The organism is Sphingomonas sp. 2SG (genome assembly GCF_005503285.1).
Classification (GTDB): domain Bacteria; phylum Pseudomonadota; class Alphaproteobacteria; order Sphingomonadales; family Sphingomonadaceae; genus Sphingomonas; species Sphingomonas taxi.
Genome location: NZ_SCMZ01000007.1, coordinates 1 through 56,379 on the forward strand (window position 1 = coordinate 1; position 56,379 = coordinate 56,379).

The window sequence follows — 56,379 nt, forward strand, 5'->3', positions numbered from 1 at the left end:
TCGGACCACCGCCCCGCTGCCCTGATCCAGGGTGGCGCCGTCTTCCCGCACCGGCACCTCACCGGCATCGACGGGCTCCAGCCGCATGAGATCGCCTTTCTGCTCGACGAGGCGGAGAGCTGGGTCGCGGCGAACCGCAGCCATGCCGCGCCCGACAAGCGGCTCGACGGCCTTACCCAGATCAACGCCTTTTTCGAGAACAGCACGCGCACGCTGCTGAGCTTCGAGATCGCCGGCAAGCGGCTCGGCGCCGACGTAGTCAACATGCACGCGGCGCAGTCGAGCGTGAAGAAGGGCGAGACGCTGATCGACACCGCGCAGACGCTCAACGCGATGCGCGCCGACGTCATCGTCATCCGCCATATGGCGAGCGGCGCGGTGCGGCTGATCGCCGACAAGGTCGATTGCCCGGTGCTCAACGCCGGCGACGGCCGCCACGAACATCCGACGCAGGCGCTGCTCGACGCGCTCACCATCCGCCGCCGCAAGGGCTCGATCGCCGGCCAGCGCGTCGTGATCTGCGGCGACGTGCTGCACAGCCGCGTCGCGCGCTCGAACATCCTCGCGCTCACCGCGCTCGCCGCCGAGGTGCGCGTCTGCGCGCCATCGACGCTGATGCCCGCCGGGATCGAACGGATGGGGGTGACGCCGTTCACCGATTTCGACGCGGCGCTGGTCGGCGCCGACGTGGTGATGATGCTGCGCGTCCAGAACGAGCGGATGGCGGGCGGCTATATCCCGTCGAGCCGCGAATACCGGCTGCGCTACGGGCTGACGCCGGAACGGCTGGCGAAATTGCCCGACGCGCTGGTGATGCATCCGGGGCCGATGAACCGGGGGGTGGAGATCGATTCGGTGGTGGCGGACGGGCCGCAATCGGCGATCACCGAGCAGGTGGAGATGGGCGTGGCGGTACGGATGGCGTGTCTCGACGTGCTTACCCGGCGCGCGCGCGGCGTGGAGGGCTGGGCATGAGCGTGATCGCCTTCCTCGATGCGCGGCTCGCCTGCCCCGTCGCCGGCGTCGCGCCGGGCGGGCTGCTGGTCCGCGACGGCGTAATCGTCGCGCGCGGCACGTTCGAGCTGCCCGGCGATGCGGTGACGGTCGATTGCGGCGGCAAGCTGCTGGCGCCGGGGATCGTCGACCTCGGCGTGTTCAAGGTCGATCGCGACGCCTGCCGCGCCGGCGGCATCGTCCGCGTCGCGCTGATGCCCGACGGCAATCCGGTGCTCGACGATCCCGGCGTCGTCCAGCGCGCCGCGCTGATCGGCAAGCCCGATCTGTGGATCCACCCGATCGCCGCGGCGACGCAGGGCCTCGCCGGCACCGACATGGCGGAGATGGCGATCTGCATCTCGGCCGGCGCGCGCGCGGTGGGGACGGGGCGCGGCTGGATCGCCGACAGCGGGGTGATGCTGCGCGTCCTGTCCTATGCCCGCGACCTCGACATCGCGGTGGTCGCGCATGGCGAGGACGGCGCGCTGACCGCGGGCGCGGTGGCGACCGACGGCGAGACGGCGACGCGGCACGGCCTGCCCGCCGCGCCGGCGGTGGCCGAGGCGCTGGCGGTGGCGCGCGACCTGATGCTCGCCGAGGAAAGCGGCGCGCGTCTCCACATCCGCCAGGCGACGACCGCCGCCGCCTTCGACCTGATCCGCGCCGCCAAGCGCCGCGGCGTGCGCGTCACCTGCGGCATCACCCCCGCGCATCTCCATCTGTCGGACATCGCGATGAGCGACTTCCGCACCTACGCCCATCTCTCGCCGCCGCTGCGCAGCGAAAGCGACCGGCAGGCGGCGCGCGCCGCTGTGGCGGACGGGACGATCGACGTCCTGTCCTCGGGCCACGACCCGCACGGGCCAGAGGCGAAGCGCCTGCCCTTCGTCGATTCGGCGGCGGGCATGGCGGGGGCGGAGACGCTGCTGCCGCTCGGGCTGCTGCTGGTGCGCGACGGCGTGCTGCCGCTCGAGCGATTGCTGGCGATGCTCGCGGTCAACCCGGCGCAGGTGCTCGGGCTCGACACGGGGACGCTGGAGGTCGGCAAGCCCGCCGACCTGATGCTGTTCGATCCCGACACGCCGTGGCAGGTCGACGGCGAGGCCTTCGCCTCGGCGGGCAATACGCCGTTCGACGGCCTGCCCGTCCAAGGCCGGGTGCTCAGGCTGTGGAAGGCCGGGCGCGAGGTCTGATCAGCGCGCCGCCACCTGCACCGGCGCGCGCAGCCATTGCGCGATCCGGTCGCCGGCCTCGCGGCGGACGAAACAGGCGCCGCCCTCGGCGCGATAGCGGCCGCACAGCCGGTCCGCCTCGGCGCGGCTGAATCCGCCCACCGACACGCGGTAGAGCGACCCCTGCGCCGCCGCGACCATCGTCCCGGTCGGCCGCTGCCCGGTCAGTGTTGCGAAGCGCCGCGTCGCCTCGGTCCACCCGGACTTGGCGACCGCGACGTTGCTGTACGCGCCGATCTGCACATACCAGTCGCCTGCAACCGCTGCGGGTACCTTCAGCGCCACCGCCTGCCGTACCGGCGCGACGGCGGCGCGCAGCATCGTCGGCAGCGGCTGCGCCACCTCCTGCGGCGGCGCGAACACGACGCGGGTGAACGGCGAGGCCGGCGCCGGCGTCTCGACCGCGGCGGTGCGTACGGGCGCCTCCTGCGTCGGCACCACCGGTACCGGCGCGTTGAGCGCCAGCGCGACCGGTCGCCCGCCGTCGGCGCCGGCGGTCACGCCGAGCAGGCTCGCCACCTGATCCGACGCCGCGCGCGGCTGCGCGAAGGCCGCCCATTGCTCCAGCCGCGCATCGACATCGGCAGGCGACATATCCGCCGCCGCCGCGACCCGCGCCATCGCCCATTGACCGGCGAGCGCATAGCTCAGCGCCAGATTCTGCCGCAGCTTCGCGTCGGCACCCGGTTCGCGCGCCGCCGCGTTGAGCGTCGCGATCGCCCCGGCCGGATTGCCGGCGAGCGCGGTGGCGAGGCCGAGGTCGCCGACCGGGATGATCGCCGCGTTGCGCGTCAGCGTCGCCTGCGCCGCCGACCAGTCGCCGGTGGCGATCTGCGCCAGCGCGAGGCTCAGCGCCGCCTTGCCGTTGCCCGGCGTCAGTTCCAGCACCTCGGCGAAGGTATCGCGCGCCGACGCGAAGCGCCCCGCCTGCTGATACGCCTGCCCCAGCACCAGCCGATAATCCGCATTGCGCGGCGCCAGCGCCACCGCCGCCTCGGCGCGTTCGATCGCGGTGGCGGGATCGCGTTTGGCCAGCGCCCGCACGGCCCCGTCGGCGTGCCGCTCCGCGGTCCGCGCGACGATCCGGTCGTTGCGATCGCTCGCCGCGGCGATCCGCCCGCTGCCGCCGGTACATCCGACCACCGAGCCGCCGAGCACCAGCGCCGACAGGCCGAAGGTCAGGACCAGCCGCGGGGTGGAAGAGATCACGGCGCTCATGCCCCGACCACCCGGCGACCGAAGCCGCCCGTCGCCGGGCGCGGCCCGAAGCCGCCGCCATGCACCGTCGGCACGCTGAACACGGTACGGCGGAAATTGGTCTCGAGCCGTCCGGAAATGTAGCTCCACAGCTGCGCGATCTCGGCCGCCGACCGGCCGCCGGGATCGACCTCCATCACCGTGCGGCCGTCGGTCATCGCCGTGGCGTAATCGAGGCGCTGGTGGACGATCACCGGCGCGACGCTGCCATGTTGCGCCAGCGCCACTGCGGCGTCGGCGTTGATCGGCGCGTCGGGCATCGCGGCGTTGAGGACGAAGATCAGCGGCTTCCCCGCGCGCTGGCACAGGTCGACGGTTGTGCCCACCGCGCGCAGATCGTGCGGCGACGGCCGCGTCGGCACGACGACCAGCTCGGCGGCGGCGATGACGCTCTGGATCGCGAGCATGTTCGCCGGCGGCGTGTCGATCATCACCAGCTTGACCCCCTGCTGGCGCAGCATCTCAAGATCCGCCTGGAGCCGCGCGACGACGGTCTGCGCGAAGGCGGGATAGGCCGTGGTGCGATCACCCCACCAGTCGGCCAGCGTACCGTGCGGATCGATGTCGATGAGGACCACCGGGCCGTGCCCTGCGAGCTGGGCCTGCACCGCGAGATGTCCGGACAATGTCGTCTTGCCCGAACCACCCTTTTGCGATGCCATCGCGAGAACGCGCATAGGCCCCCTTCAATCTGTGCCGTCAAATCGTAAGCGAACCTGACAGGACAGCGCTAACAGGCGGTTAATGTAGCGCTTTGCGCGATGTGGCTTTGCCTGCGCGCGCGTCCGGGGCATGATGCGGCCGATATGGTGAAGAGGGTGACGAGGATGCGGAATACCGGTTGGATGGCGGTTGCGCTGGTGGCTTGCATCGCCGTTGCCGCGCCGGCCGGGGCGCAGGCGGTCAAGGCGGGCGTCGAGGCCTGGACCCGGGGTGACTTCGCCGGCGCGGTGGCGCAATGGCGCGGCCCGGCGGTCGCGGGCGACGCCGATGCGCAGTTCAACCTCGGCCAGGCATACAAGCTCGGCCGCGGCGTGCCGCTCGATCCGGCGCTGGCGGAAAGCTGGTTCCGCAAGGCGGCGCTGCAAGGCCATCCGCAGGCCGAGGACAATTACGGCTTCGCGCTGTTCCAGGCCGGTCGCAAGGCGGAGGCCGCGCCGTGGCTGGAGAAGTCGGTGCGGCGCGGCGAGCCGCGTGGCCAGCTGGTGCTCGGCACGATGCTGTTCAACGGCGACGGCGTGCCCCGCGACTATCCCCGCGCCTACGCGCTGATGACGATGGCGTCGCAGGCGGGGCTGAAGTCGGCCTCGGAGACGCTGGCGCAGATGGACCAATATATCACGCCTGCCGACCGTCAGCGCGGCACGGCGCTGGCGCAGCGCTACGCGACCGACCTGCGCGCCGGTCCGCCCGCCGCCGACCGCGGCGGCATGATGGCGGCAGAGGCGACCGCCCCGCGCCGCGGCACCGTTCCGATCGCCACTCCGGCGAAGGCACCGCCGCGCCAGAAACCGGCCCCCGCCGATGTGTCGCCCGACCGCCCGGTCGCCGATCGCATCGTGGCGCATGAGAAACGCCCCGCCCCACCCCGGCCCGCGGCGGCGCCCGCCGGCGGCGCGTGGAAGATCCAGCTCGGCGCGTTCAGCACGCAGGCGAACGCGCAGACGCAATGGTCGCGGGTGCGCGGCAAGCTCGCCGGCACGCAGCCGGTCTATGCCAAGGCCGGCAATGTGATCCGCCTGCAAGCGAGCGGCTTCGCATCGAAGGCGGCGGCGCAGAAGGCGTGCGCGACCGCGGGCGTCGCATGCGTGGTCGTCGCGCCTTAGGTCCGCCCGGCGAGCGTTATCCGTCGACCCAGTCGGCGCGCCGATAACCCTGCGCATAGAGCAGCGCCGACAGGTCGCCATGATCGACGCGCGCGCCGGCCGCTGCGGCGACGATTGGCTTGGCTTGATAGGCCACGCCCAGCCCCGCCCGCTTGATCATCGCAAGGTCGTTGGCGCCGTCACCCACCGCGAGCGACAGCGCGGGATCGATGCCGCGCTCGGCGATCCAGGCGAGCAGCGTGTCCTCCTTGGTCGCCGATCCGACGATCGGTTTGGCGACGGTGCCGGTCAGCCGGCCGCCCTCGATCAGCAGCACGTTGGCGATTGCGCGATCGAAGCCGATCTCGGCGGCAACGGGGTCTGCGAAGCGGGTGAAGCCGCCCGAAACCAGCACCGCCGCCGCGCCGTTCGCCCGCATCGTCCGCACCAGCGCCTTCGCGCCCGGCATGATCCGCACCCGCTCGGCGAGACATTGCGCGATGACCGCCTCGTCCAGTCCCGCGAGCAGCGCGACGCGCGCGTCGAGCGCCCCCTCGAAATCCAGTTCGCCGCGCATCGCCGCCTCGGTCACCGCGGCGACGTCCGCCTTGATGCCGGCATAATCCGCGAGCTCGTCGATGCACTCGACGGTGATCATCGTCGAATCCATGTCGGCGACGATCAGCGCCTTGCGCCGCGTCGCGGTCGGCTGGACGATGACGTCGGTGCGGGGCAAGGCGCCCTCCAGCGCCGTGCGCGCGGCCGCCGGATCGGCCGTGAAGACGACGTCCGCCGCCACACCTTCGTCCAGCCATGCGACGTCGCCGGGGGCGCAACCGGCCGCGGCGAGGCGATCCGTCGCCGCCGACAGGTCGCCTGACCCGAGCGTTTCGCCTATGAGCGTCGCGGTGAACATCGCAGCCTCCAACCCCAAACCAAGGGTCGCGCTCATCGCAGGGCCGACCGCCAGCGGCAAGTCCGCCGCCGCGATCGCGCTCGCGCAGTCGCACGACGGCGTCGTCATCAACGCCGACGCGAGCCAGGTCTATGCCGATCTCGCCGTCCTGACCGCTCGCCCGAGCGTCGAAGAGGCCGCCGCGGCCCCGCATCGCCTGTTCGGCCATATCGACGCCGCCGACGCCGGCTATTCCGCCGCACGCTGGGCCGCCGAGGCGCGGAGGGAGATCGCCGCGGCGCATGGCGCGGGCAGACTGCCGATCCTCGTCGGCGGCACCGGCCTGTATCTGCGCACCTTGCTCGACGGCATCGCGCCGGTGCCGGAGATCGATCCCGCGATTCGCGCCGCCGTGCGCGCGCTGCCGGTCGCCGACGCGCATCGGCTGCTGACGATCGAGGATGCCGAGGCCGCCGCGCGCCTCGCCCCCGCCGATACGACGCGGGTCGCGCGCGCGCTCGAAGTGGTCCGGTCCACCGGCCGGCCGCTCGCCGCGTGGCAGCGTGAGCGCGCGGGCGGGATCGGCGATGCGATCGATCTCGCCGCGGCCATTCTGCTGCCCGATCGCGAGACGCTGTTCGCCCGGATCGACGCGCGTTGCGTCGCGATGTTCGATCAGGGCGCCATCGACGAGGTCGCCGCGCTGCTCGCCCGCGCGGACCTGCCTAACGATGCGCCGATCCGCCGTGCGATCGGGGTGCCGCCAATATCGGCGCTGCTGGCGGGAACCGCCGACCGCGATACGGCGCTTGCCCGCATACAGCTCGACACCCGGCGCTATGCCAAACGGCAATATACCTGGTTCCGTAATCAACCGCCGGACAACTGGTTACGCGAGACACTTTCTAACGGTTTGATTGATTCGATAGCAAGTTTGTTGCGCAAAGAGGGTTGACCCCATCCTGCCGCACCGCTAACCGCACCGCAACATTTTCCGTATACCAACATTTGGAGACAGACCGTGGGCGAAAAGAGCGGAGCAGACATCCTGGTCGAGGCGCTGTGCGATCTCGGCGTGGAGGTCGTGTTCGGCTACCCCGGTGGGGCGGTCTTGCCGATCTATGACGCGATGTTCCGCGCCAATGCGAACGGCGCGCGGCTCAAGCACATCCTCGTCCGCCACGAGCAGGCGGCGACGCATGCCGCTGAGGGTTATGCGCGCTCGACGGGCAAGCCCGGCGTCGTGCTCGTCACCTCGGGGCCGGGCGCGACCAATGCGGTCACCGGCATCACCGACGCGTTGCTCGACTCGATCCCGATGGTCGTCATCACCGGGCAGGTGCCGACCGCGCTGATCGGCACCGACGCCTTTCAGGAGGCGGACACGGTCGGCATCACACGCCACTGTTCCAAGCACAATTATCTGGTGAAGGACCCGGCGACGCTCGGCGCGACGATCCACGAGGCGTTCCATATCGCGACCTCGGGCCGCCCCGGCCCGGTCGTCGTCGACATTCCCAAGGACGTCCAGGTCGCGACTGCGCGCTACAGCAAGCCCGGCCCGATCCAGCACAAGACCTATCGCCCGCAGGTGAAGGCATCGCAGCCGCAGATCGAGCAGCTCGTCGACATGCTGGCCGCGGCAGAGCGGCCGATCCTCTACACCGGCGGCGGGATCATCAATTCGGGTCCGGCGGCGTCGCAATTGCTGCGCGAGCTGGCGCGGATCACCGGTGCGCCGGTGACCTCGACGCTGATGGGCCTCGGCTGCTTCCCCGCCTCGTCCGACCAGTTCCTCGGCATGCTCGGCATGCACGGGACCTATGAGGCAAACATGGCGATGAACCAGGCCGACCTGATCGTCGCGATCGGCAGCCGCTTCGACGATCGCGTCACCGGCCGGCTCGACGCGTTCAGCCCGAACAGCCGCAAGGTCCATATCGACATCGACCGGTCGAGCGTGAACAAGAACGTCCGCGTCGATCTCGCGATCATCGCCGATGCCGGCCATGCGATGGAGGACATGGTCCGCATCTGGAAGGCGCGCCAGCATCCCAAGCCGGACACGCGCGAATGGTGGAACCGGATCGCCGGCTGGCGTGCGGTGAAGAGCCTGAGCTTCCCCGAGACGGGCGAGGCGATCATGCCGCAGCGCGCCGTCCGCGCCTTGTGGGAGGCGACGCATCGCCGCGACCCGATCATCACCACCGAGGTCGGCCAGCACCAGATGTGGGCCGCGCAGCATTTCGGCTTCGAAAAGCCCAACAAATGGCTGACCAGCGGCGGTCTCGGCACGATGGGCTATGGCCTGCCCGCGGCGATCGGCGCGCAGCTCGGCAATCCCAACGCGCTGGTCATCGACATCGCCGGCGAAGCCTCGATCCAGATGAACATCCAGGAGCTCGCCACCGCCTCGCAATACCGGCTTCCGGTCAAGATCTTCATCCTCAACAACGAATATATGGGGATGGTGCGTCAGTGGCAGGAGCTGACCTACGAGAGCCGTTATGCCGAAAGCTATTCGGATTCGCTGCCCGATTTCGTCAGGCTCGGCGAGGCCTATGGCTGGAAGGGCATCCGCATCGAGACGATGGGCGAACTGGACGACGGCATCCAGGCGATGCTCGACCATGACGGGCCGGTGATCGTCGACTGCCGCGTCGCCAAGCTGGCGAACTGCTTTCCGATGATCCCGTCGGGTGCCGCGCATACCGACATGATCCTGCAGGCCAACGAAGTGTCCGGTACGATGGACGACGAGGCCAAGGCGCTGGTCTGACCCGACCAGACCGTCGCCCTGGCGAAAGCCGGGGTCTCGCGCTGCAAGCGCGCGCTCATATCATAGGGAGACCCCAGCGTTCGCTGGGGTGACGATGCGGATGCATATCAAGACCGAAGCTGCCGAACGCCACACGCTGGCGGTGATCGTCGACAACGAGCCGGGCATCCTCGCCCGGATCGCCGGCCTGTTCACCGCGCGCGGCTACAATATCGAGAGCCTGACCGTCAGCGAGATCACCGCCGACAAGACGGTCAGCCGCATCACGATCGTCACCAGTGCCTCGCCGGCGACGATGGAGCAGATCATCGCGCAGCTCGACCGGCTGGTGCCCGTCCACAAGGTCACCGACCTCACCGCGCAGGGCGCGCACGTCGAGCGGGAACTGGCGCTGGTCAAGGTCGCCGGCACCGGCGACCACCGGATCGAGGCGCTGCGCCTCGCCGATGTCTATCGCGCCCGCGTGGTCGATGCGACGACGACCAGCTTCGTCTTCGAGGTGACCGGCGCGATCGAGAAGATCGACAAGTTCGTCGAACTGATGGGCGAGGTCGGCCTGATCGAGGTCGCCCGCACCGGCATCGTCGCCATCGCCCGCGGCCGCGAGGCGGCCTGAGTTTTACCCCCCACCCGTCACCCGCGGTGACGAAAGGAAGAAGCATGAAAGTCTATTACGATCGCGACGCCGATCTGAACCTGATCACCGACAAGAAGATCGCCATCATCGGCTATGGCTCGCAGGGCCATGCGCATGCGCAGAACCTGCGCGACAGCGGCGTCAAGGACGTGGCGATCGCGCTGCGCGAGGGCTCGGCGACTGCCAAGAAGGCGATCGACGCCGGCTTCGCGGTCAAGTCCAACAAGGAAGCGGCGCAATGGGCGGACATCGTCATGATTCTCGCCCCCGATGAGCATCAGGCGGCGATCTGGGATGCGGACCTCAAGGGCAATATGAAGCCCGGTGCGGCGCTCGCCTTCGCGCACGGCCTCAACGTGCATTTCGGCCTGATCGAGCCACCCGCGGACATCGACGTCATCATGATCGCGCCCAAGGGCCCGGGCCACACCGTCCGCTCGGAATATGTCCGCGGCGGCGGCGTGCCCTGCCTGATCGCGATCCATCAGGACGCCAGCGGCAACGCGCATGACGTCGCGCTCGCTTATGCCAGCGGCGTCGGCGGCGGCCGTTCGGGCATCATCGAAACCAACTTCCGCGAGGAATGCGAGACCGACCTGTTCGGCGAGCAGGCGGTGCTGTGCGGCGGCATCACCCATCTGATTCAGGCGGGCTTCGAGACGCTCACCGAGGCGGGCTACGCGCCCGAGATGGCCTATTTCGAGTGCCTGCACGAGACCAAGCTGATCGTCGACCTGCTGTATGAGGGCGGCATCGCCAACATGCGCTATTCGATCAGCAACACCGCCGAATATGGCGACATCACCACCGGCCCGCGGATCATAACCGACGAGACCAAGAAGGAGATGAAGCGCGTGCTCGCCGACATCCAGTCGGGCCGCTTCGTCAAGAACTTCGTCCTCGACAACCGCGCCGGCCAGCCCGAGCTGAAGGCGGCGCGCAAGCAGGCCGCCGCGCATCCGATCGAGAAGGTCGGTACCGAGCTGCGCGCAATGATGCCGTGGATCGGCGCCAACAAGCTGGTCGACAAGGACAAGAACTGACCCATGATCGTCATCCCGGCGGAGGCCGGGACCCATGGTCACGATGGTGTCGGCGTTGTGCGAAACCTCGACCGCGCCGCAACCATGGGTCCCGGCTTTCGCCGGGATGACGAAAGTTTGTGTCGATCAGATCACCAACGATCCGTTTCGGCTTTGCCCCTTCCGATTGTCACAAACCCATGGTTTAACCTCCGAAACAACCTTCGGAGCTTCCCCCCATGCGTCTCATCCTCGCCGCCGTGCTCGCAACGGCCGCCGTCCCCGCCGTCGCCCAGATCATCCCGACCGCGCCGGGCCAGCCCGGCCAGCCTAGCGCGAAGGTCCCCGCCGGCACCTATCAGGTCGATCCCGCCCACACGCAGGTGTCGTGGGAGGTCAACCACATGGGCTTCTCGATGCTCCAGGGCATGTTCGGCGCCTCGACCGGCTCGATCACCATCGATCCCGCCAAGCCCGCCGCCGCCAAGGTCGACGTGACCTTCCAGATCGCCGAGCTCGCGGTCACCGCGGCGCCGTTCGCCAAGCACCTCCAGTCGCCCGACTTCTTCGACGCCGCCAAATATCCGACCGCGCGCTTTGTCTCGACGAGCGTGACGCCGCGTGGTGGCAACAAGGCGACGATCACCGGCAATCTGACGATCAAGGACCAGACCAAGCCGGTGACGATCGACGCGACCTTCGTCGGCGCAGGCGCCAACCCGATGAGCAAGAAGCTCAACTTCGGCTTCAACGGCACCGCGACGATCAAGCGCAGCGACTTCGGCGTCGGCGCCTATGCCCCGGTCGTGTCGGACGAGGTCAAGCTCCACATCCACGCCGCCTTCGCCGCGCAATAACCGGTCAGGCCGCGCGCCGCACCTTGGCGAACCCCGCGAACGTCGGCCGCACCGCCGGGTCGGCGTTCGCGGTGAGCCTGCCGATCCGCTCCAGCGGATCGCCGCCGTCCTCGCCCGGCGCCTGATAGGCCATCGCCCATTCGCCGAACTCGCGCTGCTCGATGCTGCGGTTCGAAAGCACCACCAGCGCGTGATGCCGGCCGTCCGCCTGGATACGCGCGAACGTGGCGTCGACCGTGGCATCGTCGCCTTCCAGCGCCTGAAGGAAGCGCTTGCCGTCGAAGAATAGCAGGCCCGTCACCCGCGCCCGCGCATTGTTGCGTCGCGACTGGGCGAGGATCACCGCCGGATCAACCTCCGCCGGTTTCCGCACGCTGCTGATATAGACGAGCTGACGCATTCCAAGCCCTTCAAAACATATGTTAATGTGAGACCTTTCCGCCTCTCTGCCGGCTAGACCGGTGAGGCTTAACGGAGCGTCAACGCCAATTTGGCGCCGCTCGGCGGTGGACAAGTCCTGCCGCCTCGGCCATGACCCGCATCGACATGGACCGCACGACCCTTCTTCTGCGACTTATCCGCCCTTAGGGCGGCGGTTGCTCGTGCACGCCTCCCTAAGGGCCGGATAACGCTTCAGCGCCACCCAGCCGCGTCCGACGATCAGCGTCCGCGGCGCCACAGACGGGACCGATACATGCTCCGCGATCCTTCGACCAAATACCGCCCCTTCCCGACCATCGACCTCCCCGACCGGCAATGGCCGTCGCGCGTCATCACCCAGGCGCCGCGCTGGCTGTCGACCGACCTGCGCGACGGCAATCAGGCGCTGATCGACCCGATGGACGCCGAAAAGAAGACGCGGTTGTTCGACCTGCTCGTCAAGGTGGGCCTCAAGGAGATCGAGGTCGGCTTCCCCTCGGCCGGGGCGACGGAGTTCGATTTTATCAGCGGGCTGGTGAAGACCGGCCGCATCCCCGACGACGTGTTCGTGCAGGTGCTCACCCAGTCGCGCCGCGACCTGATCGAGACGAGCTTCGCCAGCCTGGACGGCGCGAAACAGGCGATCGTCCACCTCTACAATGCGGTGTCGCCGGCGTGGCGCAAGATCGTGTTCGGCATGACCCGCGACGAGGTGAAGCGGATCGCGATCGAGGGCGTCAAGGTGCTGCGCGACGAGGCGGCGAAACGCCCCGACACCGACTGGCGGTTCGAATATAGTCCCGAGACCTTCTCGACCGCCGAACTCGATTTCTCGCTCGAAGTCTGCGCGGCGGTGATGGACGTGCTCCAGCCGACGGCCGACAAGCCGATCATCTTCAATTTGCCCGCGACGGTCGAGTGCGCGACGCCCAACGTCTATGCCGACCAGATCGAATGGTTCGGCCGCAACATCCCGAACCGCGAGTGCGTCGTGATCTCGCTCCACACCCATAATGACCGCGGCACCGGCGTCGCCGCGGCGGAGCTGGGGCTGATGGCGGGGGCCGATCGCGTCGAGGGCTGCCTGCTCGGCAATGGCGAGCGGACCGGCAATTGCGACCTCGTGACCGTCGCGCTCAACATGTACACGCAGGGCGTGTCGCCGGGCCTCGACCTGTCGGACATCGACGGCATCGTCAACACGATCAATTATTGCACCAATATCCCGGTGCATCCGCGCACGCCTTATGCCGGCGATCTGGTGTTCACCGCTTTCTCGGGCAGCCATCAGGACGCGATCAAGAAGGGCTTCGCAGCGCAATCGGCGCGCAACGATGAATTGTGGGAAGTCCCGTATCTGCCGATCGATCCGGCCGATCTCGGCCGCAGCTACGAGGCGGTGATCCGCGTCAATTCGCAAAGCGGCAAGGGCGGCGTCGCCTGGGTGATCGAACAGGACAAGGGGCTGAAGCTGCCCAAGCGTCTGCAAGCGGATTTCAGCCGCCACGTCCAGGCGCTCGCCGACGAAACGAGCCGCGAACTCGGTGCCGCCGACATCTGGGGCCGGTTCGAGGCGACCTATCTGCCGCGCGACGACGACCGGTTCGTGTTGCGCGATTACGAGGAGAGCGGCAGCGCGGGCGACCGCCTGTTCGTCGGTCGCGTCGCGGTCGACGGCGCGGAACGGTCGATCTCGGGCCGTGGCAACGGGCTGATCTCGGGCGTGATCGCTGCGCTCGGCGAGACCGGGCCGGACCTCGACGTGGTCGATTACAGCGAACATGCGATCGGCCATGGCGCCGATGCGCAGGCCGCCGCCTATGTCGAATGCCGCACTGCGGACGGGCGCACCGTGTTCGGCGTCGGCATGGACACCGACATCGCAACCGCGAGCGTGCGTGCGGTGCTGAGCGCCGCCAACCGGGCCTGATCGCGGCCCCGCCCGCGTGGAGCCAGCGCGGGCGGTGTTGGACGACATGGACAAGATGGACACCTTAACGGAAACGATCCAGCCCGATCGTTTCCGTTTCTGCACCCATCGCATCGCCGAGTCGCAAGTCGATTGCGGCGGAGGATTGCCTGCCGCCGGAAATATATCGTTCGACATCAAGCCGATGAGAAAGAGCCGGGGAGGATATTAGCCGCGGCGCGGCCTGTAGGACAGGCCTTGATTGCTTGTTTCGCACGGTGCGTTAGTCTGGCGCGGGTCCGAAGGTCTTGCTGCTGGAGAAGCACATCATGCCGATGATCGTCGCACTGGCGCTCGCTACGCCGCAGGTCTGTACCGATGTGGCGAAGGCCTGCCGCGCGTGCACCGCCAAGGACGGCAAGACGGTGTGTTCGGACATCGGCATCGCCTGCCAGCCGAAGCTGCGCATTTGCCGGCCGCACAAGGTGCCGGAGACGCGGGCCACGCCCCGGCCCGCGCGTTGAGGGAGAGCGGATATGCGCGCCCTGCCGCTGATCCTCTCCATTCTTCTGCTAGGCGCCGCGCCGGCGGACGTGCCGATCGGCCAGTTCCGCGAGTGGCTGTCTTTCAAGAAGCAGCCGCTCGACTTCGCCTCGGGCGGCGTGACCGTGCACGTCGCGGCCTTGCCCTGCCCTGCGAAGCCCGTCGGCGATACCTCATGTCGATGGGACGGATTCAACAATCAGGGGTCGGTAACGGTGAGTGCGCCGGGGATCCGCCCGCTGACGGTGACGACCGATCGGCAGAGTGAATATGCACGCATCGCAATCGTGCGCTTCGAGCCGCACGACCCGCGCCCCGGCGTGATCGTCGAGAGCCAATACGGCGGCTCCGGGGGCGTGCTGACCGTCCAGTTGTTGCTGCCGGTCGACGACGGCTATCGCGCCGTGCCGATGGGGCGACATGACGGCGCGTTTCTTGAAGGCCGGATTGCCGATTTTCCTGCGGACCGGTCGGGCGACGGCCGGATCGATCTGATCTTGGGAGATAGTGCGTTCGGTTCGACGTTCGGCTGCAACGGCTGCACACCGCGGCCGCCGCGGATATTCACGGTGATCGAGGGCGTACCGACGGACGTGAGCGACGATCCGGCGCTGCGCAGCGTCTTCGCGGCGGATATGAAGCGATTGGCACCGAGGTGCTTTTCCAGCGAGCCGGATCGCAACGGTAGCTGCGCCGCCTATGTCGCGGATGCCGCCCGCGCCGGGCAGTTCGCGGCGGCCTGGGCGGCGATGCTGCGTCACTACGAACATGGGAAGGACGTTCGGCAATTCTGCGACTCGCACGGCTCGGCGGAACAGCATTACGCCTGCAAGCCCGGGCATGAGACGCGATATCGCGACTTTCCGGAGTCGCTGCGAGCGTTCCTGATCCGTGCCGGGTATCTGCCGCGGCGTGGCGCGACGGTGCCCGCATCGTGACGACGATGGTGCTGGCTATGAGGTTCGCTGGATCAGCGCGGACTTGTTCGAGACCTTTGCGAAAGTCTCGGTCACCAACAAATCAACGCAGTACTCCTGCGAACGCAGGAGCCCAGAGCCAAGTAAAACAACATCTCATTGCGTTCGGGACTCCTGGGCTCCTGCTTTCGCAGGAGCACTGCTGATATATCATGGGATATCCAACAACCGGATATTTTTCACCCTGTTCTACTCACCCGTAATTTCCTCTCGCGACAGTCCGGAGCATCACATGACCCGCGCGTTTCTCGTCATCGATATCCAGAACGACTATTTCCCCGGTGGCGTCCTGCCGCTGTGGGAAGCGGAGGCGGTCGAGGCGCGGATCGTCGCGGCGATCGGGCGGGCGAAGGCGCAGGAGGATCGCGTGATTCTGGTCCGGCACGAGTCGCCGGCTGACGCCGGGCCGTTCGTGCGGGGCAGCGCCGGGGCCGAGATTCGTCCTGCGATCCTCGCCGCCGCGGGGGACGCGCCGGTCGTCGTGAAGCGGCATGCCGATGCGTTTCAGGATACCGATCTCGCGGCGCAACTGACGGGGATCGAAGAGCTGATCGTCGGCGGCATGATGACGCAGAATTGCGTCGTGTTCACCGCCTTGTCGCGGGCGGCCGACGGATGGCGGGTGCAAGTGGTCGGCGACCTCTGCACCGCGCCGATCGAGGTCGTGCACCGGATCGCGCTCAACGCGCTCGGCTCGAAGACGGTCGTCAGCGCGGCGGCGGACGTCTGGCGCTGAGGCTGTTGCGGGAGCGACCCGCGTCCGCCGGGGCGGCACACATCGCGGCGTTCCTTGACGGTCATGCCCCCCTCCCCCCAAGGGAGATGCAGGGCCTAGCGGGTGCGGACGATCTCGCAGCCGACCGCGGCGTCCGGATAGACGTCGGGCTTGAGCGAGCGGACGCGGACCTGCCGGACGCGCGGGTCGGCGAGGCAGAGCGCGGCGATCGCCTCGACCAGCGTCTCCTGCAAGGCGAAGCCGGGGCCGGCGGCCATCGCGAGGATGCCGTCGCGCAGGAAGTCGTAGTCGAGCACCTCGTCGATCGCGTCGGCGCTCGGCGGGTTGGCATAATCGACCGTCATCCACACCGACAGGCGGACGCGCTGCGGTGCCGCCTCGTGCGGGTGGATGCCGAGCCGCATCGCCACCTCGAGCCCGTCGAGGATCGTGGTGTAATCAGCCATTGCGTCCCTCGAACATCACGTCGCCGTCGCGGCGCAGGAAACGCTGGCCGCAGTCGACGTAGAGCGTCTGGCCGGTGACGCTGCGCGCGCCGAGCAGATAGACCACCGCCTCGGCGACCGCCGCCGCGCCGACCGGGCGGCGCAGCAGATTGTCGGCGGCGACGGCGGCAAATTCCGCCTCGCTCTGGTCGCCGCTCGGCAAGGTGATGCCCGGCGCGACGGCATTGACGCGGACCTTCGGCGCCAGCGCCTGCGCGAGCATCTCGGTCGCGCCGGCCAGCGCGTATTTGCTCAGCGAATAACTGAAGAAATCGGGGTTGGGGTTGGCGAGCTTCTGGTCGAGCAGGTTGACCACCGCGCCGTCGGCCAGATCGTCCTGCGCGGCGAGCGCGGCGGCGAGCATCGCCGGGGTCACCGCGTTGATCGCGTGGAGCCGCGCCGCCAGCGCGGGGTCGAGCGCCTCGGGCCGGTCGTAGGCGAAGAGCGAGGCGCTGTTGACCAACGCGGCGATCGGCCCGCCGGCGGCGTCGCGGGCGCGGGCGAACAAGGCCGCTGCGCCGGCGGGGTCGGCGAGATCGCCGTGCACGGCCGCGCCGCCCAGTTCCGCCGCCAAAGCCTGCGCTTCGTCGGCGGAGGCGCCGTAATGTACCACCACGCGCCAGCCGGCGGCGGCGCAGGCACGCGCGGTCGCCGCGCCGAGCCGCTTCGCACCGCCGGTGACGAGGACGGTGCGGGTCAACATCCCATCAGCGCCAGCACTTCCTTGCGGCTACGGTCGTCCTCGCGGAACACGCCCATCATCCGGCTGGTCACCATCGACACGCCCGGCGTGCGCACGCCGCGCGCGGTCATGCAGGCGTGGCTCGCCTCGATCACCACCGCAACGCCCTGCGGCTTGAGATTGTCCCAGATGCAGTCGGCGACCTCGGCGGTGAGCCGCTCCTGCACCTGCAACCGGCGGGCGAAGCCGTGCAGCACGCGGGCGAGCTTGCTGATCCCGACGACGTGATCGCGCGGCAGATAGGCGATGTGCGCCTTGCCGATGATCGGCGCCATGTGATGTTCGCAATGCGACTGGAAGGGGATGTCCTTGAGCAGGACGATCTCGTCATAGCCGCCGACCTCCTCGAACACGCGCGCCAGATGGCGGGCGGGATCGTCGGCATAGCCCGCGCAATATTCCTTCCACGCCTTGGCGACGCGGCGCGGCGTGTCGATCAACCCTTCGCGGCCGGGGTCGTCGCCGGCCCAGCGGATCAGGGTGCGGATCGCCTCGGCGACCTCAATGGGGACGACCGGCGCGTCGCCGGTTGCGGCGGTGGCGCCCTCGTCCGGCGCGTGGTGCTGATCGGTCATGCTGCGTTCCTTGGTCCTGCCGCCGGTGGCGGTGCCGGCCCGTCATAAGTTCGTTTCGGCAACGCGTCCAACCGCCCCGCCGCACCGCGTGCAACCCTTTGCCGTATCCGCGCTTTGTTGTGGGCGTAACGAACGGAGAGAGACGATGGCGGACCTCAAGAAGGGCGACGAAGTGACCTGGAAGAGCCACGGCGGCACCGCGCACGGCACGGTCGAGAAGAAGCAGACGAGCGACACCGCGATCAAGGGCCATACCGTCCGCGCGTCGAAGGACGACCCCCAATATATCGTAGAGAGTGACAATGGTGGAAAGGCAGCGCACAAGGCGACCGCGCTGAAGAAAGCGTAACGTTTAGAGCACCCGGGATCGACCGGGTGCGAGCAGGAAGGAATGCGATGGCTACGACTACCAAGACCGGCGGCATCCACGCGCCCGTGCAGCCCTCCCCGGAGCTCGGCGCGATCGTCGGCAACGAGAAGCTGCCGCGCAGCCAGGTGATCAGCAAGGTGTGGGAATATATCAAGTCCAACAACCTGCAGAACCCGGAAAACAAGCGCGAAATCCTTGCAGACGACAAACTGCAGAAGGTGTTCGGCCGCGACAAGTGCACGATGTTCGAGATGAACAAGTACATTTCGCAGCACGTGAAGGCCTGAACCCTACACGGCTTTCGATCGGGAGCATCGCGCCACTTGCGGCCGGCGATGCTCCCGACGTCAATAGTCTCGATCGATCGGGATGCGCCGCGGTGCGCCGCGGCGCCGGTTCAGCGTGAGCGGGCCGGCAGGAACGGCAATGCGATCGCCGAGGCGATGATCATCACCACGCCGACCAGCACATAGAGCCAGAAGGCGAGTGGCTTGATTCGCGATCCGCCGAGGGCGGGCGAGTCGGCGTCGACCGGCGCGCTGATCGTCTGGCTCAACATAGTCGCCCCCAAATGGCTGGTCCTGCTGCCCGTTTAGCAGCGGATTGTTGCCGGCATTTTGCAGTCCGGCAGACCGCCCCCCGGCGGTCATGAAGGCGCGCTATGCGCGGCGCGACCGAAAGTTGCAAGCCGGACCGATCTGGACCGATGACCCGGCACGCGACGGGACCGGCGAGAGGGCGGTGATGGTGACCCCGGCGCGATTCGAACGCGCGACCTACAGATTAGGAATCTGGCGCTCTATCCGGCTGAGCTACGGGGCCACTGCGATCCTGATACCGGGCGGCGCGGGGCGGGTCCAGCGGCTCAATTCGTCTTTTCGGGCGGCACCACCGGGCAGAGCAGCGGCGCCACCGGCACGCCGTCGGCGACCATCGCCTTCGCCTCGGCGAGGCTGGCCTGACCATGGATCGGGCGGACGACCTCGTCGCCGTCGTGCATCGCGCGCGCCCGAGTCGCAAAGTCGCTGCCGACCCACGACGAGGTGGCGAGCGTCCTGGCCTGGTCGGCGGCGATCTCGCGCAGCGCCGCCTTGATCGCCGCGGCGGGCGGCGGATCGGCGCGGCGATTGCTTTTGGCCGGGATGCTCGGCGCCATCATCGCCTTGGCGATCGCGGTGTCGCCGCACATCGGGCAGGCGAGCAGCCCCGCCGCCGCCTGCGCGTCATAGGCCGCGCTCGACGCGAACCACGCCTCGAAGACGTGATCCAGCCCGCAGCGCAGGTCGAAGACGATCACGCGCGGGTGACCGGCGGGATCGCGCGGGCATGGTCGAGCACCGGGATGCGGGCGCGGACGTCGGCGACGCGCGCCGGGTCGATCTCGGCAAGCCCCAGCCCGCGCGCCTCGCCCATGTCGAGCAGCACGTCGCCCCACGGATCGATGACCAGCGAATGGCCGTAGGTGGTGCGGCCATCGGCATGCGCGCCGGCCTGCGCGGCGGCGACGACGAAACAGCCGGTCTCGATCGCGCGGGCGCGCATCAGCGCGTGCCAATGCGCCGCGCCGGTCGGGCGGGTGAAGGCGGCGGGGATCGCGAGCACCTCCGCCCCCGCCGCGGCGAGCGCGGCATAGAGCGCGGGAAAGCGCAGGTCGTAGCAGATCGACAGACCGAGCGGCCCGACCGGCGCATCGACGACCACCGCCGCGTCGCCGGGAGCGTAAGCGGCGGATTCACGCCAGCTTTCGCCGGTCGGCAGGTCGACGTCGAACAGATGGAGCTTGTCGTAGCGCGCGCGGATTGCGCCGGCGGCGTCGATGACGAAACTGCGGTTGGCGGAGCGGCCATCGGCACGCCGCACCGCCAGCGAGCCGACATGCACCCACAGGCCGGCGACCGCCGCGGTCTCGCGGACGCTGGCAAGCACCGGATCGTCGGCCTCGGCGTGGATCGATGCGGCGGCGCGGGCGCGGTCGCGATCGATCAGCCCCGCCATCTCGGGCAGGAACACCATGCCGGCGCCGTTGGCGGCCGCGGCGGTGATGCCGTGGCGCATGTCCGCGGCATTGACGGCAGGATCGATCCCGCTCGTCATCTGCAGCAGCGCGATCCTCATGCCGCGAGCAGCGGGTCCAATCCTCCGCGCGCGTTGAGCGCGGCGAGATCGTCCGAGCCACCGATATGCGTGCCGTCGATGAATACCTGCGGCACGGTGGTGCGGCCGTTGGCGCGCTGGATCATCTCCTGCCGCTGCGGCCCGCCAAGCGAGATGTCATATTCCTGCGGCGACACGCCCTTGGCTGCCAGCAACGCCATCGCGCGCGTGCAATAGGGACAATATGCCTTGGTGTAGATTTCGACCTTTGCCATAGGCTTGAGGTGTGGGCTGAGGACCGGCTTGTCAATCGCCCGCCGCCCCCGACCCGACCACCCGTGCCCAGCACAGCACCACCACCGCGGCGGCCCCGGCGCGCAGCAACACCTGCGTACAGGCGGCGGCGGTGGCGCCGCTGGTATAGACGTCGTCGACCAGCGCGATCGTCCTGCCCGCCACCCGCGCGGGATCGGGCACCGCGAACGCGCCGGCGACCGCCTGCCGCCGCCGACCGCGACCAAGCGCGCGCAGCGGCACGGTGGCGCGGCGGCGGACCAGGGCGAACGGATCGTGCGCGATGCCGGTGCGACGGCGGACCGCGGCGGCGATCAGCGCCGCCTGGTTGAACCCGCGACTCCACAGCCGCCAGCGGTGCAGCGGCACCGGCACGAGCAGGTCGATGCCGGGTGGCAGCGTCGGCGCCATCCGCTCCGCCATCGTCGCGGCGACCCCGATCCGGCCGCCATATTTCAGCTTGAGCGCCAGCCGCCGCGCCACCGGTCCGTAGGCGACGGCGGCGCGGATGCCGGCATGGCGCGGCGGATCGGCGAGGCAAGCGGCGCAGCGTGCGTCGGCGCCGCGGTCATGCGCGAACGGCCGGTTGCACGCGGCGCACCACGGCGGGGTCAGCCAGCGCAGCCCGCCCCAGCATGGCGCGCAGAAGCGGTGATCGGCGGCCACCGGCGTCCCGCAGCCGGGGCAGCGCGGCGGCAGCGCCGCGGCGGCGATCGGGCCGAAAAGCGACGCCAGCGCACGGCGACCGTGCGCCGCGATCGCTGCCAGCCCGCTCACGCCGATCGTCCGCATGGCCGCTTGTCGCGCACCGCCGCAACAGGCACAAGCCGGGCGGTGAACGCCAACGCCATCTTCGACCGCCCTGCCCGCCGCCTGCGCCGCGACCGCGCCGCCGACGGCTATCCCGACCACGCTTTCCTGCGCGACGTCATGGTCGAGGGGCTGCTCGAACGGCTCGACGCGGTGAAGCGCGCGTTCACCGACGTGCTCGACATCGGCGTGCCCGACCGCAGCCTCATCGTGCCCAGCGCACGGATCGCACGGGTCGATCCCGGCTTCCGCTTCGCGCAGGCCGCGGGCGGCGTACAGGGCGACGAGGAGCGGCTGCCGTTCGCCGACGGCAGTTTCGATGCGGTGCTGAGCGCCGGCGTGCTCGATCAGGTCAACGACCTGCCCGGTGCGCTGACGCTGATCCGGCGGGTATTGCGGCCCGACGGGCTGTTCCTCGGCGCGTTCCTCGGCGGCGGCAGCCTGCCCGCGCTGCGCGCGGCGCTGCGCATCGCCGAGGGTGAACGGCCGGCGGCGCGGCTGCACCCGCAGATCGACGTGCGATCCGCGGGCGACCTGCTGATGCGCGCCGGCTTCGCGCTGCCGGTCGCCGACATCGAGACGTTCGACGTCCGCTATGCGAGCTTCGGGCGGCTGCTCGACGATCTGCGCGGCATGGCGGCGAGCAACATCCTGATCGGCCGCTCGGCGATGACGCGCGGCACGCTGGCCCGGACCGCGGCGGCGTTCGCCGCGGCGGCGGGGCCGGACGGCCGGACCACGGAGCGCTTCTCGATCGTGTTCCTCACCGGCTGGGCGCCCGACGCCTCGCAACCGAAACCGGCGCGGCGCGGCAGCGCCACCTCGTCGCTCGCCGCCGCGCTGCGCGTACCGTCTTCGCCGCCGCCGAAGGCCGATTAGGGAAGAGCAATGTTCACGCGGAGGCGCGGAGGCGCGGAGATGTTGCGCTTGCCGCACTAGCGGCTCCTCCCATCAGCGATGAGATGACAGGGCCACGCAGCCCCAAGCGATGCATCTCCGCGCCTCCGCGCCTCTGCGCGAACATCATCTTTTCTTTCACATTCGTTTAGCTGGCGGGCGTCATCGACCTTTTGATGTCAACGTCGTCGAAGCACCGTGAGAGTCGACAGGCTCAGGGCGAACGCTGAGGAAGCTAACGATCTTGTTCGCAGGCAGTCTCCACGGCCTGTACCGACATGCCGCTTGTCAGACCCCTCCCGCCTCGCGGGCGTGGATCAGCCCGGCTTCGAGACCGCGCAGTTCGGCGAGGCCGCGCAGGCGGCCGATCAGCGAATAGCCGGGGTTGGTGCGCTTGTGCAGGTCGTCGGCCATCTGGTGACCGTGGTCGGGGCGCATCGGCAGCGCACGCCCGGTTCGCCGTTGCAGATCGACCACCGCCGCGACGATCGCCGCCATGTCGGCGTCGCCGCGCAGATGCTCGGCCTCGTGGAATGCGCCGTCCGCCTCGCGCTGCACCGAGCGGAGATGGAGGAAGCCGATCCGCTCGCCGAGGCGACGGACCATGCCGGGCAAATCGTTGTCCGCACGTACGCCCAGCGAGCCGCTGCAGAAGCACAGGCCGTTGGCGGGCGACGGCACCGCGGCGAACAGCGCGGTCACGTCCGCCTCGGTGCTGACGACGCGGGGCAGGCCGAAGATCGGGAATGGCGGATCGTCGGGATGGACGACGAGCCGGATCCCCTCGGCCTCGGCGATCGGACAGACTGCGGCGAGGAAGGCGACGTGGTTGGCGCGCAGCTGGTCGGCGTCGATCGCGGCGTAACTGCCGATCCGGCGCAACAGTTCGGCCGAGGTGAAACTTTCCTCGCTGCCCGGCAGACCGGCGATGATCGTCCGCTCCAGCCGGTGACGGCCCGCCTCGTCGAGCGCGGCGAAGCGCTGCGCCGCCGCAGCGACGACGGCGGGGGAATAGTCCGCCGCCGCATCGGGCCGGCGGAGGAGATGGATGTCGTAGGCGGCGAGCGCATGCAGCTCGAAACGCAACGCGCGGGCGCCATCGGGCAATTCCCAAGCGAGGTCGGTCCGCGTCCAGTCGAGCAGCGGCATGAAATTGTAGGTCACGACGGTGATGCCGTGCGCAGCGAGGCGGCGAAGGCTGACCGCATAGGCCTCGATCAGGCGATCCCAGTCTGCGGACCGGGTCTTGATCCCCTCGGCGACGGGCAGGCTCTCGACCACCGTCCACGCGAGGCCGGCGTCCTCGATCATCCGCTTGCGGGCGGCGATCGCATCGTCGGGCCAGGCGTCGCCGTTCGGGACCTCATGCAGTGCGGTCACCACTTCGGTCGCGCCGGCCTGCCGGATCGCGGCGAGCGGCACCGGATCGTTCGGGCCAAACCACCGCATGGTCTGGGTCATCATCATCTCGCCGCCATCCCCCTCCTGGTAGGGCGTGACTAGCAGCGCAATGATTGGTCTGACAACCTAGAAGCGTCCGGTTTGCCGATTTGCGTCAGGCGACGGGCGATACGCCATAGCGCTGGCGGGTGCTGGCGAGCGAACGACGCACCTCCTCGACCGCGAGTTCCTCGGTACGGAACAGCAGATGATCCATCACTGCCGACAGATGCGCGCGCATCGCAGCGCGGGCGGCATTGGCGTCGCGCGCGCGGAGCGCGTCGATGATCGCGGCATGTTCCTCGACCACCGGCCGGACCTTGGCATTGCGCGCCTTGGCGTGGAGCAACGCACATTCGGGCGAGGTCGAGCGCAGATGCCACAGATCCTCGATCGTGCGCAGCACGCCGGCGTTGCGGGTGGCGGCGGCGATGGTCAGGTGGAAATCGCGATCGGCCTCCTCGGTCACCTCGGGCAGCAGGTTCTCGGTCGCCATCGCAGCGACCAGCGCGTCGAGCCGGTCGATCTGGTCGTCGGTGACGTGCAGCGCCGCCAGTGCCGCCGCCTCGCCTTCGAACATCAGCCGCACCTCGGTGAGTTCGAAGGCGGTGATCGCGAAGCCGGGCTCCTCGCCCTGCCCCGGCAGGCGGCAGACATAGGCCCCGGAGCCGACGCGGACCTCAATGAACCCCTGCACCTCCAGCGCGATCAACGCCTCGCGCACCGCCGGGCGGCTGGCGCCATATTCGATCGCAAGCTCGCGTTCGGCGGGCAGGCGGTCACCGATCGCAAACGCGCCCGAAGCGAGCTGGTCGAACAGCTTGCGGGCGAGGCGCTGGTAGAGGCGATCGCTGGTGGCGCTCTCCTTGCCGAGATCGACCTTCGATGGGCGGCGGATGGTCGGCTTGGGCATCGGACTTACCAATTACAGCGGGTTGAGCGTTCTCGATACTACGAGAGGCACGGGCATGGGAAGGCCGCGTCGTGTGCGATCGCAACCGGTATCGGTCAGACGAGCATCCCGCCATCGGCATCGCGCGCGAGGATACGGCCCATCGCCTCGAACAGGGCGTCCATCGCGACCGGCTTGAACAACACCTCGTCCGCCCCCGCGGCGATGCACCGCTCGCGCAGGTCGAGCGCGGTGTCGGCGGTGATGACGATGATCGGCACCGCCGCCTTGCCGTCGGCGCGCGCGCGGATGTGGCCGATCGCGGTGATGCCGTCCATGCCGGGCATGCGCAGGTCGATCAGCAGCATGTCGAAATCCTGCACGTCGATCGCCTGTAACCCGTCTTCCGCGCTCTCCGCCTCCATCATCGTAACCCCGGCGACATCGAGCATGTCCCTGACGACGCGGCGGTTCATCCGATCGTCTTCGATGAACAGGACGTTCATCGGGAGGGCTGCGGGGTCGGTGGGATCGGCGATGGCATGCTATTGCGTCTACGCTTCATGCCGCCTGCGACACAAGCGCCACATGGCGCGCAGGATAGAGTATTGCGACCAATGTCGAACCACTGACCGGTTTGATAACGCTACGGAACGATCCGTCCGTTGCGGATGCGATACGATCGGCGTCTTCGGCGCTCGGCAGCAGGATCGTCACGTCCGCCGCAGCCGCGACGGCGGCCAACTTTTGCAGCGCGTCGGCGGCGTCCTCGACCGCGCCCAACGCGGCCGCATCGATCAGCAGGCGGTCGAATCGCGTGGTGGCGAGCGCGGCGACGGCATCGTCTAGTGTCGCGGTGGCCACCACCACGCCGGCGTGCGGCGTCATCAGCGTCCGCAGCATGCTGCGCGTGATCGGGTTGCGATCGAGCACCAGCATCCCCGCGGTGCCGGGCGTGGCCTCGGCCGGCGCCGTCGCGGCCTCGGCGCGCACCAGCGGCAGGTCGACGATGAACCGCGACCCCTCCCCTACGACGCTGGTCACGGTCACGTCGCCACCCATCGCGCGCGCGAGGTTGCGGCAGATCGACAGGCCGAGTCCGGTGCCGCCGAACCGGCGGGTGGTGCTGGTGTCGGCCTGACGGAAGGATTCGAAGATCGCGTCGCACGTCTCGGGCGGGATGCCGATGCCGGTATCGGCGGCGACGATGCGGAGCCGGTCGTCGCCATGAGCGGCGGCGTGCAACGTCACGCTGCCCTTGGCGGTGAATTTGAGCGCGTTCGACATGAGATTGAACACGATCTGCCGTACCCGCGCGGCATCGCCCAGGATCATCGCCGGGCATTCCGCAATGTCGCGATGGAACGCGATACCCTTCGCCTCGGCCTGGTCCTGCCACAACCGGGTCGATTCGGTGATCATCGCGCGCAGGTCGAACGGCGCCTCCTCGACGGTGAGATTGCCGGTCTCCATCTTGGCGACGTCGAGGATATCGTCGACCAAGGTGCGCATCGTCACGCCCGCGCTATACACGACGCTGAGCCGGTCGCGCGTGCTGCCGCCGATCCGCGCGTCGGCGAGCATCACCTGCGTCATGCCGAGGATGCCGTTGAGCGGCGTGCGGATCTCGTGGCTGGTGGTGGCGAGGAATTCCGTCTTGGCAGCCAGTGCCTTGCCGAGCGCGGTATTTGTGACGGCGAGGTCGTCGTTGGCGGCACGGACTTCGTTGCGGCTCCGACGCAGCGTGATCAGCCCCATACCGAGCAGGCCGATCGCGAGGATCGTCGAGGCGACGACGCCGAGGAAGATGTTGCGCTGCGTGCGGGTGCGTGCCTGTTCATAAGCGACGTTGCGGCGGGCTTCGTCGCGCTGGAGACTGGCGATCTTGAGTTCCTGATTGGCGAAGTCGAACCGCGCCGCCATCAGCGCCGCGCTGGTCGAACGGGCGAGCGCGGTCGATTCGTCATCGAGCCGCTTCAACGCGACGAGGTGGCGCAAGGCCAATTCGGGGCGGCCGGCGGCGCGATAGATGGTATAAGCGGTACGATGCGCCTCGCGATCGATCAGCGTGGTGTGGTCGATATCCTCGCCGTCGAACCGTTCGGCGATCAGCGCCAGCGCCGTGGCGATGTTGCCGCGCTGATAGGCAGCCTGCGCGTCGAGGCCGATCAGCGTCTTGCGAAACCCCGCCGCCTCGCCACGCGTCGACAGCCGCAGCCCCTGATCGATCGCGCGCTGCGCCCCGACGACATCCTTGTCCATCAGCCGCGCTTCGGCGATGTTGCCGAGGATCAGCACGCGCAGCAACGGGCTGTTGATTCGTTCGGTGAGCGCAAGACCATTGCGGAACTGCTGCGACGCCTCGCGGTAACGACCGAGATTTTTCAGCGAGATGCCACGATTGTTGTAGAGCGCGAGCGCGAGCATCGGGTCCGCGCGGTATAGCGACAACGCCTGATCGTAATAGCGTAAAGCATTGGTGTGGTCGTTCGCTTCGCCGTAGAGCGAGCCGATCGATTGCAGCGCCTTGGCCTGACTGCGTGTGTTGCCGAGCGACCGGAAGATGTTGTGCGCCCGCTGATAGTCGCTCAACGCCCGGGCCACGTCGGCGTGAACGGCGGCGATCCAGCCACTGGCAAGCAACGCGTCGCCCTGCAACTCCGAGCCCGGCGCCAGTCGTGACGACAGCGTCACCGCCTTGTTGATCAACGGTTCGGCAGCGCCGACATCGTTGAGCCGCATCAACGCCTCGCCGCGCAGCCAGTTGGCAGTTGCCTGCCGAATCGCACGTTGGCGCGACGGCGCCTGTCGGTCGGCGACGCGTTCCGCAGCGAGCGCGCGGTCGGCGGTACGGTGCGGATCGCTGAGCATCGCGGTCTTGGCGTCAGCGACGAGCCTGTCGAAGACATCCGCCGTTGCCGAAACCGGGGCCAGTGCAAGTAGACCGGCCGCCAGCCACGACCGCCAGGGCCAGCGGCGCATCGTCAGACGACGCGTCGGGTCGCGGCGAAGCCACCGAAGCCCGCGAGCGGATTGGGTGCGGGCGCGCGGTGGCGTCCTTCGTCGAGATATTGGATCAATGATTCGAGCACGACGGGGCGGCTGATCAGGAAACCCTGGACCATGTCGCAGCCCATGACGGTGAGCAGCGCCAGTGCGGCATGCGTCTCCACCCCCTCGGCGACCACTTCCATCTCCAGGGCGTGCGCGAGATCGATCGTCGAACGAACGATCAGCGGATCGCGGTTGGAGCTAGTGAGCTGGGTGACGAACAGCTTGTCGATCTTGAGCTCGCGCGCCGGCAATTGCTTGAGGTACGCGAGCGAGGAGAGCCCGGCGCCATAATCGTCGATCGCGATGGTGATGCCGAAGTCCGCGAAGATCTGCAGATTGGCGATCGCGCTGGCGGGATCGCGGATCACCGAGGTTTCGGTGATCTCGAACCCGAGCTTGGCGTCGCTGCCGCCGACGAGGTCGCATGCGGCGCGGACGAATGCGCTGTCGGCGAGCAACTGGCCGGCAATGTTGATGAACAGGCGGAGATCATGGCCGCGGGCGGCGAGGTTGCGCTGGTCCTCAATCGCGCGGCGGATCGTCCACAAGGTCATGCGGTCGATCAGCATGCATTCTTCGGCGACCGAGATGAAATCGTTGGGCATCACCAGCCCACGTTCGGGATGGTGCCAGCGCACCAGCGCTTCGGCGCTGCGGATCTCCTGATGACGGACGTGCACCTTGGGCTGATAGTGCAGCACCAGCTCTTCGCGATCGATCGCTTGGTCGAGCTCGCGCGCCACCTGCAGCACGTCGAGCGTCGCACGCGGCGCGACCGCGTGGGTCACGGTGTGATAGGCGGTGCGAGCCTCGGCAAGGGCATTTTCCGCCTCCTCGACCAATGCCACCTCATCGAGATTGGCGGTGGCCGCCGCGGCGGCACCGAAGGTCAGGCGGATGGTGACTTGCTGATCGTCGAGGGTGAACGCCTGTTCGAACGCTTTCTCGATCGCGACGATGGCGCGATCGACGGCGGCGCGATCGGCGTCGCGGAACCCGCTGGCGATCTGGGTCCGGCCCAGCACGGCGACGCTGGCGGTCGGCAGCACGCGCGCGACTCGGTCGGCGACGAGGCCGACGAGCAGCTCGGCGCGGGCACAGCCGAGGCGTCGGCGCAATTCGGTGAAATTGGCGATCTCCGCGATCAGCTGAAAGCGGAACGCTGGGTCGGTCGTCCGCTGCGCCCCCGTCATGACGCGGGAAGCCAGCATTTCCACGGTTTCCGAGCGATGCGCGACGGTCATGGGCTCGGCGTAGAGCATCAGGTTTGAAGATAAGATTAATCGCACATGAGCCATCTAAGCCGCTGCGGGACGGATTGTTAAATGCTTAACATGAGGTTAAGGATGTCGGGCATCCTGGAGATGCCACGATAAGGGAGATTAGCATGTCGGTAGTTTTCGCACTCGTCCTCGCGGTCGTTTCGGTTTACATCAAGCCCTGGTAACCGCCGTCGCGGCTCGGGCCGTGACGATCTTCGCCGCTGGTCGGTAAGGTCGAACAGGTCCGGGCCGCATTCCGTCTGGAGGGCTCTTCCCTCCCCTCGAACGCCGCCGACGAACGATCAGGCGGCGTCGCGCCGGCCCGGGGCCGGATTGTCGAAGACCATGTCGTCATCGACCGACCCGAACCGCAGCGCGACCACATCCAGCACATAATTCTGGTTGAGCTTCCACGGCTTGCGCGCGCCCTGTTGCGGCAGAAGATGGGCGTCGCGCTGGATATAGCCCGAGGTGAAATCGACGAAGGGCTCGGTCGCCATCGCCGGATCGCGCAGTCGCGGCGTCGCCTGGCGCAGGCCGCGCTGGCGCATCGTGTTGAGCAACCGGCAGACGTAGGTCGCCACCAGCTCCGCCTTCAGCGTCCACGACGCATTGGTATAGCCGAAGGTGTACGCCAGATTGGGCACATCCGAGAACATCATCCCCTTATATTGAAGGGCTGCGTTGAACGCGATCGGCGTACCGTCGCGGGTGAAGCGGATGTCGCTCAGCCATTGCAGCCGCAGACCGGTCGCGGTGACGATCACGTCGGCGGGAAGGTCCTCGCCGGAATCCAGGCGGATGCCGGTCTCGGTAAAACGGTCGATCGTCCCGGTTACCACCGAAGCGTCGCCACGTTTGAGGCTGGCGAACAGATCGGCGTCGGGTACGAGGCAGAGCCGCTGGTCCCACGGATCGTACCGCGGCGTGAAATGCCGCTCGATATCGTAATCGGGGCCGAGATGGTCGCGGACCATCGCCAGCAGACGGCTGCGGAATTGGGCCGGACGCGATTTGGCGAGCCGGTAATAGACCATGCTGGTCAGCACGTTCTTCCACCGGGTGAGGCGATAGGCGGCCCTGCCGGGCAGCCGCGCGCGCAGCCAGTTGGCGAGGCGATCCTCCGCCGGTCGCGACACCACATAGGTCGGCGAGCGCTGCAGCATGGTGACGTGCGCCGCCTGTCGGGCGAGTTCGGGCACCAGCGTCATCGCGGTCGCGCCGCTGCCGATCACCACGATCCGCTTGCCGGCGTAATCGAGATTCTCCGGCCAGAATTGCGGGTGGACGATCGTCCCGCCGAACCGTTCGGCATCGACCAACTCGGGCGTGAAGCCGCGGGCGTAATCGTAATAGCCCGAACACATGCATAGAAAATTGCACGTGAAGACCAGCGGCGCGCCGTCGGGGCCGGTCGCCTCGATCGTCCAGCGTGCCTCATCTGTCGACCAGGCGGCGGTGGTGACGCGGTGGCCGAAGCGGATGTGGCGGTCGATACCATGGGTGCGCGCCGCCTCCTCGACATAGCCGCGGATCGTCGCGCCGCCGGCGATCGAGCGGTCGTCCGTCCAGGGATGGAAGGAGAAGCCGAGCGTGTGCATGTCGCTGTCCGAGCGGATGCCGGGATAGCGGAACAGGTCCCAGGTGCCACCGAGCGTCGGCCGGGCTTCGAGGATCAGATAGCTACGGTCGGGGCAACGGCGTTGCAGGTGATAGCCCTGGCCGATGCCGGATATTCCGGCACCGACCACAAGGACATCGACATGCTCGGCCATCGCCCCCTCAATAATCCTTCGAATATTTGAGGCGGGCGTCCGATCCGCCGGCCGAGCCGGTCGAGGTGAGCAGGCTCAACGCCTTGGTGAGCGCGATCTCGAGCTGCGTCGCGGTATAGCCGCGCGCGTCGGTGACGATCTCGACGTAGATGTTGTCGGTCAGGTATTTGCCCGCCGCCAGGCTGGTACCGCGACCGCTCGCCTCGTCGGCCCCGAGCACGCGCAGCCGGTCGAACCCGGTCGCCGAGCGCAGCTTGCCGAGCGGGTTGAGCCCGCCGCCACCCGAGCCGCGCAGCGAGTTGAGCGCGCTGGCCAATTGCAGTGCCTCCGTCGCCGAGAGGTTCTCGGGGTTGGTGCCGAACAGCAGGCGGCTGAGCACTTCGTCCTGCGGCAGCGCCGGGGTCGAGGTGAAGGCGATCTGCGGGCGCTGGCCGGTGCCGGTGATCGCGATCACCGCGGTGATGCCGTTGACCGTCGTCGACGCCTGGATGTTGATGTCCGGATCGGTGAGCTGGCCGCCACGGAAGCGGATCGTGCCGCGCGTGACGTCGAAGCGCTTGCCGGCGAAGGAATAGGTGCCGCGCACCAGATCCAGCCCGCCGGTGATGACCGGCGCCACCGACGTACCGCCGACCTTGAGGTTCATCTCCCACTCGGACTCGAGGCCCATGCCCGACACGAACAGCTGGTTGGCGGCGCGGACATTGAGGTCGAGCTTGATCAGGCTGACCGGCGCCGGCTTGGGCCGGTCGGTGGGCCGCGGCGTCACGATCTGGCTCTTGCGGCGAATGCCGGTGAGTTCGGGAACCTCGGCAGAGCCCTGACGGATGATCTCGTAGCGCGCCTCGGGGATGTTGAGGTTGCCCTGCAACAGGCCACCGTCACGTCCGTACGTGAAGCGGATGTCGCCCGAGGTGGTCGCCGACAGGGCGTCGCTCTTGGCGAGCTGCGCATTGTCGAGCTTGGCACGCAGGTCGATCGGGAAACCGCTCGCTGCGGCAAGGCCGACGCTGCCCTGTGCCTGGACGGTGCCGTTGCCGGCTCGCGCCGACATGCTGGTCAGTTCGAGGCGATCGTTGGTGAAGCGGGCGGCGATCTTCATCTGCGACAGGCGGGTCCCGTAGGTCTCGTTGTCGTAGGTGAGATTGTCGGCGCGGATCAGGCCGTTGAGCTGCGGCGCGGCGACCCGGCCGGAGAAATCGGCGGCGACCGCAATCGGTCCGCTGAGCTGCTGGTTGGGCAGCGCGGCGAGACTGAACAGCACGCCCGACGGACCGTTGTAGCGGATGCCGCCGGACAGCGGCGCCTGCATCAGCCGCGTCATCCACGAGCCCGCGCCCGGCGGCAGCGGCCGCAGCGTCGCGAGCAGGCGGCCGACGGTGGTCGGTCCCCGCTTGACCAGCGCGCGCGCCTCGCCGCCGTCGGGTACGAGCCGGCCGACGAACTGAACGTCGACGGGCTCGGATACCGCGGCGAGGCCGGTACGCTGGAACCCGGCGATGGTGACACGGGCATCGGCCTGCGGGATCGACGCGCCCTGCTGGCGGTAGTCGAGGCTGCCGGTGACCGCGCCGGACACGCCGAGATTGGGGACGAACGCCGACAGCATCGACAGATTGAGCCGGTCGAGCCGTGCCTGCGCCGCGGTGACGCCGCCGCCGAACGACCCGGCGATGCGCGTCGAGCCGGCGGTCGCGCCCTGGCCGAAGTCGATCCGCGTCGCGGCGAGGCGATAGCTGCCGCCCGCCTTGGTGACGTGCGCCGGATTGACGGTGCGGAACGGGATGTTGTTCGCCTGCCCCTGCGCGGCGATCAGATAATCGTCTGGCGACAGGCGGGCGTTGAGCGCGACACGCAGCGGCACGCCGCTGGAGCCGGTGAGCAGCGCCTGCGCGGTGCCACGACCGCCGACATAGTTCACCTTGGCGCGCATCGCCTGGATGACGAAGGCATTGTAGCGCGTGTCGGCAACCTGGACGTCGGCGACGACCTGCGGTGCCTTGGGCGTCATCACGACGCTGGCGTTGACGATCGCGCGGCCGATGGTGAAGTCGGCATAACCGGGGATGGTGGCGTTATAGGCGCGTGCGGCGACGTCGGCACGCTGGCTGCCGCCCTGATCGGCGAGACGGACGTTGCCGGTGATGCCGCGGCCGGCGAATTGCAGCGCGCCGGCGAACGGACCAGCCGGGGTGGCGGCGACACGGCCGCTGCCGACGATGCCGGCGAAGACGAGGCGATTGACGTCGACGGTAAGGCGCGGGCTCGGCCGGACCAGCACGTCGGCGGTGAACGGCCCGTAATTGGTGCCGCCGCTCGCGGTGACCGCATAGGCGCCGCCGCGGCCGACGACGCGGGCGTTGAGATCGACGAGACCGACGCCGACACCCGGCTTGGATGCGCGCAGCACGACGACGGGCGCATCCGCGCTGCCGGTGACACGCGCGGTGAGCGGACCATATTGCGTCGAATAAGCATCGGCGGACACCGCCACCGCGCCGCTTGCCGGATCGAACCTGCCCTCGCCGCGGGTGATGCGGAATTGCGGCGCGTTCATCCGCAGATTGGCGAAGGTGACGATGCCTTCGGGGCTGTAGCCGATGTCGCTGCGCACCACCGCATTGCCGCCGAGGAAGTCGCGGACGCCGTTGTTGAACAGCTGCCTGGTCTGCGCGACGACGCGGCCGGTGATGCCGAAGCCGCCGCGCGCGCCGGGGACGAGCTTGGCATCGGTCGACAGATCGAGGATGCCGATGCTCTCGAGCCGATAATTGTTGACGCGGCCCTTGAGCGCGCCGGTGTAGCGGCCGGTCGCGGTATTGGCGACGACGATCGCGGTGGCGTCGATATTGTCCGAGCGGATGCGCAGATTGTCGGACAGGATATTGGGCATCGAAATGGCGAAATCGCCCTGGATGCGGACGTTGTTCGTCAACCCGCCGACCGCGGCATTGAGCCCGGTGACGCGGCGCGCGCGGGCATTGACCGGCACGAGGATGCGGTCGCTGTTCACCCGCGCCAGCCCCTCGGCATAGACGTTCTCGACCGTCGTCGTGCCGAAGCCCAGAGCGGCGGCGTTGATCTTGTAGTTCACCGTCGGCGTCGCGAAAGCGCCGTCGAGCACGACGCGCGCCATCACGTCGCGGCCGCGGACGTTGGGGGCGATCGCGCCCGGGGTGAGCAGTCGCGCATCGACCGCGAAATTGCCGAACCTGCTGTTGGCGAGGTCGATCAAGCCGCCGGCGTCGACCGCCAGCGCGGCCGACTTCAGCCGCAGCCGGGTATCGGCCTTGCGATCGTTGAGCGTGGTGTCGATCGCCAGATCGAGCCGCGGGGCGGTCAGTCGCTCGACCGGGCCCTGCATGTAGAGACCGGGGGTGGCGAAGCCGCGCAGCTCGATATGGCCGTCGCGCGCGTTAACGTTGATATCGGCGAGTTGCCCGCCGCCAAGCGTGGCGAGCGCACGGCCCTGCCACGCCTTCCAGCTGCCACGGCCGTCGACCGTCGCGGTCAGCGGCGCCTTGAGCGAGCCCATCGTCGCGACGACGCCGCCGACCGGCGCGTCGAGCTTCAGATTGACGTCGAGCTTGTTCTGGTCGGGAACGGCATCGAGCTTGAGATGCAGCGTGTCGCCGCCGGCGACCCCTGCCCCCTTGAGCGCGGCGGCGTCGGTGACGAGCTGCGCGCGGCGGTCGGCGATATGCACCGCGCCGTCGAGGCGGACGATATGTGTCTGACCGGTCACCGGCTTAGCGATCACCAGCCGGCCGACGTGCAGCCGGTTGACGTCGATGTCGAGATCCGGGAGCAGCGGCGCGTTGGGGTCGCTCGGCGTCTGCTTGAGTTCGGGCTTGCGCGCGAGCGTGACGAGGTCGGTCGAGAGACTGCGCACGTCGACATGGTTGCTGGCGAAAGCGAACGGCCGCCAGTCGACGCTGAGCTTCGGGCTGGTCAGGAAGACGCCCTGGGGGTCGGCGACGCGGACGTCGGACAGGACCATCTGGCCATAGAGCGAACCGTCGATCCGCCCGACCTTGATGTTGAGGCCCGAGGCGGTGGTGTAGCCGCCGATCCGGTTGGCGACGAAGCGGCGGCCCGGATCGGTGTTGATGCCGAGCACCACCACGCCGACGAGCACGACGAGGCCGAGCACGGCGATCAGCAGCCATTTCAGGATGCTCTGCCACAGCGGACGCTTGGTCACGGCCGGGGCGTCGGTCGTTTCGTAATCGGGCTGCGCCATCAGAATGCCTGCCCGATCGAGATGTAGAGCGCGACCTTGCCGTCGCCCGGCCGCGGATTGAGCGGTGTCGCCACGTCGATCCGCATCGGCCCGAAATTGGTGTAGAAGCGGCCGCCGATACCGGCGCCGAACTTCAGATCCGAGCCTTTGGGCAGGCTCGATTCATAGCTGTTCCCGGCATCGAGGAACGGCACGATGCCGAAATTGCCGAAGCGATAGCGCGCTTCCAGTGCGAATTCGTTGAGACTGCGTCCGCCGACCGGATTGCCCTGCGGATCAAGCGGCCCGAGCCGCTGATAGCCGTAACCGCGCACCGAACCGCCGCCGCCGCCATAATAGCGGCGCGACGGCGCCAGATCGTCGCGATCAATGCCCTGGATCGAGCCGGCCTTGGCGCGGCCGGCGATCACGAGGCTGGACGAGATCGGATAATAGACCGTGCCTTCGATCATCGTGCGCACGTACGGCCGCACTCCGCCGTTGACCGAGCCTTCCGGGCTGAGGTTGAGGCGCAGGCGATAGCCCCGCGTCGGGTTGAGCAGGCTGTCCGACGTGTCCCATTCGACCTGGCCGGGCAGAGCGACGATGCCGTAGGTCCGGCGCACGGTGTCGCCGCGTGCGAAATCGTAGACGCTCTCGTTCGTGCCGACGAGCTCGCCGCCGTAATAATAAGTGAAGCGCTTCTGCCAGATCGGCGTCGAGACGCGGCTCCAGCGTGCCGACAGCGTGCCGGTGAAGGCATCGAACGCGTCGTAGCTCTGGTGGACCGCACTGGCGATGGCGGTGAAGGTCTTGTCGCGTTGCCCCGCGTTGGAGCGGCGGAAGGTGCCCGACAGGCCCTGTTCCTGCGTACCGGCGACGACGGTGCCGATCAGCGCGCCCTCCGGCGGGAACAGGTTGCGGTGCGTCCAGCTGCCCTCGGCCTTGAAGCCCTGCCCGGTCGAATAACCGGCGCTGCCGGCGAGGCTGCGCGGCGGCCCTTCGGTCTGGCGGACGAGCAGGTCGATCGCCTCGGTGCCGTCGGCATTGGTGCGGCCGGTGCGCTGCGGCTCGACCGCTACGCTGCGGAACAGGCCGGTGGCGACCAGCGCGTCGCGCAGATCGTCGGTCTTGCGGCTGTCGTAGAGGTCGCCGCTCTTGAAGCGCGGGAAGACGTTGAGATGATCGACGCCGAATACCGGATCGCCGGTGGTGACGAGCTGGCCGAAACTGGACCGCGGGCCGGTATCGACCGGCAGCGTATAGGCACCGGTCGCCTGTTCGGCCTGATCGTCGAGCAGGATGTCGCGCTCGCCGACCTTGACGAAGGGATAGCCCTGTTGCGGCAGGACGAGACTGACGTTCGCCTCGGCGCCCTGGATGCGCGCCGCCTCGATCGGATCGCCGACGCGCAACGGCAGGTTGCGGGTGACGAGGTCCGCCGGGACGACCGGCTGCGTGTCGACCTTGACCGACGACAGGCGATAGAGGCGACCGGGCGTGCCGGTGACCGTCGCCTTCAGACGGCCGGGCTTGTTCGGGTCGGTGCTGGCCGGCGTCTCGATCAGCGAGATCGCGGTCGCGTCATAATAGCCGAGCGACTTCATCAGCCGCACCGCGAGCGCCTCGTCCTCGCGGGCGCGGGCGGCGACCTGCGTCGCGTTGGCGGCCTTGCCCTTGCCTTCCTTGAGGGCGGACAGGCTGTTGAACTGACCGGCGAGATCGAGCTTTTCGAGCCCCTTGAGTTCCGTATCGTACCGGATCTCGGGCGCGTCCTTGTCCTTGATGTCGGCGGCGGTCTGCAACGGCGCGGTATCGAAGGTGTTGAGCGGCTGGAGCGGCTGCGCGAGTTCGGGGTTCTCCGCGGCGGCGGGGGGCAAAGTTCCGTCAGCGGCGACGAGCGGTTGCGTTATCGCGGGGACCGCCGGTGTGCTCGCGGGCGGCGTGGTCGCGGTCGGCGTACCGGCCTGCTGCGCGGGCATCGGTTCGAGCGGGGCGTTGATGTCGCCGGTCAGGGGCGGCAGGCTGGCGTTGAATTCGCTGTCGGGAACGATCGGCGCATTGGCGTCGGTCGGGGAGCCGACGGTCTGCGGATCGGTCTTCGGGGCATCGGGACCGCGCGCAGGAGCGGTGCCTTGCTGCTGGTTGAATTGCGCCGCCGTCGGCGCCGCAGCGACCAAGGCGATGGCCAGCCAATACTGTCGTCCGGTCAGAACTCGCACGCGTTTCCCGTTCCCCTTTGCGAGAGCGTTCGCGTTCGAATCCACCCCCAAGCCTACCGACAACGTTCCGTAGCCACGTCGGTTGCACCGCAACAGGAAAATAGGTGCCGACGGATCGGGCTTCGACTTCCGTTACAAGGAGTTGGCGTCTGCCGCGTGCACCCCGCCCCGTCATCCCAGCCTTGCGCCGGGGTGACGATCGCTCCGCCTCAGTCGCGCAGCAGGTCGTTGATGCTGGTCTTGCTGCGGGTCTGCGCGTCGACGCGCTTGACGATCACCGCACAATAGAGGCCGGGCTTGCCGTCGCTGCCGCCGGTCGTGCCGGGGACGACGACCGCATAAGGCGGCACTTCGCCCTTGAAGATTTCGCCGGTGGCGCGGTCGATGATCTTGGTCGAGGCGCCGAGATAGACGCCCATCGACAGGACCGCGCCCTCGCCGACGCGGACCCCTTCCGCCACTTCGGAGCGGGCGCCGATGAACGCGCCGTCGCCGATGATGACGGGGTCGGCCTGCAACGGCTCGAGCACGCCGCCGATGCCGGCGCCGCCCGAAAGGTGGACGTTCCTGCCGATCTGCGCGCAGCTGCCGACGGTCGCCCAGGTGTCGACCATCGTCCCCTCGCCGACGTGCGCGCCGATGTTGACGAAGCTTGGCATCAGGATCGCGCCGGGGGCGACATAGGCGCCGCGGCGTACGACGCTGCCCGGCACCGCGCGGAAGCCGGCAGCACGGAATTCGGCCTCGCTCCAGCCGCTGAACTTGGACGGCACCTTGTCGAACCAATGGCCGGCGCCCGGACCGTTGTCGATCAGCGTGTTGTCGTTGAGGCGGAAGCTGAGCAGTACCGCCTTCTTGAGCCACTGATTGACGCGCCAGCCACCGGCACCGTCGGGCTCGGCGACGCGCGCCTCACCCGCATCGAGCAGCGCCAGCGCGCGATCGACCGCAAGCCGGACCTCGCCGGTGGTGGCGAAGCCGAGCGACGCGCGATCCTCCCACGCGGAATCAATGACGGTGGACAGGTCCTGGCTCATGATGCCTCCATGATATGCTGCAGCCACGACGCGAGATCGTGGACGGTGAAGTCGATGAAATCGCGGCCCTGCTCGGGTCCCTGTTCGGAGCCGTTGTCGATCCAGACGGTGGTCATGCCGATCGCCTTGGCCGGCGCGAGGTTGCGCGCCATGTCCTCGAAGAACACCGCGCGGGTCGGCTCGATCGCCAGTCGCGCGCACAGGTTCGCATAGGCCGAGGGATGCGGCTTGGGGACGAGATCCATCGCGTGGATGTCGTGGATCGCCTCGAACGCCTCGCCGAGGCCGAGCCGGTCGAGCACCTTCAACGCATAGGGTTTGTCGCCGTTGGTGAAGACGAGCTTGCGCCCCGGCAGGCTGGCGATCGCCGCGGCGAGCGGCGCATCCCGTTCGAGCACGTCCATCTCGATATCGTGGACCTCGGCGAGGAAGTCGTGCGGATCGACGTCGTGATCCGCCATCAGCCCGGTCAGCGTCGTGCCGTGGCGATGGAAATAGTCCTTCTGCACCACCCGCGCCGCATCCCACGGCAGATCGAGCAGCCGCGCGACATAGTCGGTCATGCGGTGATCTATCCGCGCGAACAGGTTGGCGCGCGCCGGATACAGCGTGTTGTCGAGATCGAAGATCCACGTGTCGATCGGGGCGAGCCGGGGGTGCATGGCCGCGGCGTCTAGGCGGCGGCGGCAACGGGTACAAGCAAGCCAAACATTTTCGTTTAACTTTCGCCGCTTATGTCCGTTATAGACACAAAGCGAATCAGGGCGGGCAGGTAATGACGACAAAGACTTGGTTGACGGGCGGCGCCGCCCTGGCGGCGCCGCTGTTTCTCGCTGCCTGCGGTGGCGGCGGTGGCGGCGGGGTGAACAGCGTTCCGGCACCGCCGACCGCGCAGACGCCGGCGCCGACACCGACGCCGATCGCGACACCGACTCCCGCGCCCGCCCCGACGCCGTCGCCGACCCCGGCACCGACTCCGGCGCCCACGTCGTCCCCGCCGTCCGCCTCCGCGATGACCAGCAACGACACGCCCGAATATCGTGCCGCGGTCGGCGCGGTGTCAATGAACGCGCTGGCTGCCTACAACAAGGGCGCGACCGGGGCCGGCATCAACCTTGCGGTGATCGACAGCGGCATCGACCTGCAAAGCCAGGAATTCAGCGGACGACTGTCGAGCGCGTCGCAGGATGTCGCCGGCAATGCGTCGATCGCCGACGAAGGCGGCCATGGGACCGCGGTCGCCTTCGCCGCGGCGGGCCGGCGCAACGGCACGGGATCGCAGGGCGTCGCCTTCGATGCGACGCTCACCGTGCTACGCGCCGACCGTCCGGGCTCCTGCGCGTCGAGCGGCGACGCCGGCGGCGATACCGGCTGCAAGTTCGGCACCGATGCGATCACCAAGGGCGTCGACGCGGCTCGTGCCGCCGGCGCGCGGGTCATCAATTTGTCGCTCGGCGGCACGACGATGCCGCAATCGCTGATCGACGCGATCGGCCGCGCCACCGCACGCGGCATCATCGTCGTCATCGCCGCGGGCAACGACGGCAGCGACAATCCCGACGCCTTCACCTCGGTCGCCAGCAGTGCCGCGGCACGCAATCTGGTGATCGTCGCCGGCTCTGTCGGCACCAACGACGTCATCTCATCGTTCAGCGACAAGGCCGGGACGGGCGCCGCGCATTATCTGACCGCCGTCGGCGAGAAGGTCCGCGCGCCCAACCAGAGTGGCGCGGCCTATCTCTGGTCGGGCACCTCCTTCGCCGCGCCGCAGATCTCCGGCGCGATCGCGCTGCTCGCGCAGGCGTTTCCGAACCTCAGCGGTGCGCAGATCGTCGACCTGCTGTTCCGCACCGCGCGCGACGTCGGCGCAGCGGGGGTCGACAGCGTCTACGGCAATGGCGTGCTCGACCTCACTAAGGCGTTCCAGCCGGTCGGCACCACCAGCGTCGCCGGTTCGCACATCGGCGTATCGCTCGCCAGCAACGCGACGCTGTCGGCGCCGATGGGCGATGCGACCGTCGGATCGCTCGGCGCCGTCATCCTCGACAGCTACAACCGCGCCTTCGCGATCGATCTCGCCGGTACGATCGACCGCGCCGGGCCGCAGCCGGTGCTTGCCGGCGTATTGCAGAACCGCCAGCGCAACCTCGCGATGGCGACCGGCGACATGACCGTCTCGCTGACGCTGGCGCCGCGGGCGAACGGCGATATCGCGCTCCAGCGCAGCATGATGACCGACACGCAGGCGACGACGGCGCGCGCCATCGCCGGCGCGGTGACGCAGCGGCTCGGCGAGAAGACGCGCTTCGGCTTCGCCTTTTCACAGGCCAGCGGCATGATCGGCGCGCAGATCGCTGGGCAGACGCAGCCCGCCTTCCTCGTCGCGGGACAGAATGGCCTCGGCTTCGACGGCATCGCCCGCTCCGCCGGCGCGCTGCGCCAGGAGGTGGGCGGCGTCGGCCTGACCGCAACGATCGAGAACGGCGACGTCACCGCGCGACGCGACGCGCTGCTCGCCGGGCTGAGCCCGTATCGCCGCTCCGGCTACGACCGGGTGACGGTGATGGCGGACAAACGCTGGGGCGGGCTGGCGACGACGCTGTCGCTGAGCAACCTGCGCGAGGCGGATACGTTGCTCGGCGCCCGGTTCGACGGCGGGCTCGGCGCGGCGCGGGCACGAAGCTGGTTCGTCGATATGGATGCCCGCTGGACGATGGGTGCGGGCTGGACGCTGGGCGGATCGTGGCGGCACGGCTGGACCGATGCGGCGCTGCGCGGCGGCATGGCCGGCAGCGGGCGGCTGACCACCGCCGCCTTCGCCGCGGATGTCGGCAAGGACGGCGTCTTCGGCCGCGACAGTTTCGGCCTGCGGATCGCGCAGCCGCTGCGCGTCGCGCGCGGCGGCATCGAGTATCGCCTGCCGACCAATTACGATTATGCGACGCTGACCGTCACCGACTGGACGATGCAGCGGCTCAACCTGGCGCCGCAGGGCCGCGAGATCGACGTCGAGGCACGCTATCGCGTGCTGCTCGGCCGCGGCGATCTCCAGACAAATCTGTTCTGGCGGCGCGACCCGGGCAATTACGCCGCCCTGCCCGCGGACGTCGGCGGAGCGCTGCGCTACACGATCGGCTTCTGATTGCAGCAGCGGGGGCGCGTCCCCATCTCCTACGGCATGACACGCTTCTCCCTGCTCGATCTGGTGCCCGTCGTCGAAGGCGGCACCGTGGCGCAATCGCTGGCCAATGCCGCCGACCTCGCGCGGCACGCCGAGACGCTGGGCTACCAGCGCTATTGGGTGGCCGAGCATCATGGCATGCGCGGCATCGCCAGCGCCGCCACCGCGGTGGTGATCGGCCATATCGCCGCCGCGACCAGCCGCATCCGCGTCGGTGCCGGCGGCATCATGCTGCCCAACCATGCCCCGCTGGTGATCGCCGAGCAGTTCGGCACGCTCGACGCGCTGTTCCCCGGCCGGATCGACCTCGGGCTCGGCCGGGCGCCGGGATCGGACCAGCGCGTCGCGCGCGCGATGCGGCGGACGCTGGAGACCGATCCCAACGCCTTCCCGCAGGACGTGATGGAGCTGCAGAGCTATTTCGCCGACGACGGCCGGACCGGCATCGCCGCGACGCCGGGCGCGGGCGCGAACGTGCCGCTGTGGATCCTGGGATCGAGCACCTTCGGCGCGCAGCTCGCCGCGGCGCTGGGCCTGCCCTATGCCTTCGCGTCGCATTTCGCGCCGGATGCGCTCGATGCGGCGCTGGCGATCTACCGCCGTGACTTCCGCCCCTCGGCGCAGCTCGCCAAGCCGCATGCGATGGCGGGCTTTAACGTCTTCGCCGCCGAGACCGACGAGGAAGCCGAACTGCTGGCGAGCTCGCAGCAGCAGTCGTTCGTCGCGCTGCGCACCGGCAATCCGCGCCAGCTGCCACCGCCGGTCGCAGGCTATCGTGCCGGGCTCGGCGCGCAGGGGGCGTCGATCCTCGACCATGTGCTGCAATGTTCCGCGGTGGGCTCGCCCGCGACGGTGGCACGGCAGACCGCCGCGTTCATCGAACGGACCGGGGTGGACGAGGTGATGGTTGCCAGCGCGATCTACGATCACGACGCGCGCAAGCGCAGTCTGGCGATCACCGCCGAGGTGATGAGCGGGCTGACCGTTCCCGCCTGAGCGCGGCGTGCCGCGCCGCCGCGTCGAGCAGCGCGTCGAGGTCTTCGCGCGCGATGTCGAAGCTCTCGTGCATGTCGGCGAGCGCGGCGTCGATGTCTGCCGCCGCGAACGGCGAGGGTGTCGGCACCGGCGCGGCGGGTCGATGCGGATAGACATGACGCGACAGGCGATGGAAGAGCATGCCGGCGAGGACGAGCAGCGCCGAGTCCAGCCCGACCGGCAGCCAGGGGTATAGCCAGCCGTCGGGCAGATGGCCGGCGGCGAGCACGAAACCGAGTGCGACCGCGCCGCCCGGCGGATGCAGGCAGCGCAGCAGCGACATCACCACAATCGCGCCGCCGACCGCGAGGGCCGCCGCGGCGACGGGCGTGGCCACGCATTGCGCGACCAGCAGGCCCCATAGCGCCGACAGCAGATTGCCGCCGATCACCGGCCAGGGCTGCGCGAGTGGGCTCGCCGGTACGGCGAAGACCAGCACGGCACTCGCTCCGATCGGCGCCACCAGCAGCGGCAACGATCCCTCTCCGGCGAGGACGGCGGCAAGGACGCCGGTCAGCGCGATGCCGAACGTCGCCCCGACGCCGGCGAGCAGCCGGTCGCGCAGCACCGCGCCGGCGAGGATCGGACGGAAGATCATGCGCCGCGCGGTAGCGGCTGCGGCGACCGTGGCAAGACCGACGCTTTATCCCATTGGGGAAGAACGAAGCCGTCTCGGCACGGACTGGCTTCGGCTCGTCTGGGCCTATGCGAAAGCCCCCATCGTCGGGAAATCAGCGCAGTGCTCCTGCGTTCGCAGGAGCACTGGTGGGTTTTTAAGCGATTGCGAACCAGTCCGGGGGGACGAATCAACCGCGTCCCTCACCCAGCCGCGGGCAGGCGCAGCCGGACCATCAGGCCGCCGAGATCCTCGCTCTCCTCGAGACTGACCGTGCCGCCATAGATCTCCGCGACGTCGCGGACGATCGCGAGGCCGAGCCCGGTCCCCGGCTTGCCGGTGTCCAGCCGCACGCCGCGGTCGAAGATGCGCACCCGGTCTTCCTCGGGGATGCCCAGCCCGTCGTCCTCGATCAGCAGCTCGACGAAGCCGGCTTCGGCGCCGACGGTGACGAAGACGCTGCCGCCGCCGTATTTGGCGGCATTCTCGATCAGATTGCCGAGCATCTCGTCGAGGTCCTGGCGCTCGACATGGACCTGCAGGTCGCGGGGTCCGGTGACGTCGATGCGGACGTGCCGATAGAGCCGGCCGACCGCACGCTCGACCGATTCGAGGCTCGGCCACACCTCGGCACGGCTGTGCGCCGAGCCGCGGCGGCCGACGGCGCGGGCGCGGGCGAGATGATGGTCGACCTGCCGCCGCATCGTCCGCGCCTCGCGGATCACCGTGTCGGCGAGATCGTCCGATTGCGCGGTGGCGGCGTTCATGATGACGGTAAGCGGCGTCTTGAGCGCGTGGGCGAGGTTGCCGGCGTGGCGCCGCGCTTCCTCCGCCTGCCGTTCGTTATGCTCAATCAGCGCGTTCAATTCCTCGACCATCGGCGCGACCTCGTCGGGCATCGCGGTGGAGATGCGGTTCGACTGGCCGGCGCGCATCCGCGCGATCTCGTCGCGCACCCGGCGCAGCGGCCAGAGACCGTAGAAGGTCTGCAACCAGACGAGCACGATCAGCCCGAGGCCGAGCAGCGCGAAGCTGCGGATCAGCGTGCGGCGGAGAACGGCGATCTGGGCGTCGAGATCGCGACGGCTCTGGGCGACCTGGAAACGCCAATGGACCTTCGATCCCGGAATCTGCGCGTCGCGCTCGACGATTCGCAACTTGTCGTCGGAAAACTGGTCGCTGTCGTAGATGTGGACCCGGCGGTCGTCGTGGCTGCCGCCGAAGGCGAGCCTGCGGTCCCACAACGAGCGCGACGGAAACGCATCCTTCACCGGCATGCCGGGCGCGGTCACCTGCCAATACAAACCCGAATTTGGCTCGATGAACCGCTGGTCGGCGGCTGCATCGCGGCTGAAGAACACTTGGCCGTCCGGGTCGACCGCGGCCGACGCCAACAGCGATCGCAGCACATATTGCATCTGCGAGTCGAAATTGTTCGTCACCGCATTGGTCAGCACGCGGTCGAGCGCGAATCCCCCTCCGAACAACAGCAGCCCGATCCACGCCGCGGCAATCAGGATCATCCGCCGCGACAGCGATCCCGTCGTCGCCGCACGTTGGCGCGGCGGAGCTTCGGCGAGCGGTGGCGTGTCCATGACGGTAAGACCCGATCCGACCGACGGATCAGGCGTCGGGATCTTCGAGGCTGTAGCCGAGGCCGCGGATCGTGGTGATCACGTCCTGCCCCAGCTTCTTGCGGATGCGCGTCACGAACACCTCGATCGTGTTGGAATCGCGATCGAAATCCTGATCGTAGATATGTTCGATCAGCTCGGTGCGGCTGACCACCTTGCCCTTGTGGTGGAGCAGGTAGCTGAGCAGCTTGTATTCCTGCGCGGTCAGCTTCACCGGCTCGCCGGCCTTGGTGACCTTGCCCGAGCGGGTGTCGAGGCGGACGTCGCCCGCGGTCAGTTCCGACGAGGCATTACCCGAGGCGCGGCGGATCAACGCGCGCAGGCGGGCGATCAGCTCCTCGGTCTGGAACGGCTTGGCGACGTAATCGTCGGCGCCGGCGTCGAGCCCCGCCACCTTGTCCGACCAGCTGTCGCGCGCAGTGAGGACGAGGACGGGCATCGTCTTGCCCTCCTTGCGCCAGCGGTCGAGCACGGTCAGCCCGTCGATCTCCGGCAGGCCGAGGTCGAGCACGATCGCGTCGTAATTCTCGGTCGAGCCGAGGAAATGCCCTTCCTCGCCGTCGGTGGCGAGATCGATGGCATAGCCCGCGCCTTCGAGGGTGTTCTTGAGCTGCTGGCCGAGATTCGGCTCGTCCTCGACGATCAGAACGCGCATGTGATCCCCCTTAATTTCCGGTGCGGCCGATGATCTGGCCCGAGCGGCCATCGACATCGACCCAGACGACGACGCCATCGCGCATGAATTTCAGCGTGTAAACCGCGGTGCTGAAATCGAGGTCGAAGCCGAGATATTCATAGCCTTTCATCGTCGGGATGACGCGGGCCTCGATCGCGCGCGGCGAGAGCACCTCGCCTTTGCGGCGGGCGTCATAAGCGCGCGCCTGATCGCTGCGACGCTGGTCCGGTGCCTGCGCGACGGCGGGAGACATTGCGGCGACCATCGCGAATAACATGAGGGGCACGACCATCTTCATGAGGACTGGCATAGGCGGAAGGCATTGAACAGCCTGTGAATGGAGCAGTCGCAAAGCATTGGGAGCGATGCTGGTTCCCGGTGACGGGCGCGGGCGCGCTTGCCGCGGGCGCTCCGGCCCCCTACCTGCGCCGGCCATGGCTGCCCCAATCCTTGCGTACGAAGACCTTGGCGTGATCCAGGGTCACGGCTGGCTGTTCCGCCACCTCGACATCCACATCGGCGCGCGCGACCGGCTGGCGCTGATCGGGCGCAACGGCGCGGGCAAGACGACCTTGCTCAAACTGATCGGCGGGCTGATCGACAGCGACGAAGGCCGGCGCGTCATCGTGCCCGGCACCCGCGTCGTTCTGCTCGAACAGGAGCCGAGCCTCGCCGGCTGCGCGACGCTCGCCGATTACGTGCTCGGCGGCGCGGATGCGCCCGAGCGGCACGAGGCGGATGCGATCGCCGACCAGCTCGGCATCGACCTGTCGCGCGAATCCGCGTCGGCTTCGGGTGGCGAGCGGCGGCGCGCGGCGATCGTCCGCGCGCTGGCGCAGGACCCCGACGTGCTGCTGCTCGACGAGCCGACCAACCATCTCGACATCGCCGCGATCGACTGGCTGGAGGACTGGCTGGGCCGGTTCCGCGGCGCGTTCGTCGTCATCAGCCACGATCGCACCTTCCTCACCCGGCTGACCAAGCAGACCTTGTGGATGGACCGCGGCTCGATCCGCCGCGCCGAGATCGGCTTCGGCGGGTTCGAGGCATGGACCGAACAGGTCTATGCCGAGGAGGAGCGCAACGCGCAGCGGCTCGACGCCAAGCTCAAGATCGAGGAGCATTGGTTGCAGCGCGGCGTTACCGGCCGGCGGCGGCGCAACCAGGGGCGGCTCGCCAAGCTGAAGGACATGCGCGCCGAGCGGGCGGCGATGATGGGGCCGCAAGGGTCGGCGAACCTGGTTACCGCCTCGGACGACAGCAAGACCAAGGTGGTCATCGACGTCAAGCACGCCACCAAGAGCTATGGTGACCGCACCATCATCCGCGACCTCAACCTGCGCGTGACGCGCGGCGACCGGATCGGCATCGTCGGGCGCAACGGCGCCGGCAAGACGACGCTGCTCAAGCTGCTGACCGGCGAGTTGCAGCCCGACGATGGCGAGGTGAAGCTCGCCAAGACGCTCGACGGCGTCATCATCGACCAGCAGCGCAGCCTGATGGCACCGACCAAGACGGTGCGCGAGGTGCTGGCGGACGGCGGCGACTGGATCGACGTGCTCGGCGTGCGCAAGCATATCCACGGCTATCTCAAGGAGTTCCTGTTCGATCCCAGCCTTGCGGAGGCGAAGGTCGGCACGCTGTCGGGCGGCGAGCGCTCGCGGCTGCTGCTGGCGCGCGAGTTCGCGCGCGAATCGAACCTGCTGGTGCTCGACGAGCCGACCAACGACCTCGATCTCGAGACGCTCGACCTGTTGCAGGAGGTGATCGCCGATTACGGCGGCACGGTGCTGATCGTCAGCCACGATCGCGACTTCCTCGACCGGACGGTGACGGTGACATTGGGGCTCGACGGTTCCGGGACGGTCGATGTCGTCGCCGGCGGCTATGAGGATTGGGAGCGGCAGCGCAAGAAACCGGCCGAGACGAAAAAGGCATCGGCGTCCAAGGCCGCCCCCCCTCCCCCGGCGCAGGCGAAGACCAAGCTGACCTACAAGGACCAGCGCGACTACGACCAACTGCCGGCGCGGATCGAGGCGATCGACGCGGCGATCGCGCGCGACGAGGCGCTGCTCGCCGATCCCGCGCTATACGTGCGCGATCCCAAGCGCTTCGCCGCGCTGACCGCGGCGATCGATGCGGCGCGGGAGGAGAAGGACGCTGCCGAGATGCGCTGGCTGGAACTCGCCGAACAGGTCGAGGGGCTCGGCTAGGCCGGCAGGTCCATCGTCACCGTGGTGCCGTCCGGGCCGCTTTCGGTGGCGAGCGTGCCGCCCGCCTGCCGTGCGAACGCCGGGATGAGGCGCGAGCCCAGGCCGTGGTCGATGCCGGTCGGCGCGGCGGCGGCGGGCATGCCGACGCCGTCGTCGCTGACGATCAGCGTGCAGCCGCCGGGCCGCTGCCGGAAGCCGACGGTGATCGTGCCGCCGGCCCGACCGCCGAAGGCGTGTTTGGCGGCGTTGGTGACCAGCTCGTTGACGACGAGGCCGATCGACACCGCGCGGTCGCGCGACACTTCGACCTCGTCGCTCGAACAGACCAGCGAGATGCCGCCGCGCAGCAGCAGCGCGTCCGACAACGCCGAGCAGAGATCGCCGAGATAGCCGCGCATCTGCACCGCATCGCCCTGCCCGGCGCCGCGGTACAGGTGGCGGTGGGCCCGTGCGATGCTCTCGACGCGGTTGAGCGCGGCGCCGAGCGCCTCCGCCGCATCGCCGTCCGCCCGGCGGCGCTGAATGTCGAGGATCGAGGTGACGATCGCGAAATTGTTCTTCATGCGATGGTCGATCTCCTGCAGCAGCAGGTCGCGATCGGCGATCTCCTGATCCCGCTCCATCGTCGCGCGCCGAACCGCACGGCGGAACAGTTCGGCGGTGGCGACCGTGATCACCGCCGCGACGACGATGAAGCCGAGCGTCACCGCGGCGTTGCGATCTGGGATGCGGAAACCCGCGGTGGCGGGAAAGGCATAGGCCCAGGCGTAGAAGATGCCGACCAATCCGGAGAGCGCGCCGGCCGGCCAGCGCGCGAACAAGGTCGCGAGCATCATCGCCGGAAAGCACAAGGCGAAGGGCGCGCCATCCCCGACGGTCAATCGATCGAGCGCGGTGTAGAACAAGATCGCGGTCGCCGCGGTGAACAGCCCGACCGACACCTGCGTCACGGCCCGCGGCACCGCAGGCGCGAGGCGTATAGTCAGATCGAGTTCACTCAGCCGCGACACACGCGGACTGAGCCGTTACGGCTCTATGCTGTCAAGCACTTTGCCCCATGATTGACAAAGCTTTTACCTGATCTCGCGCAAGCTTCGCCCTGCCCGGCCGGCAAGCTCGGTAACATATTGCCACGCGACCCGGCCCGACCGGCTGCCGCGGCGCGTCGCCCAGTTGATCGCTTCCGCCGCGTCGAACGGCAATTCGTATCGCGCCGCATAAGCCGCGACGATCGCGCAATAATCGTCCTGATCGAGCGCGTGGAAGCCGAGGCTGAGGCCGAACCGGTCGGCAAGGGCGAGCTGGTCGTCGATACTGTCGCGCGGGTTGATCGCACCATCTTGTTCCGCGATGTCACGCACCACGAGATGGCGGCGGTTGGCGGTGACCAGCAGCCGCACGTTGTCCGGACGCGCCTCCGCACCGCCTTCCAGCAGGGAGCGCAACATGCGCGCCTCGGCGGGCAAGTCGATGCCGAGGTCGTCGAGGAACAAGGCGAACGCACGCGGGATCGGCGCGAGCAGCGTGAACAGCTGCGGCAGCGTGTCGAGCGCGGCGACCTCGACCAGCGCGATCCCGCCGCCCTCGCCCTGCACCGCGCCGATCGCGGCCTTGACCAGCGCCGACTTGCCGGTGCCGCGCGCGCCCCACAGCAGCACGTCCTGCGCCGCGGCACCGGCGGCGAGGCGGCGCAGATTCTCGACCAAAGCGTCGCGCTGGCGGTCGACGCGGATCAGCAGGTCGAGCGGCAGCGGCGTGAAGGCACGCGCGGCGACCAGCGCGCCGTCGCGCCAGACGTAAGCGGGGTGCGCCTGCGGATCGTCGCTGGCGGGCGGCGGCGGAGCGAGGCGGTCGAGCGCCGCGGCGATACGGTCCAGGGGATCGGTCATGCCGCGGTGATGACCGCGCCACTCCGTCGGCGCAAGCGATCAAGGGACCGATCAGGCGGCGATCCGGCGGGCATGCGTGGCGATCACCGGGTCGCCGGGGGCGAGCGCGACCGCCTTGGCGGCGAGCTGCCGTGCCTCCGCCAGATCGCCCGCCGCGGCGAGCGCCACCGCATAAGCGTCGCATACGCCGGCGTTCATCGGCGCGAGCCGATAGGCGGCACGGCCGTAGCTGCGCGCCACCGCCGCGTCCGCATCCGCGCCGCCGCCGGCATAGGCCAAAGCGAGATCGGCGAGCAGCATGGCGTCGCGATTGCCGGCCATGCGGCGGACGCTCTCCAGCGTCTCGATCGCCGCGTCCGTCTCGCCGTTGCGGATCTGCCAATGGCCGAGGATGCGGCGGCCGGACAGGCTCTGCGGGTTCTGGCCGAGGTAGAGCGACAGCGCCGCCGCCGCCTCGCGCGGGCGACCGGCCCGGCCCCAGGCATCGACCAGCCGCAGCATCGTCGGTTCGTCGAAGGCGAGGCTGGCGGCGCGCGCATAGACCTGCGCCGCCTCGGCGAAGCGGCCGCCGATCGCGAGCGCGTCGCCCAGGACGGTCTGAGCGGCGGGCGCGCCCGGGCTGGCGGCGGCGAGGCCGCGCGCGCGCGCGATCGCACCGGCGGTATCGCCGCGACCGAGCTGCGCGCGGATGACGCCGAGCAGGTAATTGGGGTCGGTCGGGTCCTCGCGCGCATCGGCGAGCAGCGCGGCGGGATCGTCGTCGCTGGCGAAGGCGGCGGGGCCGCCATGCGCACCGGCCGCGGCACGATCGAGATAACGCGCCGCGGCGACGCGGTCCCCGGTCGCCTCGAAGGCGCGGGCGACGAGGGTCAGCGTATAGCCGTCGGCATCGTCGCGCAGCGCGATCGGCTGCAACTGGTCGAGGGCACCCTGCGCATCGCCCGACCGTAGCAGCGCCGCGCCGAGCAGCCGGCGGACCGCGACGTTCATCGGCTGATCCGCCGCGAGCTGGCGCCAGGTGCCGATCGCGCGTTCGGTCTGGCCGCGCGCGAAGTCGAGGCCGCCACCGAGCAGCGCCGCACCGGGCAGCGCGCCGATGCCGTCGCCGGCGCGCTGGAGCAGATCGCGCGCCAGCTCACCGCGTCCGGCACGCGCGGCGAGCACCGCCTGAAGGTAGAAGGCCTGCGGACTGCCCGGCCGCGCGGCGAGCGCGCGGCGGGTGGCATCGAGCATATCGGCGTTGCGCCCGACCTCGCCGAGCGTCGCGGCATATTCGATCAGCGCCGGGTGATAATAAGCGTCGCGCTCCAGCGCGGCCTCGAACCACGGCAGCGCGGCGACCGGGCCATAGCGGGTGCGGACGATCTCGGCCTGCAAGGCGAGCGCGACCGGATCGCCCGGCGCGAGCCGCTGCGCCCGCGTCGCGGCATCGGCGGCCGCGACGATCTCGCCGGCGTCGAGGCGGATGCGACCGAGATCGGTCCAGGCGGCGGCGTCGCGCGGGGTACGTTGGAGCAGACCGGCGAGCGCCTGTGCGGCGGTGCCGCTGTCTCCCTGCATCGCCAGCGCGCGGGCGCGGGCGCGGATCGCCTCGCCGTCGCCGGCCGGCGCGCGCGCGGCGGTGTCGATCGCCCCTTGCCAGTCGGACTGGAGGAAGCGGGCCTGCGCGCGCAGGCCGGCGATGTCGGCGGGCGCGATGCGCAGCGCGCGGGCACGGCTCAACGCCCCCTCCGCCGCGACGCCGTCGCCGAGCCGTAGATAGGCGCGGGCGAGCAGCAGCATCGCCGGTCGCGATCCGGGCGCGCCGGCGAGCGCGGCGAGCGCATGGTTGCGGGCGGCGCTGTAATTGCCGATGCGATAAGCGGTGCCGGCGTCACGCAGCGCCACGGCGGGGTCGATCCGCGGCGCGGGACGCAGCACCAGCAGCGCGACAAGCGCCGCGACCAGTGCGAGCACGACGAGCGCGATCACCTGCCGACGGCGCGGGCGCGGCCAGACGATCCGCCGGCGGCGCTTGCCGGGCAGCAGGGGATAGCGGCGATCAGCCATGCAGATCGTAGCTCTTGAGCAGATCGTACAACGTCGGCCGACTGACCCCGAGCAGCCGCGACGCGCCCGAGATATTGCCGTCGGCCTGCGCCAGCGCCTGCCGGATCGCCTTGCGGTCCGCCGTCTCGCGCGCGCTGCGCAGGTTGAGCGGCAGCGCATCGGCCGCGGTCGCGTCGAGATCGAGATCGGCGGCGGTCACCGATTTGCCGTCGGCCATGATGACCGCGCGCTTGATCCGGTTCTCGAGCTCGCGGACGTTGCCCGGCCAGCCCCAGGCGTCGATCGCCGCCAGCGCATCGGGCGCGAGGCCGGTGACGGCGGGGTTCATCGCCGCGGCGTGACGCCGGACGAAGGCGCGGGCGAGCAGGCTGGCATCGCCCGGCCGCTCGGCGAGACCGGGGATACTCACGACGATCTCGGCGAGACGGTAATACAAATCGTCGCGGAAGCGTCCGTCGGCGACCATCGTGCCGAGGTTCTGATGCGTCGCGCAGACGATGCGGGTGTCGACCGGGATCGGCTTGCGCCCGCCGATCCGCTCGATGACGCGCTCCTGCAGGAAGCGCAGCAGCTTGACCTGCAACGGCAGCGGCACGTCGCCGATCTCGTCGAGGAACAGGGTGCCGCCCGCCGCCTGTTCGATCTTGCCCGGCGTCGTCTTGACCGCACCGGTGAACGCGCCCTTTTCGTGGCCGAACAATTCGCTTTCGAGCAACGTCTCGGGAATGGCGGCGCAGTTGATCGCGACGAATTCGCCACGGCGGCGCGGCGAATGATCGTGGATGCCGCGGGCGAGCAGTTCCTTGCCCGTGCCGCTCGCACCGAGCAGCATCACCGAGACATCGGCGGGCGCGACGCGCTCGATCGTGCGCACCACCTTCGCCATCTCGTCCGAGGCGTAGATCAATCCGCCGAATCCGGCCGCGGCCGTCTCGCGCGCGGCGAGGCGGCGGTTCTCCGCCTCCAGCGCATGGACGTGGAAGGCCCGGGCGACGATCAGGCCCAGCGCGTCGATGTCGATCGGCTTGGCGTAGAAATCCCAGGCGCCGAGCGCGATCGCGCGCAACGCGCTGTCGCGGGCGCCGTGGCCCGAGGCGACGATGATCTTGGTCGCGGGCTGGAGCGCCAGCATCTCGGCGAGCGTCGCGAACCCTTCGCTGGTGCCGTCCGGATCGGGCGGCAGGCCGAGGTCGAGCGTCACCACCGCAGGCTCGCGGCTGCGCAGTGCCTCGATCGCTTCGGCGCGGGTGGCGGCGCCGACGATCTCATAGCCCTCATAGGCCCAGCGGAGCTGGCGCTGGAGCGCGAGATCGTCCTCGACGATCAGCAGGACGGGCTTGTCGGTCATGCGGCATGCTCCAGCGCGGGCGCGGCGGGGAGGGTCAGGCGGAAGCGGCTCCCCTCGCCTTCGCGGCTGGTCACGTCGAGCCGGCCGCCCATCTCCTCGGCGAGCTGCCGCGCCTCATAGGCACCGATGCCGAAGCCGGCGGGCTTGGACGAGGCGAAGGGCCGGAACAATTGGTCGCGGACGAAGGCGGCGCTCATCCCGCAGCCGGCGTCGATCACGTCGATAAACGCGCCGTCGCCGGTCGTGCCGGCGACGAGGTCGATGGTCGCGGTGGCCGGGCTCGCCTCAATGGCATTCTGAAGCAGGTGGCCGAGCAGTTGCTCGAGCCGGCCAGGCTGGGCGAGCGCTGTCCCCTGCCCCGCGACGCGCACCGGATGCTGGGCGCGGCGTCCGGCGGCGAGGCGCAGTGCGAGGCCGGCGAGGTCGACCGGCTGGAGCGGTTCGGGTGTCGCGCGATGGTGTTGCGACAGTCGGGCGAGCAAGGCGTTCATGCGGGCGGCGGAGTCCTTCAGCGTCTCGACCATGTCGGCGCGGAATGCGGGATTGTCGGCGTGCCGCTCGGCGTTGCGCGCGACGAGGCTGAGGCCGCTGACCAGATTCTTAATGTCGTGGATGATGAAGGCGAAGCGGCGGTTGAACTCGTCGAAGCGCGCGGCGTCGGCGAGCGCGGCATGCGCGCGATCCTCGGCGAGGTAGCTCGCCGCCTGCCGCCCGGCGACGCGGAGCAGGTCGAGGTCCTCCCAGTCGAGCGGCCGTTCATACGGCGGGCGGGCGAGCAGGATGACGCCGATCAGGCTGGTGCCATGGATCAGCGGTACCAGCGCCCACGCCTCGGCATGGTCGCCTATCCACTGCGGGATCGCCGCCGCCTCCTCGGCCGGCGCCGCGCCGCGACGGACCTGGTCGAGCTCGACGATGCGCGCGCTGGCGGCGAGATGATCGCGCAGCGCCGCATCGGTGGTCCCCGCCTCGCGCCAGTGCCATGCGGCGCCGGGGGCGAGGCCGCTGCCGTCCGGCTCCAGCAGCACGCCCGCCGGCGAGCCGGTCAGGTCGGCGATCGCGCGGACGATGCGTAGGTCGAGCGGATCGGCGCCCGCCCCCGGCGTGCCCAGCGTCGCGGTGAAGCGCTGCCATTCGGCGCGATAATCGTAGCGATGGCGGAAGAAATGCTTGGCGACCTTTACCTTGAGCCAGGCGCGCAGCCACGGCGTCGACAGCAATGTCATCAGCGCGGTGGTCGCGCCGAGCACGATCGCGGTCTGCACGATGCGCACCGTGCTGCCGGCATAATGGTCGGCGATCCGGGTCAGCAGGATGGTGAAGGCTGCATAGAGCAGCACCGCCGCCACCGAGACGAAGCGCAGCACGATGCCGTGCGACACCGCGAGGCTGCGCGCGCTGCGGCGGGTGACGAGGACGAGCGCGACGCCGGTGACGACGAAGCCGCGCAGGGCGAGCGCGGCGGGCGGCACCGCATCGAAGCCATATCCCAGCATCGCGACGAGCAGGTCGACACCCCACATCCCGCCGAGCGCGATGGCGACCGGTATCGCCGGTCCGGTGGTGCGCGACGCGCTGCCGGCGGCGACCTGATGCGCGAGCATCAGACCGGCGACCGCCGCGAGCATCGCCGCGATCAGCCGCAGCGCCTCGATCGCCGCCAGCGCATCGCGAGCGAGCGGCAGCGTGTCGAGGATCGCGAGCAGCCCGGCCGCGGCGGTGATCGTCGCGGCGACCAGATAGACGGCGTAGAGCGCGACGCTGCCGCTCCGCCCCCGCCGGACGAGCGCCAGTAGCACCGCCAGCCAGACGAGGTTGCGCAGCGTTTCGCCGAGCCGCGCGGCGACATCGTCCGCACCGATCCCCGCCACCGCCAGCGCCCATAGAGCGGTCAGGATGCAGGCGAGCGTCAGCCCGTTGCGCGTCGCCCCCACGCCAGCCCCCAGGCCCTGCCGGCGCAGCGCGCCGAGCGCGAGCAGGCCGAATGCCAGTGCCGCCAGCGCATGGCCCCAGAGGATCAGTGCCGCCATCGGCTCAGCGCGCCCCCGCCGGCCACAGCACCACCCGCAGCGTCTGCAGCAGGATCAGCATGTCGAGGAACGGCGAATAGTTCTTCGCATAATACAGGTCGTATTCCAGCTTGTGGCGGGCATCCTCGATCGACGCGCCGTAAGGATAATTGATCTGCGCCCAGCCGGTGATCCCCGGCTTCACCATGTGCCGCTCGGCGTAGAAGGGCAGCTGCTGTTCGAGCTGGTCGACGAACTGCGGCCGTTCGGGGCGCGGCCCGACGAAACTCATCTCGCCCTTCAATACCGCCCAGGTCTGCGGCAATTCGTCGATCCGGACGAGGCGGATGATGCGGCCGATGCGGGTGATGCGCGGATCGTCCTTCTCCGCCCACACCGCCTTGCCGGCGACCTCGGCATCCTGGCGCATCGAGCGCAGCTTCACGATGTCGAACCCCTGATTGTAGAGGCCGATGCGGCGCTGGCGATAGAAAGCCGGCCCGCGCGATTCGAGCTTGATCGCCAGCGCGGTGAGCAGGATCAGCGGCAGCGTCAGGATCAGCAGCAGCAGGCTGGCGACGATGTCGAAGGCGCGCTTGAACACGCTCGACAGCATCCGACCCGAGGCGAAGCCGTCGGAGAAGATCAGCCACGACGGATTGACCGAATTGAGGTCGATCCGCCCGGTCTCGCGTTCGAGGAAGGTCGAAATCTCGCTGACCGCGACGCCGGTGGTGCGGACGCGCAGCAGGTCCTTGAGCGGCAAGGCGTTGCGGCGCTCCTCCAGCGCCAGCACCACCTCGCCGGCGCCATGGTCGACGACATGCGCGGCGAGGTTGGGGATGGTGTCGCGCGGCACGGCACCCGCGACCACCGGATCGGCCTCGCCCATCGCAACATAGCCCGCGACGATCACGTTGGCGCCGGGCTGGTCCGCCAGCGCGCCGATCCGCGCCGCACGATGACCGGCGCCGAGCACGATGATCCGCCGCTTGAACGTATCGCCGCCGAGCGTGCGGTTGAGCATCGCGCGGACCACGACCAGCAGCACCGCGGCGATCAGCGTCGCATAGGCGAGATTGGAGCGCCACAGCGCCACCGGCGGGATCAGGAAGAACAGGATCGACAGGAAGACGACGCCGATCAGGATCGCCACCGCCAGCCGCGCCGCGGCGAAACGCAGTGACAGGAACGAGCCGACGCCATAGGCCCCCACCGCGATCAGCGCGATCTGCAACGCCGCGGCGAAGGCGAACAATTGCGGCAGCCGGGTGGTCACCGGCAGGACCAGCATGCCGATCTGATGCGCGCGGATCACCCAGCCAAGCTCCGCCGCGGTCATCAGCAACAGCGCATCGACCACGCCGAGCAGCAGCACGGCATAGGGCACATAATGCTTGAACAGGCGGATCATGCGGGCACCCTCCCATGCCGGTCTGTAAGCTTTTCCGACAGCTATCCCGCAGGTCGCAGAAAAAAGAAAAGAAAACTTG

51 protein-coding genes and 1 tRNA gene are annotated in these 56,379 nt (G+C 69.1%); 19 read left to right on the top strand and 33 right to left on the bottom strand.

Going from position 1 to position 56,379, the window contains the following annotated elements; all coding sequences use genetic code 11:
• Nucleotides 1-24: 24 nt before the first annotated feature.
• Nucleotides 25-975 (top strand): aspartate carbamoyltransferase catalytic subunit, encoded by a 951-nt coding sequence (locus tag FFS23_RS04685; protein WP_137897713.1) that lies wholly within the window; start codon nt 25-27, stop codon nt 973-975.
• Nucleotides 972-2,189, top strand: coding sequence for a dihydroorotase (locus FFS23_RS04690; protein ID WP_137897655.1), 1,218 nt, complete (start codon nt 972-974; stop codon nt 2,187-2,189). Before FFS23_RS04685 ends, FFS23_RS04690 begins: the two co-directional genes overlap by 4 nt.
• Here the strand turns inward: FFS23_RS04690 and FFS23_RS04695 are convergent, their stop codons facing one another.
• Together FFS23_RS04695 and FFS23_RS04700 are read right to left on the bottom strand one after the other, a co-directional pair.
• Nucleotides 2,190-3,446: an SPOR domain-containing protein gene (locus FFS23_RS04695; RefSeq protein WP_137897656.1), complete on the bottom strand. Its 1,257-nt coding sequence runs from the start codon at nt 3,444-3,446 to the stop codon at nt 2,190-2,192.
• Nucleotides 3,443-4,162 (bottom strand): AAA family ATPase, encoded by a 720-nt coding sequence (locus FFS23_RS04700; protein WP_137897657.1) that lies wholly within the window; start codon nt 4,160-4,162, stop codon nt 3,443-3,445. The genes FFS23_RS04695 and FFS23_RS04700 overlap by 4 nt, the downstream gene beginning before the upstream one ends.
• Before the next feature lie 150 nt (nt 4,163-4,312).
• On the opposite strand from FFS23_RS04700, the gene FFS23_RS04705 reads away from it, so the two are divergent.
• Entirely contained in the window at nt 4,313-5,311 is a 999-nt protein-coding gene (locus FFS23_RS04705) for an SPOR domain-containing protein (protein ID WP_137897658.1), read from the top strand.
• 16 nt (nt 5,312-5,327) lie between these two features.
• Here the strand turns inward: FFS23_RS04705 and serB are convergent, their stop codons facing one another.
• Nucleotides 5,328-6,206, bottom strand: coding sequence for a phosphoserine phosphatase SerB (serB, locus tag FFS23_RS04710; RefSeq protein ID WP_137897659.1), 879 nt, complete (start codon nt 6,204-6,206; stop codon nt 5,328-5,330).
• Between serB and miaA the strand changes: the two genes are divergently transcribed.
• From miaA to FFS23_RS04735, 5 genes are all read left to right on the top strand, one after another.
• Entirely contained in the window at nt 6,205-7,140 is a 936-nt protein-coding gene (gene miaA / locus FFS23_RS04715) for a tRNA (adenosine(37)-N6)-dimethylallyltransferase MiaA (RefSeq protein WP_249340527.1), read from the top strand. The genes serB and miaA overlap by 2 nt on opposite strands.
• A gap of 66 nt (nt 7,141-7,206) precedes the next feature.
• A complete protein-coding gene (gene ilvB / locus FFS23_RS04720; protein WP_038661884.1) occupies nt 7,207-8,964 on the top strand; it encodes a biosynthetic-type acetolactate synthase large subunit in 1,758 nt (585 codons plus the stop codon).
• Nucleotides 8,965-9,064: 100 nt separating this feature from the next.
• Nucleotides 9,065-9,580 (top strand): acetolactate synthase small subunit, encoded by a 516-nt coding sequence (ilvN, locus tag FFS23_RS04725; protein WP_038666951.1) that lies wholly within the window; start codon nt 9,065-9,067, stop codon nt 9,578-9,580.
• A 44-nt stretch (nt 9,581-9,624) separates the two neighbouring features.
• Nucleotides 9,625-10,644, top strand: coding sequence for a ketol-acid reductoisomerase (gene ilvC / locus FFS23_RS04730; RefSeq protein ID WP_137897661.1), 1,020 nt, complete (start codon nt 9,625-9,627; stop codon nt 10,642-10,644).
• A gap of 218 nt (nt 10,645-10,862) precedes the next feature.
• On the top strand, nt 10,863-11,480 hold the full coding sequence (locus FFS23_RS04735; protein ID WP_137897662.1) for a YceI family protein: 618 nt from the start codon (nt 10,863-10,865) through the stop codon (nt 11,478-11,480).
• 4 nt (nt 11,481-11,484) lie between these two features.
• On the opposite strand, the gene FFS23_RS04740 is transcribed toward FFS23_RS04735, so the two are convergent.
• A complete protein-coding gene (locus FFS23_RS04740; RefSeq protein ID WP_137897663.1) occupies nt 11,485-11,880 on the bottom strand; it encodes a BLUF domain-containing protein in 396 nt (131 codons plus the stop codon).
• Nucleotides 11,881-12,174: 294 nt separating this feature from the next.
• Here FFS23_RS04740 and leuA point away from each other — a divergent pair, with 294 nt between their 5' ends.
• The 5 genes from leuA (at nt 12,175) to FFS23_RS04760 (ending at nt 16,065) form a co-directional block, all read left to right on the top strand.
• On the top strand, nt 12,175-13,830 hold the full coding sequence (gene leuA, locus FFS23_RS04745; RefSeq protein WP_137897664.1) for a 2-isopropylmalate synthase: 1,656 nt from the start codon (nt 12,175-12,177) through the stop codon (nt 13,828-13,830).
• Between the two features lie 46 nt (nt 13,831-13,876).
• Nucleotides 13,877-14,041, top strand: coding sequence for a hypothetical protein (locus tag FFS23_RS20005; protein WP_156143808.1), 165 nt, complete (start codon nt 13,877-13,879; stop codon nt 14,039-14,041).
• A gap of 97 nt (nt 14,042-14,138) precedes the next feature.
• Nucleotides 14,139-14,333, top strand: coding sequence for a hypothetical protein (locus tag FFS23_RS04750; protein ID WP_137897665.1), 195 nt, complete (start codon nt 14,139-14,141; stop codon nt 14,331-14,333).
• A 12-nt stretch (nt 14,334-14,345) separates the two neighbouring features.
• The gene (locus tag FFS23_RS04755) at nt 14,346-15,290 is read left to right on the top strand and encodes a hypothetical protein (protein ID WP_137897666.1); all 945 of its coding nucleotides are present in this window, start codon (nt 14,346-14,348) and stop codon (nt 15,288-15,290) included.
• 271 nt (nt 15,291-15,561) lie between these two features.
• A complete protein-coding gene (locus tag FFS23_RS04760) occupies nt 15,562-16,065 on the top strand; it encodes a cysteine hydrolase family protein (RefSeq protein WP_137897667.1) in 504 nt (167 codons plus the stop codon).
• A gap of 95 nt (nt 16,066-16,160) precedes the next feature.
• Here the strand turns inward: FFS23_RS04760 and FFS23_RS04765 are convergent, their stop codons facing one another.
• Genes FFS23_RS04765 through folE form a run of 3 tightly spaced genes read right to left on the bottom strand, consistent with a single transcriptional unit; the run spans nt 16,161 to nt 17,867 of the window.
• Nucleotides 16,161-16,511, bottom strand: a complete 351-nt coding sequence (locus FFS23_RS04765; RefSeq protein ID WP_137897668.1) for a dihydroneopterin aldolase — start codon at nt 16,509-16,511, stop codon at nt 16,161-16,163.
• The gene (locus tag FFS23_RS04770; protein ID WP_137897669.1) at nt 16,504-17,253 is read right to left on the bottom strand and encodes an SDR family oxidoreductase; all 750 of its coding nucleotides are present in this window, start codon (nt 17,251-17,253) and stop codon (nt 16,504-16,506) included. Before FFS23_RS04770 ends, FFS23_RS04765 begins: the two co-directional genes overlap by 8 nt.
• Entirely contained in the window at nt 17,247-17,867 is a 621-nt protein-coding gene (folE, locus tag FFS23_RS04775) for a GTP cyclohydrolase I FolE (protein ID WP_171009354.1), read from the bottom strand. Before folE ends, FFS23_RS04770 begins: the two co-directional genes overlap by 7 nt.
• A 145-nt stretch (nt 17,868-18,012) precedes the next feature.
• Between folE and FFS23_RS04780 the strand changes: the two genes are divergently transcribed.
• Nucleotides 18,013-18,216 carry a hypervirulence associated TUDOR domain-containing protein gene (locus FFS23_RS04780; RefSeq protein WP_038661918.1) on the top strand — a complete coding sequence of 68 codons (204 nt, stop codon included), beginning with the start codon at nt 18,013-18,015 and terminating at the stop codon, nt 18,214-18,216.
• A gap of 47 nt (nt 18,217-18,263) precedes the next feature.
• The gene (locus FFS23_RS04785; RefSeq protein ID WP_038661921.1) at nt 18,264-18,524 is read left to right on the top strand and encodes an SWIB/MDM2 domain-containing protein; all 261 of its coding nucleotides are present in this window, start codon (nt 18,264-18,266) and stop codon (nt 18,522-18,524) included.
• Nucleotides 18,525-18,634: 110 nt separating this feature from the next.
• On the opposite strand, the gene FFS23_RS20010 is transcribed toward FFS23_RS04785, so the two are convergent.
• The 6 genes from FFS23_RS20010 to FFS23_RS04810 form a co-directional block, all read right to left on the bottom strand.
• Nucleotides 18,635-18,796: a hypothetical protein gene (locus FFS23_RS20010; protein ID WP_171009353.1), complete on the bottom strand. Its 162-nt coding sequence runs from the start codon at nt 18,794-18,796 to the stop codon at nt 18,635-18,637.
• Nucleotides 18,797-18,982: 186 nt separating this feature from the next.
• Nucleotides 18,983-19,059: transfer RNA gene (locus FFS23_RS04790), tRNA-Arg, on the bottom strand.
• Between the two features lie 43 nt (nt 19,060-19,102).
• On the bottom strand, nt 19,103-19,534 hold the full coding sequence (locus FFS23_RS04795; RefSeq protein WP_137897670.1) for a DUF1178 family protein: 432 nt from the start codon (nt 19,532-19,534) through the stop codon (nt 19,103-19,105).
• Complete coding sequence (locus FFS23_RS04800) at nt 19,531-20,352, bottom strand: carbon-nitrogen hydrolase family protein (RefSeq protein ID WP_137897671.1); 822 nt, start codon at nt 20,350-20,352, stop codon at nt 19,531-19,533. Before FFS23_RS04800 ends, FFS23_RS04795 begins: the two co-directional genes overlap by 4 nt.
• Entirely contained in the window at nt 20,349-20,606 is a 258-nt protein-coding gene (gene grxC / locus FFS23_RS04805; protein ID WP_038661930.1) for a glutaredoxin 3, read from the bottom strand. The genes FFS23_RS04800 and grxC overlap by 4 nt, the downstream gene beginning before the upstream one ends.
• Before the next feature lie 31 nt (nt 20,607-20,637).
• Complete coding sequence (locus FFS23_RS04810) at nt 20,638-21,393, bottom strand: ComF family protein (protein WP_137897715.1); 756 nt, start codon at nt 21,391-21,393, stop codon at nt 20,638-20,640.
• 66 nt (nt 21,394-21,459) lie between these two features.
• Between FFS23_RS04810 and FFS23_RS04815 the strand changes: the two genes are divergently transcribed.
• Entirely contained in the window at nt 21,460-22,314 is an 855-nt protein-coding gene (locus FFS23_RS04815; protein ID WP_171009355.1) for a class I SAM-dependent methyltransferase, read from the top strand.
• A gap of 306 nt (nt 22,315-22,620) precedes the next feature.
• Here the strand turns inward: FFS23_RS04815 and uxuA are convergent, their stop codons facing one another.
• The 10 genes from uxuA to FFS23_RS04865 form a co-directional block, all read right to left on the bottom strand.
• Nucleotides 22,621-23,781: a mannonate dehydratase gene (gene uxuA / locus FFS23_RS04820; RefSeq protein ID WP_249340522.1), complete on the bottom strand. Its 1,161-nt coding sequence runs from the start codon at nt 23,779-23,781 to the stop codon at nt 22,621-22,623.
• A 106-nt stretch (nt 23,782-23,887) separates the two neighbouring features.
• The gene (locus FFS23_RS04825) at nt 23,888-24,685 is read right to left on the bottom strand and encodes a FadR/GntR family transcriptional regulator (protein WP_052075584.1); all 798 of its coding nucleotides are present in this window, start codon (nt 24,683-24,685) and stop codon (nt 23,888-23,890) included.
• A 95-nt stretch (nt 24,686-24,780) separates the two neighbouring features.
• The gene (locus FFS23_RS04830) at nt 24,781-25,170 is read right to left on the bottom strand and encodes a response regulator (RefSeq protein ID WP_137897674.1); all 390 of its coding nucleotides are present in this window, start codon (nt 25,168-25,170) and stop codon (nt 24,781-24,783) included.
• Nucleotides 25,171-25,225: 55 nt separating this feature from the next.
• Nucleotides 25,226-27,646, bottom strand: coding sequence for an ATP-binding response regulator (locus FFS23_RS04835; RefSeq protein WP_137897675.1), 2,421 nt, complete (start codon nt 27,644-27,646; stop codon nt 25,226-25,228).
• Nucleotides 27,647-27,648: 2 nt separating this feature from the next.
• Nucleotides 27,649-28,929: an EAL domain-containing protein gene (locus FFS23_RS04840; RefSeq protein WP_249340523.1), complete on the bottom strand. Its 1,281-nt coding sequence runs from the start codon at nt 28,927-28,929 to the stop codon at nt 27,649-27,651.
• Between the two features lie 353 nt (nt 28,930-29,282).
• Nucleotides 29,283-30,755, bottom strand: coding sequence for a flavin-containing monooxygenase (locus tag FFS23_RS04845; RefSeq protein WP_137897676.1), 1,473 nt, complete (start codon nt 30,753-30,755; stop codon nt 29,283-29,285).
• 7 nt (nt 30,756-30,762) lie between these two features.
• On the bottom strand, nt 30,763-34,998 hold the full coding sequence (locus FFS23_RS04850) for a translocation/assembly module TamB domain-containing protein (RefSeq protein ID WP_137897677.1): 4,236 nt from the start codon (nt 34,996-34,998) through the stop codon (nt 30,763-30,765).
• Nucleotides 34,998-37,190: an autotransporter assembly complex protein TamA gene (locus FFS23_RS04855; RefSeq protein ID WP_137897716.1), complete on the bottom strand. Its 2,193-nt coding sequence runs from the start codon at nt 37,188-37,190 to the stop codon at nt 34,998-35,000. Before FFS23_RS04855 ends, FFS23_RS04850 begins: the two co-directional genes overlap by 1 nt.
• A 218-nt stretch (nt 37,191-37,408) precedes the next feature.
• On the bottom strand, nt 37,409-38,236 hold the full coding sequence (gene dapD / locus FFS23_RS04860) for a 2,3,4,5-tetrahydropyridine-2,6-dicarboxylate N-succinyltransferase (protein WP_038661950.1): 828 nt from the start codon (nt 38,234-38,236) through the stop codon (nt 37,409-37,411).
• Nucleotides 38,233-38,898, bottom strand: coding sequence for a pyrimidine 5'-nucleotidase (locus FFS23_RS04865; RefSeq protein ID WP_137897678.1), 666 nt, complete (start codon nt 38,896-38,898; stop codon nt 38,233-38,235). The genes dapD and FFS23_RS04865 overlap by 4 nt, the downstream gene beginning before the upstream one ends.
• Nucleotides 38,899-39,011: 113 nt before the next feature.
• Here FFS23_RS04865 and FFS23_RS04870 point away from each other — a divergent pair, with 113 nt between their 5' ends.
• Both FFS23_RS04870 and FFS23_RS04875 read left to right on the top strand, forming a co-directional pair.
• Nucleotides 39,012-41,378: a S8 family peptidase gene (locus FFS23_RS04870; RefSeq protein ID WP_137897679.1), complete on the top strand. Its 2,367-nt coding sequence runs from the start codon at nt 39,012-39,014 to the stop codon at nt 41,376-41,378.
• Between the two features lie 36 nt (nt 41,379-41,414).
• Entirely contained in the window at nt 41,415-42,413 is a 999-nt protein-coding gene (locus tag FFS23_RS04875) for an LLM class flavin-dependent oxidoreductase (protein WP_137897680.1), read from the top strand.
• On the opposite strand, the gene FFS23_RS04880 is transcribed toward FFS23_RS04875, so the two are convergent.
• From FFS23_RS04880 to FFS23_RS04895, 4 genes are all read right to left on the bottom strand, one after another.
• A complete protein-coding gene (locus tag FFS23_RS04880; RefSeq protein ID WP_137897681.1) occupies nt 42,373-43,050 on the bottom strand; it encodes an HPP family protein in 678 nt (225 codons plus the stop codon). The genes FFS23_RS04875 and FFS23_RS04880 overlap by 41 nt on opposite strands.
• Nucleotides 43,051-43,271: 221 nt before the next feature.
• Nucleotides 43,272-44,591: a sensor histidine kinase gene (locus tag FFS23_RS04885; RefSeq protein WP_171009361.1), complete on the bottom strand. Its 1,320-nt coding sequence runs from the start codon at nt 44,589-44,591 to the stop codon at nt 43,272-43,274.
• A gap of 100 nt (nt 44,592-44,691) precedes the next feature.
• A complete protein-coding gene (locus FFS23_RS04890) occupies nt 44,692-45,357 on the bottom strand; it encodes a response regulator transcription factor (RefSeq protein ID WP_037533025.1) in 666 nt (221 codons plus the stop codon).
• Nucleotides 45,358-45,367: 10 nt separating this feature from the next.
• Nucleotides 45,368-45,631: a hypothetical protein gene (locus FFS23_RS04895; RefSeq protein WP_349303948.1), complete on the bottom strand. Its 264-nt coding sequence runs from the start codon at nt 45,629-45,631 to the stop codon at nt 45,368-45,370.
• A 181-nt stretch (nt 45,632-45,812) separates the two neighbouring features.
• Here FFS23_RS04895 and FFS23_RS04900 point away from each other — a divergent pair, with 181 nt between their 5' ends.
• Nucleotides 45,813-47,591: an ABC-F family ATP-binding cassette domain-containing protein gene (locus FFS23_RS04900; RefSeq protein ID WP_137897683.1), complete on the top strand. Its 1,779-nt coding sequence runs from the start codon at nt 45,813-45,815 to the stop codon at nt 47,589-47,591.
• Here the strand turns inward: FFS23_RS04900 and FFS23_RS04905 are convergent.
• The 6 genes from FFS23_RS04905 to FFS23_RS04930 form a co-directional block, all read right to left on the bottom strand.
• Nucleotides 47,588-48,601: a sensor histidine kinase gene (locus tag FFS23_RS04905; protein ID WP_137897684.1), complete on the bottom strand. Its 1,014-nt coding sequence runs from the start codon at nt 48,599-48,601 to the stop codon at nt 47,588-47,590. The two genes, FFS23_RS04900 and FFS23_RS04905, sit on opposite strands and share 4 nt — an antisense overlap.
• 63 nt (nt 48,602-48,664) lie before the next feature.
• Nucleotides 48,665-49,480: a DUF815 domain-containing protein gene (locus tag FFS23_RS04910; RefSeq protein ID WP_038661971.1), complete on the bottom strand. Its 816-nt coding sequence runs from the start codon at nt 49,478-49,480 to the stop codon at nt 48,665-48,667.
• 51 nt (nt 49,481-49,531) lie between these two features.
• Nucleotides 49,532-51,529 (bottom strand): tetratricopeptide repeat protein, encoded by a 1,998-nt coding sequence (locus FFS23_RS04915; protein ID WP_137897685.1) that lies wholly within the window; start codon nt 51,527-51,529, stop codon nt 49,532-49,534.
• Nucleotides 51,522-52,877 carry a PEP-CTERM-box response regulator transcription factor gene (gene prsR / locus FFS23_RS04920; RefSeq protein WP_137897686.1) on the bottom strand — a complete coding sequence of 452 codons (1,356 nt, stop codon included), beginning with the start codon at nt 52,875-52,877 and terminating at the stop codon, nt 51,522-51,524. The genes FFS23_RS04915 and prsR overlap by 8 nt, the downstream gene beginning before the upstream one ends.
• The gene (prsK, locus tag FFS23_RS04925) at nt 52,874-54,907 is read right to left on the bottom strand and encodes an XrtA/PEP-CTERM system histidine kinase PrsK (protein ID WP_137897687.1); all 2,034 of its coding nucleotides are present in this window, start codon (nt 54,905-54,907) and stop codon (nt 52,874-52,876) included. The genes prsR and prsK overlap by 4 nt, the downstream gene beginning before the upstream one ends.
• Before the next feature lie 4 nt (nt 54,908-54,911).
• On the bottom strand, nt 54,912-56,300 hold the full coding sequence (locus FFS23_RS04930) for a TIGR03013 family XrtA/PEP-CTERM system glycosyltransferase (RefSeq protein ID WP_038661982.1): 1,389 nt from the start codon (nt 56,298-56,300) through the stop codon (nt 54,912-54,914).
• Nucleotides 56,301-56,379: the final 79 nt, after the last annotated feature.

What these genes read in the sequence shown, in the direction of transcription:
- FFS23_RS04690 (WP_137897655.1), top strand. Translation starts at nt 972, where the DNA reads ATGAGCGTGATCGCCTTCCTCGATGCGCGGCTCGCCTGCCCCGTCGCC.
- FFS23_RS04695 (WP_137897656.1), bottom strand. Translation starts at nt 3,446, where the DNA reads ATGAGCGCCGTGATCTCTTCCACCCCGCGGCTGGTCCTGACCTTCGGC.
- FFS23_RS04700 (WP_137897657.1), bottom strand. Translation starts at nt 4,162, where the DNA reads ATGCGCGTTCTCGCGATGGCATCGCAAAAGGGTGGTTCGGGCAAGACG.
- FFS23_RS04705 (WP_137897658.1), top strand. Translation starts at nt 4,313, where the DNA reads ATGCGGAATACCGGTTGGATGGCGGTTGCGCTGGTGGCTTGCATCGCC.
- serB (WP_137897659.1), bottom strand. Translation starts at nt 6,206, where the DNA reads ATGTTCACCGCGACGCTCATAGGCGAAACGCTCGGGTCAGGCGACCTG.
- ilvN (WP_038666951.1), top strand. Translation starts at nt 9,065, where the DNA reads ATGCATATCAAGACCGAAGCTGCCGAACGCCACACGCTGGCGGTGATC.
- ilvC (WP_137897661.1), top strand. Translation starts at nt 9,625, where the DNA reads ATGAAAGTCTATTACGATCGCGACGCCGATCTGAACCTGATCACCGAC.
- FFS23_RS04735 (WP_137897662.1), top strand. Translation starts at nt 10,863, where the DNA reads ATGCGTCTCATCCTCGCCGCCGTGCTCGCAACGGCCGCCGTCCCCGCC.
- FFS23_RS04740 (WP_137897663.1), bottom strand. Translation starts at nt 11,880, where the DNA reads ATGCGTCAGCTCGTCTATATCAGCAGCGTGCGGAAACCGGCGGAGGTT.
- leuA (WP_137897664.1), top strand. Translation starts at nt 12,175, where the DNA reads ATGCTCCGCGATCCTTCGACCAAATACCGCCCCTTCCCGACCATCGAC.
- FFS23_RS20005 (WP_156143808.1), top strand. Translation starts at nt 13,877, where the DNA reads ATGGACAAGATGGACACCTTAACGGAAACGATCCAGCCCGATCGTTTC.
- FFS23_RS04750 (WP_137897665.1), top strand. Translation starts at nt 14,139, where the DNA reads ATGCCGATGATCGTCGCACTGGCGCTCGCTACGCCGCAGGTCTGTACC.
- FFS23_RS04755 (WP_137897666.1), top strand. Translation starts at nt 14,346, where the DNA reads ATGCGCGCCCTGCCGCTGATCCTCTCCATTCTTCTGCTAGGCGCCGCG.
- FFS23_RS04760 (WP_137897667.1), top strand. Translation starts at nt 15,562, where the DNA reads ATGACCCGCGCGTTTCTCGTCATCGATATCCAGAACGACTATTTCCCC.
- FFS23_RS04765 (WP_137897668.1), bottom strand. Translation starts at nt 16,511, where the DNA reads ATGGCTGATTACACCACGATCCTCGACGGGCTCGAGGTGGCGATGCGG.
- FFS23_RS04770 (WP_137897669.1), bottom strand. Translation starts at nt 17,253, where the DNA reads ATGTTGACCCGCACCGTCCTCGTCACCGGCGGTGCGAAGCGGCTCGGC.
- folE (WP_171009354.1), bottom strand. Translation starts at nt 17,867, where the DNA reads ATGACCGATCAGCACCACGCGCCGGACGAGGGCGCCACCGCCGCAACC.
- FFS23_RS04780 (WP_038661918.1), top strand. Translation starts at nt 18,013, where the DNA reads ATGGCGGACCTCAAGAAGGGCGACGAAGTGACCTGGAAGAGCCACGGC.
- FFS23_RS04785 (WP_038661921.1), top strand. Translation starts at nt 18,264, where the DNA reads ATGGCTACGACTACCAAGACCGGCGGCATCCACGCGCCCGTGCAGCCC.
- FFS23_RS20010 (WP_171009353.1), bottom strand. Translation starts at nt 18,796, where the DNA reads ATGTTGAGCCAGACGATCAGCGCGCCGGTCGACGCCGACTCGCCCGCC.
- FFS23_RS04800 (WP_137897671.1), bottom strand. Translation starts at nt 20,352, where the DNA reads ATGAGGATCGCGCTGCTGCAGATGACGAGCGGGATCGATCCTGCCGTC.
- grxC (WP_038661930.1), bottom strand. Translation starts at nt 20,606, where the DNA reads ATGGCAAAGGTCGAAATCTACACCAAGGCATATTGTCCCTATTGCACG.
- uxuA (WP_249340522.1), bottom strand. Translation starts at nt 23,781, where the DNA reads ATGCGGTGGTTTGGCCCGAACGATCCGGTGCCGCTCGCCGCGATCCGG.
- FFS23_RS04825 (WP_052075584.1), bottom strand. Translation starts at nt 24,685, where the DNA reads ATGCCCAAGCCGACCATCCGCCGCCCATCGAAGGTCGATCTCGGCAAG.
- FFS23_RS04830 (WP_137897674.1), bottom strand. Translation starts at nt 25,170, where the DNA reads ATGAACGTCCTGTTCATCGAAGACGATCGGATGAACCGCCGCGTCGTC.
- FFS23_RS04835 (WP_137897675.1), bottom strand. Translation starts at nt 27,646, where the DNA reads ATGCGCCGCTGGCCCTGGCGGTCGTGGCTGGCGGCCGGTCTACTTGCA.
- FFS23_RS04840 (WP_249340523.1), bottom strand. Translation starts at nt 28,929, where the DNA reads ATGCTGGCTTCCCGCGTCATGACGGGGGCGCAGCGGACGACCGACCCA.
- FFS23_RS04845 (WP_137897676.1), bottom strand. Translation starts at nt 30,755, where the DNA reads ATGGCCGAGCATGTCGATGTCCTTGTGGTCGGTGCCGGAATATCCGGC.
- FFS23_RS04850 (WP_137897677.1), bottom strand. Translation starts at nt 34,998, where the DNA reads ATGGCGCAGCCCGATTACGAAACGACCGACGCCCCGGCCGTGACCAAG.
- dapD (WP_038661950.1), bottom strand. Translation starts at nt 38,236, where the DNA reads ATGAGCCAGGACCTGTCCACCGTCATTGATTCCGCGTGGGAGGATCGC.
- FFS23_RS04865 (WP_137897678.1), bottom strand. Translation starts at nt 38,898, where the DNA reads ATGCACCCCCGGCTCGCCCCGATCGACACGTGGATCTTCGATCTCGAC.
- FFS23_RS04870 (WP_137897679.1), top strand. Translation starts at nt 39,012, where the DNA reads ATGACGACAAAGACTTGGTTGACGGGCGGCGCCGCCCTGGCGGCGCCG.
- FFS23_RS04875 (WP_137897680.1), top strand. Translation starts at nt 41,415, where the DNA reads ATGACACGCTTCTCCCTGCTCGATCTGGTGCCCGTCGTCGAAGGCGGC.
- FFS23_RS04880 (WP_137897681.1), bottom strand. Translation starts at nt 43,050, where the DNA reads ATGATCTTCCGTCCGATCCTCGCCGGCGCGGTGCTGCGCGACCGGCTG.
- FFS23_RS04885 (WP_171009361.1), bottom strand. Translation starts at nt 44,591, where the DNA reads ATGATCCTGATTGCCGCGGCGTGGATCGGGCTGCTGTTGTTCGGAGGG.
- FFS23_RS04890 (WP_037533025.1), bottom strand. Translation starts at nt 45,357, where the DNA reads ATGCGCGTTCTGATCGTCGAGGACGAGCCGAATCTCGGCCAGCAGCTC.
- FFS23_RS04895 (WP_349303948.1), bottom strand. Translation starts at nt 45,631, where the DNA reads ATGTCTCCCGCCGTCGCGCAGGCACCGGACCAGCGTCGCAGCGATCAG.
- FFS23_RS04900 (WP_137897683.1), top strand. Translation starts at nt 45,813, where the DNA reads ATGGCTGCCCCAATCCTTGCGTACGAAGACCTTGGCGTGATCCAGGGT.
- FFS23_RS04910 (WP_038661971.1), bottom strand. Translation starts at nt 49,480, where the DNA reads ATGACCGATCCCCTGGACCGTATCGCCGCGGCGCTCGACCGCCTCGCT.
- FFS23_RS04915 (WP_137897685.1), bottom strand. Translation starts at nt 51,529, where the DNA reads ATGGCTGATCGCCGCTATCCCCTGCTGCCCGGCAAGCGCCGCCGGCGG.
- prsR (WP_137897686.1), bottom strand. Translation starts at nt 52,877, where the DNA reads ATGACCGACAAGCCCGTCCTGCTGATCGTCGAGGACGATCTCGCGCTC.
- prsK (WP_137897687.1), bottom strand. Translation starts at nt 54,907, where the DNA reads ATGGCGGCACTGATCCTCTGGGGCCATGCGCTGGCGGCACTGGCATTC.
- FFS23_RS04930 (WP_038661982.1), bottom strand. Translation starts at nt 56,300, where the DNA reads ATGATCCGCCTGTTCAAGCATTATGTGCCCTATGCCGTGCTGCTGCTC.